General features: G+C 69.9%; 50 protein-coding genes (2 of these 50 only partly in view). 36 read left to right on the plus strand and 14 right to left on the minus strand.

The genetic code is table 11. From position 1 onward, the window contains the following. The 3 genes in view from LMH63_RS09530 to bhcR are tightly spaced (at most 30 nt apart) and all read right to left on the minus strand, a layout consistent with a single transcriptional unit that may run on beyond the window. Positions 1-588: the 5' portion of an ABC transporter permease gene (locus LMH63_RS09530; protein ID WP_109677858.1), read on the minus strand. The gene continues 519 nt to the left of window position 1, outside the view; the window shows 588 of its 1,107 coding nt (coding positions 1-588); its start codon is at positions 586-588; the stop codon falls past the left edge of the window. Then, positions 585-3,089 (minus strand): ABC transporter substrate-binding protein, encoded by a 2,505-nt coding sequence (locus LMH63_RS09535; RefSeq protein ID WP_109677860.1) that lies wholly within the window; start codon positions 3,087-3,089, stop codon positions 585-587. Before LMH63_RS09535 ends, LMH63_RS09530 begins: the two co-directional genes overlap by 4 nt. A gap of 30 nt (positions 3,090-3,119) precedes the next feature. Next, positions 3,120-3,947: an HTH-type transcriptional regulator BhcR gene (gene bhcR / locus LMH63_RS09540; protein ID WP_109677862.1), complete on the minus strand. Its 828-nt coding sequence runs from the start codon at positions 3,945-3,947 to the stop codon at positions 3,120-3,122. Between the two features lie 172 nt (positions 3,948-4,119). Between bhcR and bhcA the strand changes: the two genes are divergently transcribed. The 5 genes from bhcA (at position 4,120) to LMH63_RS09565 (ending at position 9,318) form a co-directional block, all read left to right on the plus strand. Next, positions 4,120-5,334 (plus strand): L-aspartate--glyoxylate aminotransferase BhcA, encoded by a 1,215-nt coding sequence (gene bhcA, locus LMH63_RS09545; RefSeq protein WP_109677864.1) that lies wholly within the window; start codon positions 4,120-4,122, stop codon positions 5,332-5,334. Beyond that, positions 5,334-6,284, plus strand: coding sequence for a beta-hydroxyaspartate dehydratase BhcB (bhcB, locus tag LMH63_RS09550; RefSeq protein WP_109677866.1), 951 nt, complete (start codon positions 5,334-5,336; stop codon positions 6,282-6,284). Before bhcA ends, bhcB begins: the two co-directional genes overlap by 1 nt. A gap of 14 nt (positions 6,285-6,298) precedes the next feature. Next, positions 6,299-7,462, plus strand: coding sequence for a 3-hydroxy-D-aspartate aldolase BhcC (bhcC, locus tag LMH63_RS09555; protein WP_109677868.1), 1,164 nt, complete (start codon positions 6,299-6,301; stop codon positions 7,460-7,462). A 14-nt stretch (positions 7,463-7,476) separates the two neighbouring features. Further along, positions 7,477-8,442 carry an iminosuccinate reductase BhcD gene (gene bhcD / locus LMH63_RS09560; RefSeq protein ID WP_109677870.1) on the plus strand — a complete coding sequence of 322 codons (966 nt, stop codon included), beginning with the start codon at positions 7,477-7,479 and terminating at the stop codon, positions 8,440-8,442. 141 nt (positions 8,443-8,583) lie between these two features. Continuing rightward, a complete protein-coding gene (locus LMH63_RS09565; RefSeq protein WP_109677872.1) occupies positions 8,584-9,318 on the plus strand; it encodes an HAD family hydrolase in 735 nt (244 codons plus the stop codon). A 44-nt stretch (positions 9,319-9,362) separates the two neighbouring features. Here the strand turns inward: LMH63_RS09565 and LMH63_RS09570 are convergent, their stop codons facing one another. Continuing rightward, positions 9,363-9,566, minus strand: coding sequence for a hypothetical protein (locus LMH63_RS09570; RefSeq protein WP_146205192.1), 204 nt, complete (start codon positions 9,564-9,566; stop codon positions 9,363-9,365). A gap of 375 nt (positions 9,567-9,941) precedes the next feature. On the opposite strand from LMH63_RS09570, the gene LMH63_RS09575 reads away from it, so the two are divergent. Further along, positions 9,942-11,069, plus strand: coding sequence for a patatin-like phospholipase family protein (locus tag LMH63_RS09575; protein ID WP_158280336.1), 1,128 nt, complete (start codon positions 9,942-9,944; stop codon positions 11,067-11,069). A 124-nt stretch (positions 11,070-11,193) separates the two neighbouring features. Next, positions 11,194-11,979: a hypothetical protein gene (locus LMH63_RS09580; protein ID WP_158280337.1), complete on the plus strand. Its 786-nt coding sequence runs from the start codon at positions 11,194-11,196 to the stop codon at positions 11,977-11,979. Between the two features lie 27 nt (positions 11,980-12,006). Here the strand turns inward: LMH63_RS09580 and LMH63_RS09585 are convergent, their stop codons facing one another. The 3 genes from LMH63_RS09585 to LMH63_RS09595 form a co-directional block, all read right to left on the minus strand. Next, positions 12,007-12,309 carry a hypothetical protein gene (locus LMH63_RS09585; RefSeq protein ID WP_109677878.1) on the minus strand — a complete coding sequence of 101 codons (303 nt, stop codon included), beginning with the start codon at positions 12,307-12,309 and terminating at the stop codon, positions 12,007-12,009. 130 nt (positions 12,310-12,439) lie between these two features. Next, positions 12,440-13,654 carry a chromate efflux transporter gene (gene chrA, locus LMH63_RS09590; protein ID WP_109677881.1) on the minus strand — a complete coding sequence of 405 codons (1,215 nt, stop codon included), beginning with the start codon at positions 13,652-13,654 and terminating at the stop codon, positions 12,440-12,442. 259 nt (positions 13,655-13,913) lie between these two features. Further along, positions 13,914-14,264 carry a Uma2 family endonuclease gene (locus tag LMH63_RS09595; RefSeq protein WP_109677883.1) on the minus strand — a complete coding sequence of 117 codons (351 nt, stop codon included), beginning with the start codon at positions 14,262-14,264 and terminating at the stop codon, positions 13,914-13,916. A 218-nt stretch (positions 14,265-14,482) separates the two neighbouring features. Between LMH63_RS09595 and LMH63_RS09600 the strand changes: the two genes are divergently transcribed. Together LMH63_RS09600 and LMH63_RS09605 are read left to right on the plus strand one after the other, a co-directional pair. After that, entirely contained in the window at positions 14,483-16,291 is a 1,809-nt protein-coding gene (locus tag LMH63_RS09600; RefSeq protein ID WP_109677950.1) for an ABC transporter ATP-binding protein, read from the plus strand. A 181-nt stretch (positions 16,292-16,472) separates the two neighbouring features. After that, positions 16,473-17,204: a TetR/AcrR family transcriptional regulator gene (locus tag LMH63_RS09605; RefSeq protein WP_109677885.1), complete on the plus strand. Its 732-nt coding sequence runs from the start codon at positions 16,473-16,475 to the stop codon at positions 17,202-17,204. Here LMH63_RS09605 and LMH63_RS09610 read toward each other — a convergent pair. Continuing rightward, positions 17,191-17,718, minus strand: coding sequence for a cytochrome P460 family protein (locus LMH63_RS09610; RefSeq protein ID WP_158280338.1), 528 nt, complete (start codon positions 17,716-17,718; stop codon positions 17,191-17,193). The two genes, LMH63_RS09605 and LMH63_RS09610, sit on opposite strands and share 14 nt — an antisense overlap. Positions 17,719-18,139: 421 nt before the next feature. Next, positions 18,140-18,844, minus strand: coding sequence for a Bax inhibitor-1/YccA family protein (locus tag LMH63_RS09615; protein ID WP_109677889.1), 705 nt, complete (start codon positions 18,842-18,844; stop codon positions 18,140-18,142). 182 nt (positions 18,845-19,026) lie between these two features. On the opposite strand from LMH63_RS09615, the gene thrH reads away from it, so the two are divergent. The 5 genes from thrH (at position 19,027) to lysS (ending at position 27,133) form a co-directional block, all read left to right on the plus strand. Next, a complete protein-coding gene (thrH, locus tag LMH63_RS09620) occupies positions 19,027-19,632 on the plus strand; it encodes a bifunctional phosphoserine phosphatase/homoserine phosphotransferase ThrH (RefSeq protein WP_109677891.1) in 606 nt (201 codons plus the stop codon). Further along, positions 19,629-20,216 carry a metallophosphoesterase family protein gene (locus LMH63_RS09625; RefSeq protein ID WP_109677893.1) on the plus strand — a complete coding sequence of 196 codons (588 nt, stop codon included), beginning with the start codon at positions 19,629-19,631 and terminating at the stop codon, positions 20,214-20,216. Before thrH ends, LMH63_RS09625 begins: the two co-directional genes overlap by 4 nt. A gap of 6 nt (positions 20,217-20,222) precedes the next feature. Next, positions 20,223-24,116 (plus strand): ATP-dependent RNA helicase HrpA, encoded by a 3,894-nt coding sequence (gene hrpA / locus LMH63_RS09630; protein WP_109677895.1) that lies wholly within the window; start codon positions 20,223-20,225, stop codon positions 24,114-24,116. A 198-nt stretch (positions 24,117-24,314) separates the two neighbouring features. Beyond that, positions 24,315-25,413, plus strand: a protein-coding gene (prfB, locus tag LMH63_RS09635) for a peptide chain release factor 2 (RefSeq protein WP_109677897.1) whose coding sequence is annotated in 2 segments (ribosomal slippage) — positions 24,315-24,389 and positions 24,391-25,413 — 1,098 coding nt in all. Because the reading frame shifts where the segments join, the coding sequence is not laid out codon by codon here. Positions 25,414-25,642: 229 nt separating this feature from the next. Continuing rightward, positions 25,643-27,133, plus strand: coding sequence for a lysine--tRNA ligase (gene lysS / locus LMH63_RS09640; protein ID WP_109677899.1), 1,491 nt, complete (start codon positions 25,643-25,645; stop codon positions 27,131-27,133). A gap of 215 nt (positions 27,134-27,348) precedes the next feature. On the opposite strand, the gene ygfZ is transcribed toward lysS, so the two are convergent. Further along, entirely contained in the window at positions 27,349-28,392 is a 1,044-nt protein-coding gene (gene ygfZ, locus LMH63_RS09645; protein ID WP_109677901.1) for a CAF17-like 4Fe-4S cluster assembly/insertion protein YgfZ, read from the minus strand. A gap of 111 nt (positions 28,393-28,503) precedes the next feature. On the opposite strand from ygfZ, the gene LMH63_RS09650 reads away from it, so the two are divergent. From LMH63_RS09650 to acpS, 19 genes are all read left to right on the plus strand, one after another. Next, positions 28,504-28,686: a DUF1674 domain-containing protein gene (locus tag LMH63_RS09650; protein ID WP_109677903.1), complete on the plus strand. Its 183-nt coding sequence runs from the start codon at positions 28,504-28,506 to the stop codon at positions 28,684-28,686. A gap of 104 nt (positions 28,687-28,790) precedes the next feature. Further along, positions 28,791-29,171, plus strand: coding sequence for a succinate dehydrogenase, cytochrome b556 subunit (sdhC, locus tag LMH63_RS09655; RefSeq protein WP_109677905.1), 381 nt, complete (start codon positions 28,791-28,793; stop codon positions 29,169-29,171). Positions 29,172-29,182: 11 nt separating this feature from the next. Then, on the plus strand, positions 29,183-29,563 hold the full coding sequence (sdhD, locus tag LMH63_RS09660; RefSeq protein WP_109677907.1) for a succinate dehydrogenase, hydrophobic membrane anchor protein: 381 nt from the start codon (positions 29,183-29,185) through the stop codon (positions 29,561-29,563). A gap of 3 nt (positions 29,564-29,566) precedes the next feature. Further along, a complete protein-coding gene (sdhA, locus tag LMH63_RS09665) occupies positions 29,567-31,354 on the plus strand; it encodes a succinate dehydrogenase flavoprotein subunit (RefSeq protein ID WP_109677909.1) in 1,788 nt (595 codons plus the stop codon). A 48-nt stretch (positions 31,355-31,402) separates the two neighbouring features. Continuing rightward, on the plus strand, positions 31,403-32,182 hold the full coding sequence (locus tag LMH63_RS09670) for a succinate dehydrogenase iron-sulfur subunit (RefSeq protein WP_109677911.1): 780 nt from the start codon (positions 31,403-31,405) through the stop codon (positions 32,180-32,182). Positions 32,183-32,193: 11 nt separating this feature from the next. Next, positions 32,194-32,436, plus strand: coding sequence for an FAD assembly factor SdhE (locus LMH63_RS09675; protein ID WP_109677913.1), 243 nt, complete (start codon positions 32,194-32,196; stop codon positions 32,434-32,436). A gap of 19 nt (positions 32,437-32,455) precedes the next feature. Then, positions 32,456-32,860 (plus strand): protein YgfX, encoded by a 405-nt coding sequence (locus LMH63_RS09680; protein ID WP_109677915.1) that lies wholly within the window; start codon positions 32,456-32,458, stop codon positions 32,858-32,860. A 267-nt stretch (positions 32,861-33,127) separates the two neighbouring features. Next, on the plus strand, positions 33,128-33,715 hold the full coding sequence (gene rpoE, locus LMH63_RS09685; protein WP_109677917.1) for an RNA polymerase sigma factor RpoE: 588 nt from the start codon (positions 33,128-33,130) through the stop codon (positions 33,713-33,715). A gap of 7 nt (positions 33,716-33,722) precedes the next feature. Beyond that, positions 33,723-34,373 carry a sigma-E factor negative regulatory protein gene (locus tag LMH63_RS09690; RefSeq protein ID WP_158280339.1) on the plus strand — a complete coding sequence of 217 codons (651 nt, stop codon included), beginning with the start codon at positions 33,723-33,725 and terminating at the stop codon, positions 34,371-34,373. Then, positions 34,357-35,355 carry a MucB/RseB C-terminal domain-containing protein gene (locus tag LMH63_RS09695; protein WP_109677919.1) on the plus strand — a complete coding sequence of 333 codons (999 nt, stop codon included), beginning with the start codon at positions 34,357-34,359 and terminating at the stop codon, positions 35,353-35,355. Before LMH63_RS09690 ends, LMH63_RS09695 begins: the two co-directional genes overlap by 17 nt. 56 nt (positions 35,356-35,411) lie before the next feature. Beyond that, a complete protein-coding gene (locus tag LMH63_RS09700; protein ID WP_109677921.1) occupies positions 35,412-36,848 on the plus strand; it encodes a DegQ family serine endoprotease in 1,437 nt (478 codons plus the stop codon). A gap of 182 nt (positions 36,849-37,030) precedes the next feature. After that, positions 37,031-38,827 carry a translation elongation factor 4 gene (gene lepA, locus LMH63_RS09705; RefSeq protein ID WP_109677923.1) on the plus strand — a complete coding sequence of 599 codons (1,797 nt, stop codon included), beginning with the start codon at positions 37,031-37,033 and terminating at the stop codon, positions 38,825-38,827. Between the two features lie 17 nt (positions 38,828-38,844). Next, on the plus strand, positions 38,845-39,582 hold the full coding sequence (gene lepB, locus LMH63_RS09710) for a signal peptidase I (RefSeq protein ID WP_109677925.1): 738 nt from the start codon (positions 38,845-38,847) through the stop codon (positions 39,580-39,582). Positions 39,583-39,619: 37 nt separating this feature from the next. After that, positions 39,620-39,988, plus strand: a complete 369-nt coding sequence (locus LMH63_RS09715; protein ID WP_158280340.1) for a DUF4845 domain-containing protein — start codon at positions 39,620-39,622, stop codon at positions 39,986-39,988. Between the two features lie 10 nt (positions 39,989-39,998). Then, positions 39,999-40,682, plus strand: a complete 684-nt coding sequence (gene rnc / locus LMH63_RS09720) for a ribonuclease III (protein ID WP_229332550.1) — start codon at positions 39,999-40,001, stop codon at positions 40,680-40,682. Then, positions 40,675-41,583 (plus strand): GTPase Era, encoded by a 909-nt coding sequence (gene era / locus LMH63_RS09725; RefSeq protein ID WP_109677929.1) that lies wholly within the window; start codon positions 40,675-40,677, stop codon positions 41,581-41,583. Before rnc ends, era begins: the two co-directional genes overlap by 8 nt. Positions 41,584-41,814: 231 nt before the next feature. Beyond that, positions 41,815-42,567 (plus strand): DNA repair protein RecO, encoded by a 753-nt coding sequence (gene recO / locus LMH63_RS09730; protein ID WP_109677931.1) that lies wholly within the window; start codon positions 41,815-41,817, stop codon positions 42,565-42,567. After that, entirely contained in the window at positions 42,542-43,291 is a 750-nt protein-coding gene (pdxJ, locus tag LMH63_RS09735; RefSeq protein ID WP_109677933.1) for a pyridoxine 5'-phosphate synthase, read from the plus strand. The genes recO and pdxJ overlap by 26 nt, the downstream gene beginning before the upstream one ends. Positions 43,292-43,332: 41 nt before the next feature. Further along, complete coding sequence (gene acpS, locus LMH63_RS09740; RefSeq protein WP_229332790.1) at positions 43,333-43,668, plus strand: holo-ACP synthase; 336 nt, start codon at positions 43,333-43,335, stop codon at positions 43,666-43,668. A gap of 186 nt (positions 43,669-43,854) precedes the next feature. Here acpS and LMH63_RS09745 read toward each other — a convergent pair whose 3' ends face one another. Next, complete coding sequence (locus LMH63_RS09745; protein WP_109677938.1) at positions 43,855-47,349, minus strand: FAD-dependent oxidoreductase; 3,495 nt, start codon at positions 47,347-47,349, stop codon at positions 43,855-43,857. Positions 47,350-47,550: 201 nt separating this feature from the next. Between LMH63_RS09745 and LMH63_RS09750 the strand changes: the two genes are divergently transcribed. Both LMH63_RS09750 and LMH63_RS09755 read left to right on the plus strand, forming a co-directional pair. Continuing rightward, positions 47,551-48,207, plus strand: coding sequence for an alpha/beta family hydrolase (locus LMH63_RS09750; RefSeq protein ID WP_109677940.1), 657 nt, complete (start codon positions 47,551-47,553; stop codon positions 48,205-48,207). Between the two features lie 47 nt (positions 48,208-48,254). After that, positions 48,255-49,211, plus strand: coding sequence for a 2-hydroxy-3-oxopropionate reductase (locus LMH63_RS09755; RefSeq protein WP_109677942.1), 957 nt, complete (start codon positions 48,255-48,257; stop codon positions 49,209-49,211). A gap of 236 nt (positions 49,212-49,447) precedes the next feature. Here the strand turns inward: LMH63_RS09755 and putP are convergent, their stop codons facing one another. The 3 genes from putP to xseA all read right to left on the minus strand — a co-directional run bounded on the left by putP (position 49,448) and on the right by xseA (position 55,787). After that, entirely contained in the window at positions 49,448-50,920 is a 1,473-nt protein-coding gene (gene putP, locus LMH63_RS09760) for a sodium/proline symporter PutP (RefSeq protein WP_109677456.1), read from the minus strand. Positions 50,921-51,108: 188 nt separating this feature from the next. Further along, positions 51,109-54,303 carry a bifunctional proline dehydrogenase/L-glutamate gamma-semialdehyde dehydrogenase PutA gene (gene putA, locus LMH63_RS09765; RefSeq protein ID WP_109677458.1) on the minus strand — a complete coding sequence of 1,065 codons (3,195 nt, stop codon included), beginning with the start codon at positions 54,301-54,303 and terminating at the stop codon, positions 51,109-51,111. Between the two features lie 83 nt (positions 54,304-54,386). Continuing rightward, on the minus strand, positions 54,387-55,787 hold the full coding sequence (xseA, locus tag LMH63_RS09770) for an exodeoxyribonuclease VII large subunit (RefSeq protein ID WP_109677460.1): 1,401 nt from the start codon (positions 55,785-55,787) through the stop codon (positions 54,387-54,389). A 213-nt stretch (positions 55,788-56,000) separates the two neighbouring features. Between xseA and guaB the strand changes: the two genes are divergently transcribed. Next, a protein-coding gene (gene guaB, locus LMH63_RS09775) for an IMP dehydrogenase (protein ID WP_109677462.1) crosses the window boundary here: on the plus strand, positions 56,001-57,333 show its 5' portion. The gene runs 134 nt beyond the window's last position; 1,333 of the gene's 1,467 nt are visible here — the first part of the coding sequence; the start codon lies at positions 56,001-56,003; its stop codon lies beyond the right edge, outside the window.

Genomic DNA, 57,333 nt, shown 5'->3' on the forward strand with positions numbered 1-57,333 from the left:
GAAGATGCCGTAGAACCAGCCGGGGGCCGCCGAGCTCGGGGCGAGGCCGATGACCGTGCGGTCCAGGGCACTGCCGTAACGCCGCGAGAGCCGCAGGGCGATCGCCACCGAGGTGAAGAACACCAGCAGGTTGGCCGTGCCGAACAGCAGCAGCGTGGCCGGCAGGCGCTCGGTGATGATGTCGCCCACCTCGCGCGAGCCCCGGTCCGAGGTCATCTGCTCGGCGCGGCCGAGATTGAGCCGCATGGCCTGCTCGAGGTAATCGAAGCTGCGCCAGATGAAGGGCTCGTCCAGGTTCAGCCGCTCCACCTCGAGCTGCACGCGCTCGGCGATGAGCGCGTTGCGCTCGCTCGCGCTCATGTCCGCGAACTGCGGATTGGCCCGCACGGCCTCGGCCACGGCGGACTCGATCTGCAGCCGGCGGATCTCGTCCACGCGCCCGCCCATGTTGGCGATGACGATGGTGAGATAGACACCCACCAGCACCGTCAGCAGCAGCGCGAGCGTGCGCTTGACCACGAACACGGCGAGGCGCCGCAGGTCGCGCAGCCGCCCGCCCGGGCTTCGCCGACGTCGCCCGGCGCTCATTGCTGCCCCTCGGCCTCGGCGGGGACCGTCGCGAAGACATGGCTCGCGAAGCGCGGCAGCGCCACGCGGTGAGAGCGCACGATCACCTCCAGCCGGTTGGCGCCCGCGCCGAGCTCGGCGATCACCGCCGCCGGTACGCGGATGCGCCAGCTGCCCGGCCGGGGCTCCGCGCCGCCCTGATGCGCGAGCGCGCCGGTGCCGTCGAAGAGCAGCCAGCTGACCTCCCGAATGGCGGTAACCGGATACGGCTCGCCGCCGGCGGTGATCTCCAGCCGGAAGCTCGCGGCCTGGTCGAGGTCAACGGTGATGGGGCCATCCAGGGCCGGCTCGGGGATGGCCACCTCGGCGACGCGCAGCCACTTGTCCGCGGGGTCGGGGAAGTCCTCGTCGCGCGCGAGCACCAGCGAGCCGGCCACCGCGTGCACCGACTCCAGGAAGAACGGCCCGTCGCCCACCCAGTAATGCCCCCGTGTGTCCCGCCAGGCGTCCAGGGCCTCATAGCGGCGGGCGGGGCCATCCTCCAGCGTGAACCCCGCCAGGACCCCGGCGAAGGGCACGTAGCCGGCATTGCGGGCGGCGTGGCGATGCCGGTCGAGAATGGGCAGCGAGGGCCCGGAGACCAGGCTCAGCCAGGGTATGCGGCGGCGATCGGCCTTGTCCGAGGAGAAGGCGAGCTCGCCGGCGGTCTCGGCACGGATGCCGAGGCCGAGCACGTGCCAGGGCAGTAGCGCCGGGGTGCGTATGGCGGCGATGGTCTCCGCGTCGGGGTAGATCTGGTCGCTGTAGACCTCCACGGTCAGCGGCTCGCGAGCGACGATCCGCCAGCCGCGGAAATGCTCCAGATAGGCCTCCTGCGCCGGCACGGCGCTGCGGTCGAACAGCGGACTCGCCTCGTCGGCACGGGCGAACTGCAGCAACCACGGCAGCATCAGGTCGGCCACCGACATGGGGGCGCCGTCGTGCCAGGCGCGGTCCAGGTAGCCGTCCTCGAAGGTGATCCGGGTGCGGGTGCGGGCGTCGAGCCCGTCCGGGTGCCGCTCGCCCACGGTGACGAGCGTCCCGTCCTCGGCATCGAAGCCGATCCAGGCCTCCGGTGGCACGGTGATTTCGGGCGCGGTGGCCAGCGACACCCAGTCGAGGCTGCGCTGGACGGGGGCGCCCTCCGCGACGGTCACCTCCGCGTGCTGAATGCGCTGGGGCCGGAACAGGCCGGTGAACGGATCCGGAAGCGCGGGTGGATCCTGGGTAGCGCTGATGATCATGCGGTCATACAGCCAGGTGGTGCCGGCCACGGGATTCCACGGGTCGGTGAGCAGCGAGGGCGTGGCGATGACCACCTCGCCGCCGAGGCGGTCCTCGAAGCGCAGGGTATACGGCCAGAGACGGGAGCCGGCGAGTCCCCCGGCCAGGTCGGCGGCGAGCTGGACGTCGGCAGCGAAGGGCCACACGCTCAGCTGATCCACCAGCCAGATGCGCACGGAGCTCTCCATGGCAAGCCCCAGGGCCTGGGCCATGAGCTCGTTGCGCTCGCCCGGCGAGGCGTAGTCCCGGCGCTCCAGCCGGCGCGCCAGCCGATCCAGCGCCGGCGGCGGGTCATAGGCCTGCCACAGTGGCGCCGGGCGGCCCTGGGGGGTGTAGAAGTCGGCGAAGTTCTGGGCCTGGTCGCGGTTGATGACCGTGGACACCCAGCCGCCGGTATAGATATGCCACTGCCCGGCGGCGGGGTCGGCGCCGAGCCACAGCGGTGCCGCCTGGTCGGCGGTGCGGTAGAGCCTGTCCACCGCGAAGCCCACGCCCTCGAGCTGGTTGGCCACGTAGTCGCCCACTTCGCGCCGGGTATCCTCGGTGCGGATGAGGAGCTTCAGCACCACCGGCTCGCCCTGGTAGTGCCAGGCGCCGTCCCGACGGGCGGCGCCGAGGTCCTCCATCTCGCGGCGGATCACCCGCTCGGCACGCTCCGGCTGGTAGGCGTACGCGAGCTCCAGAGCCCGAGCCCGGGGCGCGAGGCGGGCGTAGTCCGGGAAGGCCGTGCTGAGGGGCAGGGTCCGCGGCTCGGCGAGGCCGCCATAGAGCTCGCTGGCGATGTACTCGCGGTCCACCAGCCAGTTCAGCGCCTCGCGGATGGCGGGGACGGCGAAAGGGTTGAGCTCTCCGGTCTCGAGCTCGGGGCCTGCCGGGTTGAGGGTGAGCTCGGCCGAGGAGCCGTAGGACAGCGCGTAGTCCACGCGCGGGGCGTTGCGGATCTGGCGCAGGAGGACCGGGCTGGTGATCCCCTGGGCGAGCACATGGCGGGCGCCGGTCTCGATCTGGCCCACCACCTTGCCGGGGTTGGCGTCCTCGGTGAACACCACCTGGTCCACCAGCGCGCCGCGGCGCTGGGTGGCATCGCCACTGCTGTCCGACTGGGCGAGCACTGCGCCCGTGCCAAGGGCCAGCAGCGCGGCCAGCGCGATCTGCAACTGGTACAGCGATCGCCCCGTGGTCCGTGTCCAGAGTGCCATTGCCCCCGATGGTGCCGTGAATCGGATGCCTTAGCGAGGGGGGCGGCCGCCGATGGCCTCGGTAACCTCACGCGCGGCGGAGCGCACCCGCTCGCCGATGTCGGGCAGGGCAGCGTCGGGGAGGCGCGCGGCGAGGCCCGAGATGGAGATGCCGGCAACGGCCTCGCCGTACTCGTTGAAAATGGCCGCGGCGAGGCAGCGCATGCCCGTGGTGCTCTCCTCGTTGTCCAGCGCCCAGCCGCGCTGGCGTGTGTGCTGGAGATCGGCCTCGAGCGCGGCGAGAGTGGTTAGCGTGGTGTCCGTAAAGCGCGACAGGCCCCGCTCGGCGGCGATGGCGCGCAGGCTTGCCGTGCTGCGCTCGGCGAGCAGGGCCTTGCCGATGCCCGAGGCGTGCATATGGCCGCGGGTGCCCGGGCGGAAGAAGGCGCGGATGGGCTGGTGGGTCTCCACCTGGGAGACGAACACCACCTCGCCCCGGTCCTCGATACCGAGGTTGGAGGTCTCGCCGGTGGCCTCCACCAGCGCGCGCATGACCGGCCGCGCGGCCTCCACGGTGTTGGTCCGGCGCAGGAAGGCGCTGCCGATGCGGAAGCTCTCCACGCCGATGGCCCAGGTCTGGCTGTCCTCCTGGAAGGTGACCATGCCGCGCTGCTGCAGGGTGATGAGCAGCCGGTAGGCGCTGCTCGGCGCCATGTCGAGATCGACGGCGATCTCCGTGAGGGTGGCCTCGTGTTCCTCCGCGAGCAGGCGCAGCAGCCGCAGGCCACGATCGAGGGCCTGCACGGTGCCGCTCTGGCGCTCCGGCGCCTCGCTGCGAGGACGGCCGCGCTTGCGGCGCGGGTGCTGGTCTTCACTCATGGTCCGTCGAATTTTTCATCGCCGCAAAGTGGTCGCTGTGCGAAATAACCGGAACGCCCGCCAGGACAGCGTCCGCGGGCTTTCCGGCCCGAGACGAAAAACTTTACCGAAAAAATTGGAAAAGTTTTCTGCGCCGGTATCCTGAGGATAGCAGCGATCAGGAGGAGAGGGCATGCACGACCAGAATCCGGTGTTTCTGCCGGGGCCGACGAACATCCCCGAGCGCCTGCGTCAGGCCATGAGCGGGCCGAGCCGGGATCACCGCTCGCCGGCCTTCGCGCGCAGCCTTGTGCAGCTGCTGGCGGACATCAAGCCGGTGTTCGGCACCGAGGCGGGGGAGGTGGCCGTGTTCACGGCGAGCGGCACCGGCGGCTGGGAGACGGCGATCACCAACACCCTCTCGCCAGGAGACCGGGTGCTCGCCGCCCGCCACGGCATGTTCTCCCAGCGCTGGATCGATCTCTGCGAGCGCCTGGGTCTGGAGGTCCAGGTGATCGACGCGCCCTGGGGCGAGGGCGTGCCGGCGGAGGCCTTCCGGGAGGCGCTGGCCGCCGACCGTGAGCGGCGCATTCGCGCCGTGCTCGCCGTGCACAACGAGACGGCGACGGGCGTGACCAGCGACATCGGCGCCGTGCGCGCGGCGCTGGACGCGGCCGACCACCCGGCGCTGCTGTTCGTCGACGGCGTCAGCTCCATCGGCGCGCTGCCCTTCCACATGGACGCCTGGGGGGTGGACGTTGCCGTCGCCGGCTCGCAGAAGGGCTTCATGCTGAGCACCGGGCTCGCCATCGTCGCCGTGAGCCCGCGCGCCCGGGCGGCGATGGAGACGGCACGGCTGCCGCGCTGCTACTTCGATCTGCGCAGCATGCTGGCGGCGGGCCGGGACGGCAGCTACCCGTACACGCCTGCCGTGCCGCTGCTGGACGGGCTGCGGGAGAGCGTGCACATGCTGCTCGCCGAGGGGCTGGAGCAGGTGCACGCCCGTCACCGCCACATTGCGAATGGCGTGCGGCGGGCCGTCGCGGCCTGGGGACTTGAGCTCTGCGCGCGCCGCCCGGCGCTCTACTCGGATACGGTGACCGCCATCGTGGTGCCGCGGGATTTCGACGCCCGGGCCCTGGTCAACCATGCGAGCGAGGCCTACGGCGTGAGCTACGGTATCGGTCTGGGGGCGGTGGCGGAGCGGGTGTTCCGCATCGGCCACCTCGGCCATCTCACCGAGGCGATGGCCCTCGCCGGCATCGCCACCGCCGAGATGGCCATGCGCGACCTGGGCTATCCGGTGGTGCTCGGCAGCGGTGTGGCCGCCGCCCAGCACGCCTACCAGGTCCGGGCCAGGGGCACGCCGGAGCCCGCGGAAGCGGTTGCTGCCATGGAGGTCCGCTGATGGAGATCCCGACCATCGACGACGTGATCGCCGCCCACGAGCGGATCGCGCCGCACATCCACCGCACGCCGGTGCTGACCTCGTCCTGGCTCGACCAGCGCAGCGGGGCGAGGCTCTTCTTCAAGTGCGAGAACTTCCAGAAGGCGGGGGCCTTCAAGGTGCGCGGGGCGACCAACGCCGTGTTCTCGCTGCCGGATCACCTGCTCGAGAAGGGCGTGGCGACCCACAGCTCCGGCAACCATGCGCTCAGCCTCAGCTACGCCGCCGGGCGCCGGGGCATCCCCTGCCACGTGGTGATGCCGCACACCGCCCCGCAGGCGAAGAAGGACGCCGTGCGCGCCTATGGCGGGATCATCCGCGAGTGCGAGCCCTCCACCAGCGCCCGGGAGGCAATGTTCGCCGAGGTCCAGGCCGAGACCGGGGCCGACTTCGTCCACCCCTACAACGACCCGCGGGTGATCGCCGGCCAGGCCACCTGCTCCCGCGAGCTCATGAGCCAGACCGAGGGCCTCGACATCGTTATCGCGCCCATCGGCGGCGGCGGCATGATCTCGGGCACCTGCCTGAATCTCGCTGCCACCGCGCCGGAGGTGGCGATCTACGCCGCCGAGCCGGAGCAGGCGGACGATGCGGCGCGCAGCCTGCACGCCGGCCACATCATCGCCGACGATGCGCCGCAGACCGTGGCCGACGGGCTCAAGGTGCCGCTCAAGGAGCTCACCTGGCACTTCGTCAGCCGCCACGTCACCGACATCCTCACCGCCTCCGAGCAGGAGATCATCGACGCCATGCGCCTCACCTGGGCGCGCATGAAGATCGTCATCGAGCCCTCCTGCGCGGTGCCCCTGGCGGTGATCCTCAAGCACCCGGAGGTCTTCGCCGGCAAGCGGGTCGGCGTGATCATCACCGGCGGCAACGTCGACCTCGACCGGCTGCCCTGGACACAGTAGAGGAGCGCCAAGCCATGAACGCACCCGTGAACCTCAACGAGCTCGAGGTGGGCTACGACGTGCCGGCCCGCCCGGGCATGGACGCAGCCGACATCCAGACGCCGTGTCTGATCCTCGATCTGGATGCGCTGGAGCGCAACATCCGCAAGATGGGCGAATACGCCCGCGAGATGGGCGTGCGCCATCGTCTGCACGGCAAGATGCACAAGTCCGTGGACGTCGCCCACCTGCAGCAGCGCCTCGGCGGGGCCGTGGGGGTGTGCTGCCAGAAGGTGAGCGAGGCGGAGGTGTTCGCCCGCGGCGGCATCAGGGACGTCCTCGTGAGCAACCAGGTGCGCGACCCGGCGAAGATCGACCGCCTGGCGCGCCTGCCGGAGCTCGGGGCGCGCACGATCTGCTGCGTGGACGACGCCGCCAACGTGGACGAGCTCTCCGCCGCCGCCGTGCGCCACGGCACCACCATCGAGTGCCTGGTGGAGATCGACTGCGGCGCGGGGCGCTGCGGCGTGACCACCACGCCCGAGGTGGTGGCCATCGCCCGCGCCATCGACGCCGCCGAGGGCCTGCGCTTCGCCGGCCTGCAGGCCTATCAGGGCGCCATGCAGCATCTGGAGTCCTGGGAGGAGCGCAAGGCCAAGATCGACGCCGCCGTCGCCCAGGTGCGCGAGGCGGTGGATGCCCTGCGCGCCGAGGGCCTGGACTGCGACATCGTCGGCGGCGGGGGCACAGGCTCCTACTATTTCGAGGCCACCTCGGGTGTCTACAACGAGCTGCAGTGCGGCTCCTACGCGTTCATGGATGCCGACTACGGCCGCATCCGCGACCGCGAGGGCCGGCGCATCGACGAGGCGGAGTGGGAGAACGCGCTGTTCATCCTCACCTCGGTGATGTCCCACGCCAAGCCGGACAAGGCCATCTGCGACGCCGGGCTGAAGGCCCAGTCCGTGGACAGCGGCCTGCCGGTGATCTACGGCCGGGACGACGTGGAGTACGTGAAGTGCTCCGACGAGCACGGCGTCATCGCCGACCCGCAGGGCGTGCTGCGGATCAACGAGAAGCTGCGCCTGGTGCCCGGCCACTGCGACCCGACCTGTAACGTCCACGACTGGTACGTCGGCGTGCGCGGCGACCGGGTGGAGTGTGTCTGGCCGGTATCGGCCCGCGGCAAGGCCTACTGAGGCGGGAGCGGGCCATGCTGATCGTTTCCGAGGCCGCGGTGGCGGAGCTGGTGGGCCCGGACGACGCGCTGGCGGCGGTGGAGGCCGTGTTCGCCGGCATGGCGGACGGCACGGCGCGCAACTTCCCCGTGGTGCGCGAGGCCCTCGGCCATGCCGATGCCCTGTACGGCTTCAAGTCCGGCTTCGACCGCGAGGGCGGGGTGCTGGGTGTGAAGGCGGGCGGCTACTGGCCCGGGAACGCGGCCCGCGACCTCACCAACCACCAGTCCACGGTGTGTCTGTTCGACCCCGACACAGGCCAGTGCCGGGCGCTGGTGGCGGGCAACCGGCTGACGGCGCTGCGCACCGCGGCGGCCGCGGCGGTCTCCATCCGCCACCTGGCACCGCCGGACGCCGCGGTGCTCGGCATCGTCGGGGCCGGCCACCAGGCGGCCTTCCAGCTGCGCGCCGCCCTGCGCGAGCGGCCCTTTCGCCGGGTGCTCGGCTGGAACCGCCACCCGGAGCGCCTGGAGGGCCTGGCGGCGGTGGCCGCGGAGGGCGGCCTGCCCTTCGAGTCCGCCGGTCTGGAGCGCCTTGGCCGCGACGCCAACGTGATCATCACCATCACCTCCAGCTTCGAGCCGCTGCTGCGGGCGGAGCACGTCCAGGGCCCGACGCATATCGCGGCCATGGGCACGGATACCCGTGGCAAGCAGGAGCTGGATCCGGCGCTGGTGGCGCGGGCGGCGTGCTTTACCGACGAGCCGGAGCAGGCCGCGGCCCTCGGCGAGTGCCAGCATGCGGTCGCCGCCGGCCGGCTCGAGACCGCGGCGATCACCCCCATCGGCGAGGTGATCCGCGGGCGCCATCGCGGCCGGGGAGAGGGTGCGGAGCTGACGCTGTTCGACGGTACCGGGGTCGGGCTGCAGGATCTCGCCGTGGCGGCGCTCGCGCTGCGTCGTGCCGAGGCGCAGGGCATGGCCCGGGAGGTTGCCCTGTAGCCCGCGTTTGCCTTCCGCTCGGGGCGCCGTGGGCGCCGGGCATCGGGGCCTGGCCGGCCAACAGCGCCAGTCATCGATTTGCGCTTGCGAGGGATTCGTATTTGCACTAACTTCCTGCGAGGCAAACTCGCAGGAGGCCCCATGACCGAGTCCCGACCCTGGCGTCTGCTGATGGACGTCGAAGGCGTGGTCTTCGATCCGCTACCGGCGGTGGTGGCGGCGCTGCGCCGGGCCCTGCTGCGGGTGGGCCGGCCGGCGCCGCTGGGGCAGGATCTCGACTGGGTGGCCAGCGTCCCGCTCGGCACCACCCTGGCGACCCTGGTGGGCCACGACGGGCAATGCCGGGCCGCGTTTCTCGGGCATCTGCAGCACTACTACCGCAGCCAGTCCTGGCGCGGCCTGCCGGCCTACCCGGGTATCGCCGAGGCGCTGCGGCGCCTGCGTCACGAGGCGGAGGCCGAGATCGTGCTGGTGAGCGCCCACGACATGGACACCGCCTGGCGACAGGCCGTGGACCAGGGCCTGGACGACGTCTTCGACAGCGTCGTCTGCCCGGAGCGCGGCTGCTGCCCCGAGTGCCGGCAGAAGCTGGTCATCCAGCTCATCCGCGAGAGCAGCGAGAGCCACCGCGTGGCCTGGCTCACGGACATGCCGGCGGAGCTGGTGCAGGCGCGCCGCCGCGGCGTGATGGGTATTGCCGCGGCCTGGGGCAGGGCACCGCTGCGGGCCATCCGCGGCGGCGAGCCGACGGTGCTGGCCGAGCGCCCCGAGCAGCTGCCCGATGCGCTGACCCTGCCCCAGGCGTGGCTCGACTCGCTGATGGCGCCCTGGTCGCCGTCGAAGCGGGCGCCTGCGCCGGTGTCTCCACCCCGCTGAGGCCGGCACAATTGGCGGCGCGGCCGGTCGCGGGGCGGGCGAGCTCAACGACAGCCCCGCCACCACGGCTGCCGGGGCTGCGTCTCGTCCTGCAGCAGGCGGGCGGCATTCACCCGGTCCTCCAGCTCGGCCCAGGCCATCTCCTCGTCGTCCTGCGCGCGCCACGCCCGCGAGATCAGCTCCCGTGCCGGCTCCGGGGCTCGGCGCGCGCCCGGCCAGTCGCGTGTGTCCTCGGCTCGCATCCTCATGGCGTTCTCCTGCCGCGTCCGCGGTCATTGCCTGACTCCGAGCATCCCGCGCCGCGCCCGGGACGCCAATCGGTACTTGCCCTTAACCCGCGTGTCTCACCGATCCGCGCCCGCAGCCGCGACTCGGTGGGATACGCGGGTTAGGTGTCTCCGCGTACGGGCATCAACTAATGCGGGGGAATCCGCTGGCGCTGCCAGCATGCGCAAGCGGGGATGACGGCGTATCGTGAAGGCTGGCTCGCCGTGCAGGCAGGAGCGCCTCCGGAGCGTCCAACTCGGAGTGGCGAGGCTCACCAGGAACGTAGCGGCACGGTGAGTGCCCTTTCGCCCATGGATGGCGGCGGGACCCGCGCCGCGATGAACCCGGGAGAGACCATGGCAGGCACAGCAGGGACACCGGAGAGGTTCGAGCGCACGGCGCTGGTGCTGCAGGGCGGGGGTGCGCTCGGTGCCTTTCACCAGGGCGTCTTCGAGCGGCTCGCCGAGGCTGGCTTCGAGTTCGACTGGCTCGCCGGCACCAGCATCGGCGCCATCCAGGCGGCGATCCTCGCCGGCAATCCGCCCGAGCATCGGGTCGAGGCGCTGGAGGCGTTCTGGGACCGCATTACGTGGCCCCAACCGCTGCCGGCCCCGCCACCGGAGCATCCGTGGCGCAAGCCGGTGAACCTGGCGAGCGCCATGGGCACCATGCTCTTCGGCCAGCCGGGCTTCTTCACGCCCCGCCCCGGCGGGGCCTGGTGGAGCCCGCTGCTGGCCGGCGAGGTGGGGCACTATGACCTGGCGGGGCTCGAGGCGACGCTCACTGACCTGATCGACTTCGACCGCCTGAACGACGGCCCGATCCGTCTGAGCCTCGGCGCCGTGGAGGTGGAAACGGGCCGGCAGGTCTACTTCGACAACCGCGAGCGGCGCCTCGACCTGCGCCACGTAATGGCGAGCGGCGCCCTGCCGCCGGCCTTCCCGGCCGTCGAGATCGACGGCTACAGCTACTGGGACGGGGGGCTGATGTCCAACACGCCCCTCGACGCCATCCTGGACGCCGACCCGCGGCGGGACACGCTCTGCTTCCTGGTGGACCTGTTCGATCCCGCCGGGCGCACGCCCGAGGATCTCGACCAGCTCGAGGACCGGCGCAAGGACATCATCTACGCCAGCCGCTCGCGCGCACAGGTGGCCCATCACCAGCAGCTGCATGCCCTGCGACGCGCCGTCGGCGAGCTCTACCGCGCGCTACCCCCGGAGCGCCGGGAGGACCCGGCGCTCGCCGCGCTGGCGCGCCTCGGCTGCACCACGCGCATGTGCCTCGTCCATCTGATCTACCGCGGCCAGGCCTACCGCTCCTGGGCCAAGGATTTCACCTTCCTGCCCCAGACCCTGGCCGATCACCGCCGCTGCGGGCGTCTCGACGCCGAGCTGATGCTGGCCGACCGTCCCTGGGAGGCGCCCATGCCCGAGCATGAAGGCGTGGTGCTCTACGAGGTGGACAACCAGAAAGCCGTGTAGTTTTCGTGTGGTCGCTTGCGAAACCCGCCGGCCACGCCGGGGTCGAAGGCAGAGCGGTCGGGCTGCGCTCGACGTTCGTGGTTCGGGTGGGCCTGCCTGGGAGCGGCAAGAGGGTATCGGTGAAATGATCCGCATCGACGGCGTTTCGAACGCCGACTGCAGGGCCCCGGGTCGATACGGGGTCATGGTGGGCCTGTTGCTGGCGCTGTTGCTGCTCGCCGGCTGCGCCACCTATGACGACCGTGTTGCGCCGGTGCGCATGCCCACCGAGGAGGCCGGCGCGGTGGACATCGGCGGGGCGCTGGTCAGTGCCCGGGCCTTTGTCGACCCCCAGGCCGCCGAGGAGGCCTTCGGGTTCGATATCCGCGGCGCCGGTCTGCTGCCGGTGCAGTTCGTGGTCGACAACCGCAGTGGGGCGGATATCTCCGTGGAGGGAGAGCGCACCCTGCTCGCCGACCGGGAGGGCAACGCCTGGCCGGTTCTCGAGTCCCGGCGGGCGGCCGAGCGCGTCCGGGAGAGCGTGGCCGCGGGCGAGAGCATCCAGCAGGGGGCGCGCAGCTCCCTGCTGACGGGCCTGGCCGGCGCCGTGGCCGGGGCGGCGATCGGCATCGTCACCGGCGAGAGCGCGGGCGAGGGCGCCGCGCGCGGCGCCGCCGCCGGGGCCGCGATCGGCGGCATCGCCGGGGGCGCCTCCGCCTATGCGGGCATCGGGCGCGACATCCAGGAAGACCTGCGCGAGCAGTCCCTCGCGGACCGGCTCATCGAGGACGGCGAGCTCGCCTATGGCTTTCTGTTCTTCCCGGGGCGGAACGAGGCGGAGTCGGCGGAGTCCCTGCGGCTCTCGCTGCGCATCGGCGAGGAGACCCGTATTGCCCGGGTGCCGGTGGTGGAGGTGCAGACCGGCCGCTGAGGCGCCCGGCGCCGCCGGGCCCGGGCATCACGCGAAGAGCAGGTCCCCGTAGCCCCAGATCAGCGTGCCGAGCAGGATGGCCGAGTAGCAGACGTAGGGGATCTGTCGCCAGAACAGCCAGCTGCCGTCCGTACGGCCGGTCTCCCGCAGATGGCGCCGCCGGTACTCCACCGCCGCCGAGAACAGTACCATCAGCGAACCGGAGCGCTGGAACCACTCACCGTCGCCGGTGGCCATGCTGGCAGCGAGCGAGATCATCGCCGGGCCCATGGCGAGCAGCATGAGCGTGATCTCGGCGGCATGGCTCTCGTGCAGCAGAATGCGCCTCACCACCTGCCTCCCCTCGATCCAGGGTATGCGCTGGCCATGCGACAGCGTAGCGCCTGGCGCGCGACTGGCTATCCGCAGTCGCCGCAATCCGCGCCCGCCGCCGTGAATCGGTGGGCAGGGGTCATCCCCCTCAGATCAGGTCCACCAGCACCGCGCCCGCCACGGTCAGAGCGACGATCAGCCAGGGCGGCAGGCGCCACACCGCAAGCAGCGCGAAGGCCGTGAGCGCCAGGGCGAAGTCCTCGGGCCCGCGCACCGCACTGGTCCAGACCGGCTGGTAGAGCGCGGCGCCGAGGATGCCCACCACCGCGGCGTTGGTGCCGGCCATCACCGCCCGTGCGGGCTGCAGCGCGCGCAGCCGGTCCCAGAACGGCAGCACGCCGAGGAGCAGCAGCATGCCCGGCAGAAAGATGCCACCGAGGGCCAGCGCCGCGCCGAGCAGGGAACCCCCGGTCGGGCTCATCACGGCGCCGAGGTAGGCGGAGAAGGTGAACAGCGGCCCGGGAATGGCCTGGGCGGCGCCATAGCCGGCGAGGAACGCGTCCGCACCGACCAGGCCGGTGGCCACCACCCGCGACTCCAGCAGCGGCAGCACCACGTGCCCGCCGCCGAAGACCAGGGCCCCGGCCCGGTAGAAGATCTCGAACAGCGCGAGCAGCGGCGTGGGCCAGGCGAGCAGCAGCAGGGGCAGTCCGAGCAGCAGCGCCGCGAAGACGGCGAGCAGGGCCGAGCCCGCGCGTGGCGAGAGCGCGACGCCGAGATGGCTGCCGTCGGTGGCCGCGACGTCCCGGCACAGCCAGCGGCCCGCCAGCGCGCCGGCCAGGATGGCGGCGATCTGCGCGAACGCGCCGGGCAGGAACACGACGATCAGCACCGCCGCCACGGCAATGCCGGCCCGCTCCCGGTCCGGGCAGAGGCTGCGCGCCATGCCCCAGACGGCGTGCGCCACCACGGCTACGGCGACAAGCTTGAGCCCGTGGATGACGCTCTGCCCCAGCGGCCCGCCGAAGGCATCCGCGCCGAGGGCGAACGCGAAGAGCAGCAGCGCCGAGGGCAGGGTGAAGGCCGCCCAGGCGAGCAGCGCCCCGGGCAGCCCCGCGCGCAGCAGCCCGAGCGCGAAGCCCACCTGGCTGCTCGCCGGCCCGGGCAGGAACTGGCAGAGGGCGACCAGGTCGGCATAGCTCGTCTCCGACACCCAGCGCCGGCGCTGCACGAGCTCGTCGCGGAAATACCCCAGATGCGCGATGGGGCCGCCGAAGGACGTCAGCCCGAGCTTGAGAAAGGCGCGGAACACCTCGCCCGGGGTGCCGGCATCGTCATGACGCGCCCTCTGGTCACCGCTCACCGCATAGCCCCCATATCCAGCGCCAGCCGGAGCGGCCGAGGGTAGCAACTGACGATGGCGCGGTCCTGTCGCGACGGCAAGCGATCAGGGGCGTGCGCGGAGAAGCGCTCCCCGGGGGCGTTCATGCCCGCCGCGCCGTGGGCGCCGGCGGGGCCGGCCGTGTTCATGGTTGCCGACAGGCGGGCGCCTCAGTCGCAGGACGTTTCCCGGCCGCGACAGCCCCACCGCGGCCGCTACGCCTGATGGCAGCGGGCTGCGTTCAGACTGGCGGGAAGAGCGACCGCAGGTCCAGCGGACTACCGGCTGGCGTCGGAAGGGGCACGTTGGCCAGATCGTGGACGGCCTCCTGGGTCAGGTACCCAGCCGCTGCGGGCTCGGCGTATCGCTCCAGCCGGCGCTGCTCGGGGTCCACCAGCCACGCCTCCGGGATGCCAAAGCGGGCATGGAGGGGAAGCTTTGCGTCGCAGTCATATGTCAGCGAACTGCCGGCGACCTCGATGACCAGAAAAACTTCTCCCGGCTGGGGATGGGAAGCGCGGTAGAAGTCCGGGCGCGGGTGAAGCAGTGCCAGGTCCGGCTGGCCTCCCTGGCGGCTTGAGATGACCAGCATGACCGCGCCGGATGGTGCTCGCACGTCCGGCGCCGGCGGCGGGTTCCGGCCGTCGGCGCCGCGCGCGGTCCCGCCGGCGCCCGGGCGTGCCGTGCAGCCGTCCCGACAGACCGCGGAGATGTCACCTGATCGGCGAGCGCATGGGCGCGCATCGCGCAAGCCGGTATGCTCTGCGGCCCGAGTAAATGCCGGGGCAGGAGTTCACGGTGCAGGCTTCCATGGATAACGCTCAGAGCAGCTGGCAGGCGTTGCTGCGGCTGCTGCGCTACGCCCGCGGCTACCGGCGGCGGATCGCCGCGGCGGTGGCCTGCTCGACCGTCAACAAGCTCTTCGACATTGCCCCGGAGATCCTCATCGGCATTGCCATCGACGTGGTGGTGAACCGCGAGGACAGCTTCGTCGCCTCCCTCGGGCTCACCGAGCCGGGCCAGCAGATCGCCGCGCTCGCCGTGCTCACCTTCTTCATCTGGGCCGGGGAGTCGCTGTTCGAGTACGCCTACATGCTGCTCTGGCGCAACCTCGCCCAGCGCCTGCAGGCGGACCTGCGCCAGGACGCCTACGAGCATCTGCAGCGCCAGGAGATGGCCTTCTTCGAGCGTCGCAGCACCGGCGATCTGGTGGCCGTGCTCAACGACGACGTCAACCAGCTCGAGCGTTTTCTCGACGGTGGCGCCAACGATCTGGTGCAGGTTCTGGTCACGGTGCTCGCCGTGGGCGGGGTGTTCTTCCTGCTCTCGCCGCTGATCGCGCTGCTGGCCTTCACGCCGGTGCCCCTGATCGTCTGGGGTGCGTTCTTTTTCCAGCGCCGGGCGGCGCCGCGCTACAACGCCGTGCGCGCCCAGGTCGGCGCGCTCGCCAACCGGCTCGCCAACAACATCGGGGGCATGGCCACCATCAAGAGCTTCACCGCCGAGGGCCGCGAGGCCGAGCGCCTGCGCGCCGAGAGCGAGGCCTACGTGGCAGCCAACCGGCAGGCCATCGCGGTGAGCTCGGCGTTCATCCCGGTAATCCGCATGGCCATCCTCTCCGGGTTCCTGCTCACCTTCACCGTGGGTGGCTTCCAGGTGCTGAACGGGCAGCTCAACGTCGGGGCGTACGGGGTGCTGGTGTTCCTCACCCAGCGCCTGCTCTGGCCGTTGACCGGGCTCGCCCAGACCATCGACCTGTTCGAGCGGGCGATGGCGAGCACGCGGCGCATCCTCGATCTGATGGCGATACCGGTGGGGGCGGCCGCCGGCGGCGATCGCCGCCTGCCCGAGCCGGTGCGGGGCGAGGTGAGCTTCGAGACCGTCACGTTCCGCTACCCGGAGAGTGGCGCCGGGGTGGCAGGCGTTAGCCTGCATCTCCCCGCGGGGCGCACCCTGGCGCTGGTGGGTGCCACGGGCTCCGGCAAGTCGACCCTGGTCAAGTTGCTGCTCCGCTTCCAGGTTCCGGATGCGGGGCGCATCCTCATCGACGGCGTGCCGGTGGAGACGCTGACCCTCGACTCGCTGCGTGGCGCCATCGGCCTGGTCAGCCAGGACGTGTTCCTGTTCGAGGGCAGCATTCGGGACAACATCGCCTACGGCCGCCCGGATGCCGACGACGCCGACATCGAGCGCGCAGCCCGCCAGGCCGAGGCGTGGGAGTTCATCGAGCGCCTACCCCACGGACTGGACACCGCCGTCGGCGAGCGCGGCGTGCGCCTCTCCGGTGGCCAGCGCCAGCGGCTCTCGCTCGCCCGTGCGCTGCTCAAGGACCCGCCCATCCTCGTGCTGGATGAGGCGACCAGCGCGGTGGACAACGAGACCGAAGCAGCCATTCAGCGCTCGCTGGCCCATCTCTCCCATGACCGTACCGTGATCGTGATTGCCCATCGTCTCTCCACCATCGTGGGTGCGGACGAGATTGTGGTGCTGGAGGCGGGGCGGATTGCCGAGCGCGGGGACCACGCGTCGCTGCTGGCCCGGAACGGTCTCTATGCCGCCCAGTGGCGGGTGCAGACCGGGGGCGCCGCGGAGATGGAGGCCCATAGCGCTGCCAGGTAGGCCATGCACGGCGTGGCCGTGTGCGACGCTACACGCGAACTTCAGCGTTGACGGTGCCTTGGGCCGGGTGCGGGCGGCGTTGAAGCCCCCTTGGCAGGCCCGCTGCCCACGAGTGTGAGAGCATGGGGCAGGCGCCAGATGGCGCGAGTCACGATAACCGCGGCTTCGAGGCAGGCAGCCGGTGAGTGATACCCAGCGCAGCGTCCAGGAGCGTGACCCGGCCGGCCAGCGGCGCCGCCTGCCCGGGGAAAGGCGGCGTGCGCTCATCGTGGAGGCCGCGGCGGAGCGTTTCGCCGCGCAGGGATTCGGACTCTCCACCCGGGAGCTCGCCCGAGGCATGGGCGTGACGCAGGCTCTGCTCTACCGCTACTTCCCCTCGAAGGAGGCGCTGGTGGAGGCGGTGTTCGAGGCGGTCTTCGTGGACCGCTGGCGCCCCGAGTGGAGCGAGCGTCTCGGTGAGCACAAGGAACCCCTGGAGAACCGCCTTACCCGCTTCTACGAGTCGTTCCTGGCCAGCCGTACCGCCGTGTCCATGCGGCTGTTCATGCGCGGTGCGCTGGACGGGCAGGCATTTCCCGAGCGCTACACCCGCGCTCTCGACGAGCGGATCCTGCGTCCGGTAGTGGACGCGCTCCGGCAGGATGCCGGTCTGCCGGAACTCGCGCGCGAGCCGCTGCTTAACGGCGAGCGGGAGCTTGCCATGGTGCTGCACGGCGGGATCGTCTTCCTCGCCATTCGCAAGCACATCTATGGGACGCCGCTACCTGACGACTGCGCGGAGCACGTGTTGCTGCAGGTGCGCACCTTTCTCGGCGGCGCGCCCCAGGTGCTGCAGAGCCTGCACTCGCCGGAATCGCCACAGATCCTGCGCATGCCGGTGCTCCGCGCACCGGACGCGATCACTCGCCCTTGACGCGTTCCACGAAGGGGGCGGTGGTGAAGGTGTAGTCCTGGTCCGCGACGGATCTGTGGCACTCGAAGCAGGCGTCCATGCTGCGATCGCTGCGGCGTGCGCCGTCCGGTCGGAACCACGCGTACTCCCAGTCGCCGTTGCGCTTCTCGGGCGGATAGATTTCGCCCCAGCCGGCACGCTTCTCCTGGACGAAGACATTCGTGACCTCCGTGCCCGGCAGAAAGCGGCCGTTGGCGTCGGTGAGCGGTTGGCCGTCGTCGCCGAGCCGTGCGAGATGATCCTCCATGACCACGACCGTGCCATCGGGCAGCGGTGCGCCGGGCCTCGCCATGGCCAGCGCGTCCGGGGCGACATAGAGGAAGCGGACGATGGGCGGTTCCCGTTCGGGCTTGTCCACCGTCATGTAGCGCACGAAGGTGGCCGCGTAGTTCTCGGGGTAGGCGACGCGCTCCGGCCCGCCCAGCGCCACCGCCGCCGCGACGGCGAGCACGGTGATCGAAACTGTGGCACCCAAGGTGTGTCTGCGTATCCGGAACATGGCAGGAGGTCTCCCTGGGACGGTGCTAGGGGCGGCGCGATGGCCGTGGCCCGTGCTGGTCCTATAGGATGACCGAATTAAGTTGTCAATTGACAACTTAGGCCCGAGCGACGGGCGGTGCGGCAAGGCAGGTACACATGGTGGGGGGATATCGGAGGCCGCGCGTCGGAGAGGGAAATCCGCGCGTCCGGGACCCAACGGCTTGAACGGGAATCCGGGTGTGGGGTGGCACGCGGAGCCGTAAGCGCTTCGGAGCGTTATCGGCAGGCTGCGGTGGGCCCGATGGCGAGGGGTGGGCGGCAGTGCCCGCGATCCGGGTCAGCCGCACGCACCAGACGGGTGCGTGCGGCGGCCGGAAGGACGCCGGGCGGGGCTAGCGCGTCCCCGCCCGTGCCGGCTACTCCTCGCCGGCGAAGACGCCGAGAAGGTGCAGCAGGCTGGTGAAGAGGTTGTAGATCGACACGTACAGCGTGATCGTCGCCATGATGTAGTTGGTCTCGCCGCCGTGGATGATCTCGCTGGTCTGGTAGAGGATCAGCGCGCTCATCAGCACGATGAAGGCGGCGCTCATGGCCATCGACAGCGCCGGAATGGAGAAGATCACCGCCACCAGGGCGCCGACGAAGGCCACCAGGATGCCGGCGAACAGGAAGCCGCGCAGGAAGCTGAAGTCCTTCTGGGTAGTCAGGGCGTAGGCCGAGAGCCCGATGAACATCACGCCGGTGCCCCCGAGGGCCATCATCACGAGCTCTGCACCGTTGCTGAACGCGCCGATGTACATGTTCAGCAACGGCCCCAGCGTGTAGCCCATGAAGCCGGTCAGGGCGAACACGCTCGGCAGGCCCCAGACGCTGTTGCGCAGGGCAGAGGTCAGGAAGAGCAGCCCGAAATAGCCGCCCAGCACCAGAATCCAGTGCAGCGGCGGCGCGTTGGTGGCCATCGCCACGCCAGCGGTGACGCCGCTGAAGATCAGCGTCATCGCCAGCAGTGCGTAGGTGTTGCGCAGGACCTTGTTGGTCGAGAGTACCGACTCGCGCGCGCCGGTGCCGGTACGTGCGCTGGCGGCCCGCTCAGACTGTACAACACGGAAATTGTCGGCCATCGTTCGCTCCCTCCAAGGGACTAGAGTTCTGAATTGCCGGTCAATGTGCCATCCGGCCAGGCTGGTGTCCACGTCGATCGAGTAGACCTCGCCGCGCGGTTTGCGTTCCCGCGCCGCCGCCTTGCAGCCCCCCGGGAAAAGGCTTACCGTCTGCGCCGTTTTTCCCTGCCGGGTGGTTGCGCGTGAACATCGTCTGTCTCGACCTGGAAGGCGTCCTCGTGCCCGAGATCTGGATCGAGTTCGCCGAGCTCACGGGCATCGACGCCCTGCACGCGACCACCCGGGACATCCCCGATTACGACGAGCTGATGACCATGCGGCTCAGCGAGCTGCGACGGCATCGGCTCGGCCTGCCGGATATCGAGCGGGTCATCGCACGGCTCGAGCCCATGGCCGGGGCTCGCCGGTTCCTGGACGGCCTGCGGGAGCGCTATGAGGTGGTCATCCTGTCCGACACCTTCTACGAGTTTGCTCGCCCCCTGATGCGCCAGCTCAACCGGCCGACGCTGTTCTGCCATACCCTGGACGTGGCGGATGATGGCACCATCCGCGGCTACCGCCTGCGCCTGGCCGATCACAAGCGGCATGCCGTGCGTGCCTTCCGCGGCCTCAACTTCCGCACCGTCGCCGCGGGGGATTCCTACAACGATACCGGCATGCTGGCCGAGGCTGATGCCGGGGTTTTCTTTCGGCCGCCGCAGAATGTGGTCGAGGCCTTTCCCGACTATCCCGTGACCACCGACTATCCGGCGCTGGAGGCGGCCATCGGCCGCGGCTTCGGCGAATGACCGGACAGGGGCCGCTGCGCGTGGCGGTGCTGGCCGATACCCACGGGTTCCTCGACCCGCGCATCGCGGACCGCGTCGCCGAGTGTGACGTGGCGGTCCACGCCGGTGACGTGGGCGGGGCGGACGTCCTGCTCGCCCTGCAGCCGCGGGACGAGGTAGTGGCCATCCGCGGCAACAACGACACGCCGGACCGCTGGGCCGAGTGCGAGCATCATCTGCTCGAGACCCTGCCCCGGGAGGCGCGCCTCGCGCTGCCGGGCGGGGATCTGGTGCTGGTTCATGGCGATGACGGCGGCAGCCTGGCGGAGCGGCATCAGCGCTACCGCCGCCGCTTTCCCGAGGCGCGGGCCGTGGTCTACGGCCACAGCCATCGCCAGCTGGTGGACCGTGACGAGGAGCCCTGGCTGCTCAATCCCGGGGCCGCCGGTCGGACGCGGACGCACGGCGGCCCCGGCTGCCTCATCCTCGACTGCGCGGCTGACGGCTGGCGCGTGGAGCCGATTGTCTTCGAGCCACGCCGCTACCGCACGCGGCGCCGGCGCCAGGCGGACGGTCCCGACGGCGGAGACACGGAGAACGAGTAGGCGCTGATGGCGGTGACGCGCTCCGAGGCCGATCCCGATGACCTGCGCTCGCTTGCGCGGGCGCTGGAGGACTGCCCCGGGCCATGGCGCGAATCGTTCCGGCGGCGTCTGCGCGGCCTGAAGCGCCGCGCCTCCCGCGGCCAGCCCTACGATCGCGGTGCACGCCGTCTGGCCGCGGACCTGGAGCGGGTCCGCGCCCGCCGGGACGCCCGCCTCGCGGTCACCCTGCGGCCGAACTTCGATCTCGATCTGCCCGTTCTGGAGCGCCGCGAGGACATCGCAGAGGCCATCCAGCGCCACCAGGTGGTGGTGATCTGCGGCGAAACCGGTTCCGGCAAGAGCACTCAGCTGCCGAAGATTCTGCTCGACATGGGGCGGGGACTGGACGGGATGATCGCCCACACCCAGCCCAGACGCATCGCGGCGCGCAGCCTCGCTGCGCGCGTGGCCGAGGAGTGCGGTGCCGAGGCCGGGGCCGGGGTCGGGCACAAGGTTCGCTTTGGCGACCACACGGGCCCGGACACCCGGGTCAAGCTCGTCACCGACGGCATGCTGCTCGCCGAGACCCAGGGCGACCCGGACCTGGCCGACTACGACACCATCATCATCGACGAGGCCCACGAGCGCAGCCTCAATATCGACTTCCTGCTCGGCTACCTGAAGCGCCTCCTGCCGCGGCGGCCGGACCTCAAGGTCGTCATCACCTCGGCGACCATCGATCCCGAGCGCTTCTCCGAGCACTTCGACGGCGCCCCCATCCTGGAGGTCTCCGGGCGCACCTATCCGGTGGAGGTGCGCTACCGGCCACTGGCCGCCGAGGACGAGGACGAGCGCGACCGCACCCTGCAGCAGGGCATCGTCGACGCCGTCGACGAGCTCGCCCGCGAGGGGCCAGGGGATGTCCTGGTGTTCCTGCCCGGCGAGCGGGAGATCCGCGAGTCCGCCGAGGCGCTGCGCAAGCACCACCCGCCGCACACCGAGGTGCTGCCGCTCTACGGCCGCCTCTCGACGGCCGAGCAGCAGCGGGTGTTCGCGCCCCACGGCCGGCGGCGCATCGTGCTCGCCACCAATGTCGCCGAGACCTCGCTCACGGTGCCCGGTATCCGCTATGTGGTGGATACCGGGCTCGCCCGCATCAGCCGCTACAGCTATCGCACCAAGGTGCAGCGCCTGCCGGTGGAGCCCATCGCCCAGGCCAGCGCGGACCAGCGCGCCGGGCGCTGCGGGCGCGAGGCCCCGGGCGTGTGCATCCGCCTCTACAGCGAGGAGGACTACCAGGCACGGCCGCGCTTCACCGATCCGGAGATCCTGCGCACCAATCTCGCATCGGTCATTCTGCAGATGAAGCACCTCGGCCTCGGCGAGATCGAGGCCTTCCCCTTCGTCGAGCCGCCGGATCCGCGCTTCGTGCGCGACGGCCTGAAGCTGCTGCACGAGCTCGGCGCGGTGGACGCGGAGAACCGCCTCACCGATACCGGCCGACGCCTCGCCCGTCTGCCGGTGGACCCGCGCATCGCCCGCATGCTGCTGGCCGGCGAGGCGGAGGGCGCGCTCGCCGAGGTGCTGGTGATTGCGGCGGCCCTGTCCATCCAGGACCCGCGGGAGCGTCCCATGGATGCCCGCGGGGCGGCCGACGAGGCCCACGGCGAGTGGCGCGACGAGCGCTCGGATTTCGCGGCGCTGCTCAGGCTCTGGGCAGACTTCCAGCGCCAGGCCCGTGCGCTCGGCCGGCGCAAGCTGCTGGCCTGGTGCCACGAGCACTTTCTCTCCCACGTGCGCATGCGCGAGTGGCGGGACGTCCACCGCCAGCTGCGGGAGCTGGTGAAGGGCATGGGCCTGCGCGAGAACGAGCGCGCCGCCGAGCCCATGCCCCTGCACCGGGCGCTGCTCACCGGGCTGCTCTCCAATATCGCCCTGCGCAACGAGCATGGCGACTACACCGGCCCGCGGGGCCTGCGGCTCGCCATTCATCCCGGCTCGGGGCTCGCGAAGCGCAAGCCGAAGTGGATCGTCGCCGCGGAGCTGGTGGAGACGAGCCGGGTGTTCGCGCGCACGGTGGGCGAGGTGCGGCCGGAGTGGATCGAGCCGCTGGCCGGCCACCTTGTCGCCCACCATTACCGCGACCCCTGGTGGGAGCCGAAACAGGGCCGCGTGGCCGGCCGCGAGGACGTCACCCTCTACGGTCTGCCCATCGTCTCGGGCCGCAAGGTCAACTACGCCCGCATCGCTCCCGCCGAGGCCCGCAAGGTATTCCTGCGCGACGGTCTCGTGCCCGGGGCGCTGCCGCGGCCGCCCGCCTTCGTGCGGCACAATCTGGAAGTGATCGCCGAGGTGGAGCGCCTCGAGGCCAAGGCGCGCCGGCGCGACGTGCTGCTCGACCCGGAGCGCCTCGCCGCCTTCTACGACGAGCGCCTGCCGCCGGAGGTGGTGGACGGGCCGACGCTGGCCCGCTGGCTCAAGCAGGGTGGAGACGACCGGCCACTGCGCCTGACGGTGGAGACACTGATGGCGCGGGAGGCCGGCGAAGTCACCCGCGACGACTATCCGGACCACCTCGAGGTCAACGGCGTCCGCCTGCCGCTCAGCTACCACTTCGAGCCCGGGCATCCGGCGGACGGCGTGACCGTGGTGATCCCGGTGGCCGCGCTCAACGCGCTCGCGCCGGAGCCGTTCGAGTGGCTGGTGCCGGGGCTGCTGCCGGAGAAGGTGATCACCCTGATCAAGGCGCTGCCGAAGCAGCTCCGCAAGAACTTCGTGCCGGCGCCGGATTTCGCCACCGCCGTGCTGGAGGCGCTGCCGGAGCGCCAGGGCTCGCTGGAGGAGGGCGTGCGCCGGGAGCTGCGGCGCATGACCGGCGTCGACATCCCGCCCGGGATCTGGGACGAGCTGGCCCTGCCGGACCATCTGCGGATGCGCTTCCGGGTGGTGGATGGCGACGGCCGGGAGCTCGCGGCGGGGCGGGATCTGCCGGCGCTGCAGCGCAAGCTCGAGGGGCGCGCCGAGGCGAGCTTCGGCACCCGGGAGAGCGCCGCCTACGAGCGCACCGGCATCACCGACTGGGACGTGGGCGAGCTGCCGGAGCACGTCGAATTCGACCAGGCAGGCGTGCGGCTCCGCGGCTATCCGGCGCTGGTGGCGGAGGAGGGCGGCGTGGCCCTGCGTCTGCTGGACGGTGCCGAGCGCGCTGCCGAGGCGCATCGGGAAGGGGTGCGGCGCCTGCTCATGACCCGCTTCGCCCAGCAGGCGCGGCACCTGCGGCGGGGCCTGCCGGGCTTCGACCGGCTGGCGCTGCTCTACCGGGACGTCGGCGACAGCCGCAGCCTGCGCGAGGATTTCGTCGCCGCGGTGTTCGACCAGGTGTTCCTGGCGGAAGAAGAGGTGCCGCGGGATCGGGACGCGTTCCTGCGCGCCTGCGAGCGCGGCCGGCCTGAGCTCGTGCCCGCCGCAGAGCGCCTGCAGGCGCGCCTGGAGGAGATCCTGCAGCGACAGCAGAGCGTGCGCCGGCGGCTGAAGGGGGGCATCCCCCTCGGACTCGTGGACAGCTACCGGGACCTGCAGGAGCAGCTCGATGGCCTGATCTATCCCGGGTTTCTGCTCGCCACCCCGCCGGAGCGTCTGGTCGAGCTGCCCCGCTACCTCAATGGCATGGAGCGCCGCCTCGAGCGCCTGGACCGCGACCCGCAACGGGACCAGGCCAGTCTCGCCGTGATCCGCCCCCACCAGGAGCGCCTGAACGAGGCCCGCGAGCGCCAGCGCCGCAAGGCCATCAACGATCCCGCCCTGGAGCGCGTGCGCTGGCTGCTGGAGGAATACCGCATCTCGCTGTTCGCCCAGGAGCTCGGGACCAGGGAGAAGGTGTCGGAGAAGCGATTGGACGCGGCGTGGAAGGACGTCCGGTGACGCGGCCGTTGGCCGCGTAGTTCAAGGTTCAAAGTTCAACGTTCAAAGACCGTTACCGAGCCGCCATGCCTGCATAACGGCGATGTTGCGGACTTTGAACTTTGAACTTGCCACTTTGAACTACAGGGACGGCCGCAAAGCGGCCGTCCCTGTAGTAGAGTACGCGCCCTCCAAACCCAGCAGACGGGAGCCATCGCCGTGCCCGAGACCAACGCCCTCGTCAGTCAGCTCGAAGACCTCAAGGGACGAGTGGAGTCCCTTAGGGGGTATCTTTGACCTCGCCGGCAAGCAGGAGCGGCTGGAAGAGGTTACCCGGGAGCTGGAGCAGCCGGAGGTCTGGAACGAGCCGGAGCGCGCGCAGGCGCTGAACAAGGAGCGCTCGGCGCTGGATCAGGTGGTGGGGATGCTCACGCGCCTCGGCTCCGGGCTGGAGGATGCCGGCGAGCTGCTGGAGATGGCCCGCGAGGAGGAGGACGAGGAGACCCTCGCCTCGGTGGCCGACGATCTCGAGCGCTACGAGCGCGAGGTGGCGGCGCTGGAGTTCCGGCGCATGTTCTCCGGCGAGATGGACGAGAAGAACGCCTTCGTCGACATCCAGGCTGGCTCCGGTGGCACCGAGGCCCAGGACTGGGCGGAGATGCTGCTGCGCATGTACCTGCGCTGGTTCGAGCGCAAGGGCTTCAGCACCGAGATCATCGAGCTCTCCGAGGGCGAGCAGGCCGGCATCAAGAGCGCGACCGTCAAGGTCGAGGGCGACCACGCCTTCGGCTGGCTGCGCACCGAGACCGGCGTGCACCGGCTGGTCCGGAAGTCGCCGTTCGACTCCGGCAACCGCCGGCACACGTCGTTCGCGGCGGTGTTCGTCTCCCCGGAGATCGACGAGGACGTGGAGATCGAGATCGATCCCTCGGACCTGCGGGTGGACGTCTACCGGGCCAGCGGTGCCGGCGGCCAGCACGTCAACCGCACGGAGTCGGCGGTGCGCATCACCCATCTGCCCACGGGCATCGTGGTGCAGTGCCAGAACAGCCGCTCCCAGCACGCCAACCGCGACACGGCCATGAAGCAGCTCCGGGCCAAGCTCTACGAGCTCGAGCTGCAGAAGCAGCGGGAGAAAGCGGAGCAGGTGGAGGACTCCAAGTCGGATATCGGCTGGGGCAGCCAGATCCGCAATTACGTGCTGGACCAGTCCCGCATCAAGGACCTGCGCACCGGCGTGGAGATCGGCAACACCCAGTCCGTCCTCGACGGCCACCTCGACCCCTTCATCGAGGCGAGCCTCAAGGCGGGGCTGTAACGTTCTGAAATGGAGGGATTAACCGCAAAGGCCCAAAGGACGCGAAGGCGTTAGCGGGTCGGCAGCAGAACACAACGACACAACGGACACCACGTTAAACAACGGAGAACGCCACTTTGTGAATCGTTGTGCCCGTTGTGTCGTTGTGTTTATCCGAACAGCGTGCGCTGTGGCTTCGCGCCCTTTGCGCCTTTGCGGTTAATCCCGAAAGACAACGGACTTGGGAACAATGACCGAAGAGCAGGAAGAGCATCGGCTGATTGCGGAGCGGCGGCGGAAGCTGGCGGAGTGGCGGGAGACCGGGCAGGCGTTCCCGAACGACTTCCGGCGCGACGCCCTCGCCGGGGAGCTCCAGGCCGAGTATGCCGAGGCGGACAACGAGCGCCTGGAGGCCGATGGCGTTCGCGTGAAGGTGGCCGGGCGGCTCATGTCCAAGCGGGTGATGGGCAAGGCGAGCTTCGCCGCCATCCGCGACATGTCCGGCGACATCCAGCTGTTCCTGCGGCGGGACGATCTGCCGGAGGGCATCTATCAGGCCTTCAAGGGCTGGGACGTGGGCGACATCGTCGGCGCCGAGGGCGTGCTCATGCGCACGAAGACCGGCGAGCTCTCGGTGCGCTGCGAGCGCCTGGCACTGCTCACCAAGTCCCTGCGGCCGCTGCCGGAGAAGTACCACGGGCTCGCCGACACCGAGGCTCGCTATCGGCAGCGCTACCTCGACCTCATCATGAACGAGGACAGCCGCCGGGTCTTCATGCTGCGCAGCCGGATCGTGCGCTACATCCGCGAGGCCTTCAACGCGCGCGGGTTCCTGGAGGTGGAGACGCCGATGATGCAGCCGATCCCCGGCGGTGCGGCGGCCCGGCCCTTCGTCACCCACCACAACGCGCTCGACGCCGACCTCTACCTGCGCGTCGCCCCGGAGCTCTATCTCAAGCGCCTGGTGGTGGGCGGCTTCGAGAAGGTCTACGAGATCAACCGCAACTTCCGCAACGAGGGCGTCTCTACCCGGCACAACCCCGAGTTCACCATGCTCGAGTTCTACCAGGCCTACGCGGACTACCGCGACGCCATGGACCTCACCGAGGTCCTGCTGCGGGGGCTCACCCGCGAGGTGCTGGGGAGCGAGACGGTGACCTGCCAGGGCGAGACCTTCGACTTCTCGCGGCCGTTCCGCCGGATCACCGTGGCGGAGGCGCTGCTCGCCGAAAACCCCGAGCTCGAGGGGCGCCTGGATGACCGTGCGGCCCTGGCCAGCCGGGCCGAGGCCCTGGGGCTGGCGCCGAAGGCGGGCTGGGGGATCGGCAAGCTACAGCTGGAGATCTTCGAGAAGACCGCCGAGCATCGCCTGCGCGAGCCGACCTTCGTCACCGACTATCCGAAGGAGGTCTCACCGCTGGCCCGGCCGAAGGACGACGACCCCGAGGTCACGGAGCGCTTCGAGCTCATCGTCGGGGGCCGCGAGATCGCCAACGGCTTTTCCGAGCTCAACGATGCCGAGGACCAGGCCGAGCGCTTCCGCCGCCAGGCAGAGGAGAAGGCCGCGGGCGACGACGAGGCCATGCATTACGACGCGGACTTCATCCGCGCCCTGGAGTACGGCCTTCCCCCCACCGTGGGCGAGGGCATCGGCATCGACCGCCTGGTCATGCTCCTCACCGACAGCCCCTCCATCCGCGACGTCCTGCTCTTCCCGGCGATGCGGCCGCAGAGTGAATAACGTGGAGGGAACTAACCGGGAAGGGGACTGACCGCGAAGACGCCAAGGACGCAAAGGGGAAAGCAAGAAGAAGATAAACACCAAGACACAAAGCGCACAAAGGTTTCACCGAGAAAATCATTTAGTTGTGTTCTTTGTGTTCTTTGTGTTCTTTGTGTTCTTTGTGTCTTGGTGTTGAATTCTCATCTCCCTTCGCGTCCTTAGCGTCTTCGCGGTTAGTCCCTACCTCCCTCTGGCGCGGAGCCGTCGCCTGCCGGGAGGGGGTAGGGGAGCGGTAGTGGCGTCGCCGGGAGGCCGTCGACGAGGAGCTCCTCCCGCTCGGCCTCGATGCGGACCACCGCCAGTAGCTCGCAGCCGCCGGTGGGGCGGGCGGCGGCGCTCACCACCTCGCCGGCGTCACGGCCGGCAGCGGTGCGCAGGCCGGTGCCCGGTGCCGGGGGCTCCCCGGAGCTCTCGAGGCGCACCATGCGGCGCTTGAGCCGACCGAGATAGTGCATCCGCGCCACCACCTCCTGCCCCGGGTAGCAGCCCTTGCTGTAGCTGATGCCCCCCAGGGGCTCGAGGTTGAGCATCTGCGGCACGAACCGCTCGCGGGTCTCCGGGCGAACGTCCGGCAGCCCCGCACGGATGTCCAGCAGCTCCCAGAAGCCCTCATCGGCCGGGGTCAGCCCCTGGCTGAAGCGCTCCCAGAGCGCGCCGAGCTGGCCGGCGGGAGCGCTCACCAGATAACGCACCGGTGGCTCGCCGGGCAGACGGATCACATGCAGGTCGCCGGCGCGGGTGACGCCGCCCGGGGTCGCCGGCGGGCTGCCGGCGGCTTCCGCGAGCAGCGACTCCGCGGCCGGCCCGGCGAGGCCCAGCACGCCCTCCTCGGCGCTCAGGTCGGTAAGCGCCACCCGGGCGCGGAGCACGAACATGCGCAGCCTCGGTAGCGAGGCCTCGATAACGTCGCGGTCCCCCAGGAGCAGCAGGCCGGTATCCGTGTGCAGGACCCGGAACAGCGCCAGCAGCCGCCCCTTGGCCGAGCACCATCCGGCCAGGCGGGAGGTGTGCTCGTCCAGGTCGGCGATGGACTGGGTCAACTGGCTGTGCAGAAAGGTGGCCGCATCGTCGCCCGCCACGTGCAGCAGGCCGAGGCGTGGCAGCGGCGCGGCCAGACCGCCATCGGCGGCGGCGCGCTCCAGCTCGGCGCTGCCGGTGAAGCCGAAGCCGGTTTCCTGGGTGTCGGGATCGAGCAGGTTGCGCCAGGGCTCGCGCATTTAGTCTCCCTCTCTGGCCAGCGGCAGTGAACCCGCCGTTTTCTGGAATGGTCACAAGGTGTGCGATACTTGGCGGCGAAGTCGCGTTACGACCCATAGGAGATCGTGCCCATGGCAGAGGACGTCAACCCCCGCGACGAGGACACCCGCAACGACGCCTCCCGGTCTGCGCAGGATACCACCGTCGACTGGCAGCGCCCCGCCACCTGGCCTCGTGAGATCGGCGGCAGCCGGGGCCCGGAGCCGACCCGCTACGGCGACTGGGAGCATAACGGCCGCTGCACGGATTTCTAGCGCTCGCCCGCGCATGTTGCACTGCCGCGATCTTGCGCGCTCCCGGGCGAGCGTTTACTTTGAGCCCCGCTTTTACGGGCGCTGACACGCAAAGGGTTGAGACGATGAGCATAGCCAACCGGCCACTGTCCCCCCACCTGCAGGTCTACCGCCTGCCTTTCACGGCGCTGACGTCGATCAGCCACCGCATCTCGGGGACCCTGAATGCCGCCGGTTCGCTGGTGCTGGTCTACTGGGTCGTCGCCGTGTCCGCCGGGCCGGACACCTACGCGACGGCCCAGGGCTTCCTCGGCAGCCTGCCGGTCCAGGTGCTCATGTTCCTGTGGTCGTTCGGTCTGTTCTATCACCTCTGCAATGGCATTCGGCACCTGTTCTGGGACGTCGGCTACGGTTTCGAGCTGGACACGGCGCAGCGCTCGGGGCAGGCCGCAATCGGCGCTGCGGCGCTGCTGACCGTCTTCGCCTGGCTCATCGCGCTGGTCTGAAGGAGCTACGCATGGAATACCGCGCCCCCATCAAGCAGGCGCGCGGCCTCGGCGCTGCGCATCACGGTACCGGCCACTGGTGGGCCCAGCGGCTCACGGCGGTGGCGCTGGTACCGCTGGTGCTGTGGCTCGTTATCGGCATCGCGAGCAACGCCGGGGGCGGCTACGAGGCGGCGGCGGCCTGGGTCGGCAACCCGGTGAATGCCGTCCTGCTGATCCTGTTCTTCGGTGCGATGTTCTATCACGCGTCCCTGGGGCTGCAGGTGATCCTGGAGGACTACGTCAGCAACGAGGCGCTGCGCCTCGTGCTCATCGTCCTGGAGAAATTCGCTGCGCTGCTACTGGCCGTCACGGCCATCTTCGCAGTGCTCATGACCGCGTTCGGAGGCTGAGGCATGGCGGGTGACTACGAGATCGTCGACCATTCCTACGACGTCGTCGTGGTGGGCGCCGGCGGCGCGGGCCTTCGGGCGACGTTCGGCATGGCCGAGAAGGGCCTCACCACCGCCTGCCTGACCAAGGTATTCCCGACCCGCAGCCACACCGTCGCCGCCCAGGGCGGCATCAGCGCTGCCCTTGGCAACATGGGCGATGACGACTGGCGCTGGCACGCCTACGACACCATCAAGGGGTCGGACTGGCTGGGCGACCAGGACGCCATCGAGTACATGTGCCGGGAAGCGATCCCGGCCATCATCGAGCTCGAGCACTATGGCGTGCCGTTCTCCCGCACGGAGGAGGGCAAGATCTACCAGCGCCCCTTCGGCGGCATGACCACCCACTTCGGCGAGGGTCGCGCGCAGCGCACCTGCGCCGCGGCGGACCGCACCGGCCACGCCATACTGCACACGCTGTATCAGCAGTCCCTGAAGCACCAGGCGGAGTTCTACATCGAATTCTTCGCGCTGGATCTGATCATGGAGGACGGGGTCTGCCGCGGGGTGATCGCGCTGGAGCTCGCCACCGGCCGGATCCACCGCTTCCGCGCCCACGTCACGGTGCTCGCCACCGGTGGCTACGGGCGCGCCTACTTCTCCTGCACCTCCGCCCACACCTGCACCGGTGACGGCGGCGGCATGGTGCTGCGCGCGGGGCTGCCGCTGCAGGACATGGAGTTCACCCAGTTCCATCCCACCGGCGTCTACGGTGCCGGCTGCCTGATCACCGAGGGCGTGCGCGGCGAGGGCGGCTACCTCACGAACTCGGACGGCGAGCGCTTCATGGAGCGCTATGCCCCGAACGCCAAGGACCTCGCCTCCCGCGACGTGGTGAGCCGATCGATGACCATCGAGATCCGCGAGGGACGCGGCGTCGGGCCGAAGCAGGACCACATCCACCTGCACCTGGAGCATCTCGGCCCCGAGGTCATCCACGAGCGCCTGCCGGGCATCGCCGAGACCGCGCGCATCTTCGCCGGCGTGGATGTGGCGAAGGAACCGATTCCGGTGCTGCCCACGGTCCACTACAACATGGGCGGCGTCCCCACCAACTACCGCACCGAGGTGGTCGCGCCCCGCGACGGCGACCCGGACGCCGTGGTACCCGGTCTCATGGCCATCGGCGAGGCCGGCTGCATCTCGGTGCACGGCGCCAATCGCCTCGGCTCCAACTCGCTGCTGGACCTGGTGGTCTTCGGACGCGCGGCGGCGATCCGCGCCGCGGAGATCGTCGCCGAGCAGGGCGAGCACCGCCCCCTGCGCGCGGACAGCGCCGACCCGGCCCTGGAGCGGCTCGACCGCCTGCGTAACGCCAATGGCAGCGAGCCCACCGCCCGCATCCGTGACCGCATGCAGGCCACCATGCAGGAGTATGCGGCGGTGTTCCGCACCACGGAGACCCTGCAGGAGGGCACGAAGCGGATCCACGAGATCTTCGACAGCTTCGCCGACGTGCACGTCTCCGACCGCTCGCTGATCTGGAACACCGATCTGGTGGAGACCCTCGAGCTGGAGAATCTGCTTGGCAACGCGGTGACGTCCATGGAGTCCGCGCTCAATCGTACCGAGAGCCGTGGCGCCCACGCCCACGAGGACTACCCCGACCGCGACGACGACAAATGGATGAAGCACACCGTGTCCTGGATGGACGAGAAGGGCCAGGTGCGGCTTGATTATCGCCCGGTGCACATGACCACGCTGACCGACGAGATGGAGGTCATCCCGCCGAAGCAACGGGTCTACTGACCCCGCGGTGGTCCCCCTTCCGCACAGCGTTCAGCGAGAGGTTTCGACATGGCGAAGTTCTTCCTGCCCCCGAATTCCCGCATCAAGCCGGGCAAGGAGCACCCCGCCCCCGAGGGCGCGGCGAACGTGCGCACCTTCAAGGTCTACCGCTGGGAGCCGGACAGCGGCGAGAATCCCCGCGTCGACAGCTACCAGGTGGACCTGGACAGCTGCGGGCCGATGGTTCTCGACGCGCTGATCAAGATCAAGAACGAGATCGACCCCACGCTCACCTTCCGGCGCTCCTGCCGTGAGGGCATCTGCGGCTCCTGCGCGATGAACATCGACGGCCGCAATACGCTCGCCTGCACCAAGGCCATCGACGAGGTCGACGGTGACGTGCGCATCTACCCGTTGCCGTCGATGCGCGTGGTCAAGGACCTGGTGCCGGACATGACGCATTTCTACGCCCAGTATGCGTCGATCAAGCCCTGGATCCGCACGCAGACGCCGGCGCCGCCGGACCGCGAGCGCCTGCAGAGCAAGGATGACCGGGAAGAGCTCGACGGACTCTACGAGTGCATCCTCTGCGCCTGCTGCCAGACGTCGTGCCCGAGCTACTGGTGGAACCCCGATCGCTACCTCGGCCCGGCGATCCTGCTGCAGGCGTACCGCTGGATCGCGGACAGCCGGGACGAGGCCACCGGCGAGCGCCTGGACGAGCTGGAAGACCCATTCAAGCTCTACCGCTGCCACACCATCATGAACTGCGCCGAGGCCTGCCCGAAGGGCCTCAACCCGGCGAAGGCCATCGCCGAGATCAAGCGGCTGATGGTGGCGCGGCAGTAGGCGGATCTCCCGTGAGCGAGACCGCCCGCCTGCGCTGGCGCTGCCGGCGCGGCACCAAGGAGCTGGATGCCCTGCTGGTCCGCTTCCTCGAGGGCGGCCACGCGGCGCTGGATGAGCAGGGGCGGGTCGCCTTCGACCGGCTGCTCGAGTGCGAGGACGACGACCTCATCGACTGGCTGCTGAAGGGGGAGGTACCCAGGGATGGGACCCTCGCCGAGATCACCCGACAGATCCGCGCTGCTTCCGGGCTTTGAGCTGCAACCGAGCCGCACCTTGCTCGTCGCCATTCTGCTGGTACACGCGGCGGCGGCCGCGCCGGCACTGCTGCTGCACTCGCTGGGGCCGGGCTGGCGCCTTCTCTGGCTTGCGGCAGTCCTGACCGAGCTTGTCCTCACGCTTCGGCGTCATCACTCCGGATTCAGTGGCGCCCCCGGGCTGATCGGCCGCGACGGCAGCGGCAGCTGGTGGCTGAAGGATGGCGCCGGCCGGCGCTGGCAGGGTGAGCTCCGGGATCGTCTCGTCCATCCCGGGCTGTGCGTGCTGCGTTTCGGGCGGGGTCCGGGGGCGCGCACGGTGGTGGTGCCCGCGGATGCCTGCTCACCCGAACAGCATCGACGGCTGCGGGCGGCGCTGCTGGAGCACGGGGCCGGGGAGCACGGCGGCCAAGCCAGTCAATGAAACGCCGCTGCCGCGGAAGCCTGCCCGCCAGATCCGCGCCCGCAGCGATTGGTATGCGGGCTATGCCCCCAAGTTGCACCGCTTCCGGCCGATCGAGTACTCTTCCGGCATTGCTGCACTGCGAACCATAAGCATGCCACCGCGCCCCCGCCGCGCACCCGCGCTGGCAGTACGGGGACCACAGGCTTACCCGACGAACTTCTCCATGAGCGTCACTGTCTACGGCGTCACGTGTCCGCTTGCGCCGCCGCCCGGTACGGTGGCGCCGTGAGCACGGGCGCGGCCGACAAGGAACTGGTCGAGCGGGTGAAGGCCGGTGACAAGCAGGCCTTCAACGAGCTTGTGCTCAAGTATCAGCACAAGCTGGTGAAGCTCATTTCCCGCTACGTGCATGATCACGCCGAGGCGCTGGACGTCTCCCAGGAGGCCTTCATCAAGGCCTACCGGGCGCTGCCGAACTTTCGGGGTGACAGCAGCTTCTACACATGGCTGTACCGGATCGGCATCAACACGGCAAAGAACCATCTGGTCTCCCAGGGACGGCGGCCCCCGGATAACGATATCGATGCCCAGGATGCGGAACGATACGACATCGAATCGCGTCTCAAGGATCAGGACTCGCCGGAGGCGCTGGCGCAGCGCGACGAGATCGAGCGCACCGTGCTCGAGGCCATCGAGGCGCTACCGCCGGATCTGCGCACGGCGATCAGGCTGAGGGAGCTGGAAGGTTTGACCTACGAGGAGATCGCACAGGCCATGGATTGCCCCATCGGTACGGTGCGCTCGCGAATCTTCCGGGCGCGGGATGCCATCGACCGGCGGCTGCGGCCGCTGCTGTCGAACACTGACAGGTGACGGGACTATGCGCGACGACGTACGCGAGAAACTTTCTGCGATGGCGGACGGGGAGCTCCGCTCGCACGAGATGCGCAGTCTGGCGCACCGGCTCGGCGAGGAGCCGGAGGCGGCGGCACAGCTGGAGCGTTACTTCCTGATGCGCGAGACCCTGCGCGAGGCCCTGCGGCCCCACGCCGGGCCGCCGGGTGACGACCTCGCGGCGCGCCTGCGAGCCGCGCTGGAGGACGAGCCGGTGCATATGACCGGACGCACCCGCCGGCGGCGCCTGGTGGAGGGCGTGGCCCGCCCGGTGGCTGGTGTCGCCATCGCCGCCTCCGTGGCGCTGGCGATGGTCACTCTTTGGCCCCGCTTGAGCGAATCGCCCAACCCCACGAGCGCGCCCACACTCGAGCAGCTGGCGTCGGGCAGCCTGGAGGCGGGTGCCCCGGTGTCCGGCAGCGGTTCCGGGCTTAGCCCCGTCGCCGCGGTGGGCAGCGCCGAGCAGCGACAGGACGGGACCGACCCGGAGGCCTCGCGGCAGTGGCAGCAACTCGATCCGGCGGCGCAGGAGCGATTGAATTTCTATCTCGTGAACCACAGCGAGCACTCGTCCACGGGCCGCCTCGGCGGTATGCTCAAGTACGCACGTATCGCCGGGCATGATCGTAGCGAGTAGGGCCCGCCTGGCGGCCGCCGCCTGCAGCCTGCTGTTCGGGCTCGCGCTGATCGCGGGCGCTGCCCACGCCGGCGAGCACTCCGCCCAGGCCTGGCTCGAGCGCGTCAACAGCGCGCTGCGTGACCTGAATTACACCGGCACGTTCGTCTATCGGTACGACGGCAACATCGAAAGCCTGCGCATCTGGCACAAGGCGCTGCCGGGCGGCAGCGAGCGTGAGCGGCTGCACTCCCTCAATGGCGATGCCCGCGAGATCCTCCGCGACGACGACACCGTCACCTGCATCCTCCCGGACGCCCAGTCCGTGGTCGTCGACCGGCGCCAGGCCAGCAACCCGCTCAGCGAGCTGTTGCCTGCCGACATCGCCGCCCTGCAGCCCCACTATCGCTTCAGCCTCCGGGGCGAGGGGCGGGTGGCCGGTCGGGCCGCCGTTCGCGTGATGATCGAGCCGCGGGACGACGCCCGCTACGGCTACGAGCTCTGGGTCGACCGCGACACCGGTCTGCTGCTGCGCTCGGATCTGCGCGACGACGCCGGCGAGATCCTCGAGCAGATACTGTTCGTGAGTCTCGAGGTGGTGGATTCGCTGCCGGACAGCGCGCTTGAGCCCCATCTCTCCGGCGAGGGCTTCAGCTGGGTACGGCGTTCCGTGCAGCAGCGCCCACCGGAGACCCCGGATGACAGCTGGCGCATCACCGATCTGCCGCCGGGCTTCGAGCTGCGCATGAGCGAGATGCATTCGCTGCCGGGTAGCGAGGGCATGGTGCGCCATCATGTCTACTCGGACGGTCTCGCCACGGTTTCTCTCTACGTGGACCGGCATGTCCATGAGGGTCTGCTCGAGGGGCTCTCCCGCATGGGTGCCATGAATGCCTATGGCCGGACCATCGACGGCTACCAGGCGCTGGTGGTGGGTGAGGTGCCGGCGCATACGGTCGAACGCATGGCGCGTTCGCTCGAGCATCGCGCCGGCACCGAGTGAACTTCCCGGCCACAGCCTGGAGCTGACGGCCGGCAACCGGTATGAGGGGAGGGTCTATGACCGCGATTTCGGCCACCGCCCGGGCCTGCCTGCTGGCATTGCTTTGCGGCCTGGTGCTGCCGCTGGCCGCCAGCGCCCAGCTGCCGGATTTCACCGAGCTGGTGAAAGGCAGCAGTCCGGCGGTGGTGAACATCAGCACCACGCAGGAGGTCCAGGCCGGTCGCAGCCTGCCCGGCATGCCGGATCTGCCGGAGGATCACCCCTTCCGGGACTTTCTGGACCGCTTCATGGAGGACGGCGAGCAGCCGCCACCTCAGTTCGATTCGCGGTCGCTCGGCTCAGGCTTCATCATCTCCGAGGACGGCTACATCCTCACCAACAACCATGTGGTGGAGGGTGCCAGCGAGATCGTCGTGCGTCTGAGTGATCGCCGCGAGATGGTGGCGGAGCTCGTGGGGGCGGATGAGCGCAGCGATCTGGCGCTGCTCAAGGTGGACGCCGACAACCTCCCCACCGTGGACATCGGGCAGTCGTCGACGCTGGAGGTGGGCGAGTGGGTGCTGGCCATCGGCTCGCCGTTCGGCTTCGAGTACTCGGTGACGGCCGGCATCGTCAGCGCCAAGGGCCGGAGCCTCCCCACCGAGAACTACGTGCCGTTCCTGCAGACCGACGTCGCCATCAACCCGGGCAACTCCGGTGGTCCGCTGTTCAACCTCGACGGCGAGGTGGTGGGCGTGAATTCCCACATCTACAGTCGCTCGGGGGGATTCCAGGGCGTCTCGTTCGCCATCCCCATCGAGCTGGCGATGGACGTCGTCGAGCAGCTGCGCTCGGATGGCCGGGTGACGCGGGCCTGGCTCGGGGTGCTGATCCAGGACGTGACCCGTGAGCTTGCGGAGTCCTTCGGCATGGATCGCCCGGAGGGCGCGCTGGTGGCCCAGGTCCTGCCGGAGAGCCCGGCCGCCCGGAGCGGGCTGCAGGCGGGGGACGTGATCGTCCAGTTCAATGGCCGCGAGGTGCCGATGTCGGGTTCGCTGCCACCCATGGTCGGGCGGATGCCGGTGGGCGAGACGGTGACCCTCACGGTGGTGCGGGACGGCGAGCGCCGCGAGCTCGACGTCACCCTGGAGGAGCTGCCGGAGGATGCCGGCCAGCAGCCCCGTGGCGAAGAGGGCGGCGGCCAGCAGATGCCGCCGCAGGACTCCATGCTCGACGACCTCGGGCTCGACGTGGAGCCGCTGGATCGGGAGGCGCGGGACGCGCTTGGTCTCGATGACGAGGTGGCCGGCGTCGTCGTGGTCGACGTCGGGCCGGGGGCGGCTGCCGAGGCCGGGCTGCAGCGCGGTGACGTCATCACCCGGGTCAATCGTGAGCCGGTGACGGACGTGGCCGAGCTGGAGCGTGTGCTGGCGGCGCTGGAGTCCGGCCAGAGCGTGCCGGTGCTCGTTCAGCGCCAGGACGGGCCCCGCTTTCTGGCGCTGCGGGTACCCTAGCCCCCTCGATCCACGTCCCCAGCCGCGGATGGAGGGGGCTGGCGAGGCTGCTCCCGCCGGCGGCATTTGAGCACGGCGGCACAAACCCGTATCGTCTGCGCCGGGTTAGACCGTCGCCGCAGCGGCTCCGGCCGCTGCGGCGTCTTTGATTCTGCCAACAGGGGCATCGGCCCCGGAACCGCATGGACCAGATCAGGAATTTCTCCATCATCGCGCATATCGATCACGGCAAGTCGACCCTGGCCGACCGCCTGATCGAGGGCTCGGGCTCCATGAGTCAGCGGGAGATGGGCGAGCAGATGCTCGATTCCATGGACCTGGAGCGCGAGCGGGGCATCACCATCAAGGCGCAGAGCGTCTCCCTGGAATACCAGGCACGGGATGGCCGCCGCTATCAGCTCAACTTCATCGACACCCCCGGGCACGTGGACTTCTCCTACGAGGTGAGCCGCTCGCTGTACGCCTGCGAGGGCGCCCTGCTGCTGGTGGACGCCTCCCAGGGCGTGGAGGCCCAGAGCGTGGCGAACTGCTACACGGCGGTGGAGCAGGGGCTCGAGGTCATCCCGGTGCTGAACAAGATCGACCTCCCCTCGGCGGAGCCGGACCGGGTGATCCAGCAGATCGAGGAGATCATCGGGCTGGACGGGGCGGATGTGATCCCCATCAGCGCCAAGACGGGGCAGGGGGTCGACGAGCTGCTGGAGGCCCTGGTGCAGCGCATTCCGGCGCCGAAGGGCGATCCGTCAGGGCCGCTCAAGGCCCTGATCATCGACTCCTGGTTCGATAACTACCTGGGCGTGGTCTGCCTGGTGCGCGTCTTCGACGGCGAGCTGAAGAAGGGCGACCGCATCCGCGTGATGTCCACCGGCCGCGAGTTCCAGGTGGACGAGCTCGGCATCTTCACCCCCAAGCGGACGCCCTGGAGGTCGCTCACCGCCGGGCGGGTCGGTTTCGTGGTGGCCGGCATCAAGGATATCGACGGCGCACCGGTGGGCGACACGCTGACCGATGCGCGTCGCCCCACCGAGAGCCCGGTGCCCGGCTTCAAGGTCGTGCAGCCGCGCGTGTTCGCGGGGGTGTTCCCGATCAGCGCCGATGATTACGAGGCGTTCCGCGACGCCCTCGCCAAGCTGCGCCTGAACGACGCCGCCCTGCATTTCGAGCCGGAGGTGTCCGAGGCGCTCGGCTTCGGCTTCCGTTGCGGCTTCCTGGGCATGCTCCACATGGAGATCGTGCAGGAGCGGCTGGAGCGCGAGTACGGCCTCGAGCTCATCACCACCGCGCCCACCGTGGTGCACGAGGTGGTGGACAAGGACGGCGAGGTGCACTACGTGCACAATCCCTCGCAGCTGCCGGCTCCGAATGACATCGAGGAGGTGCGCGAGCCGATCATCCTGGCCAGCATTCTCGTGCCCCAGGAATACGTCGGCAATGTCATCAAGCTCTGCGAGGAGAAGCGGGGCACGCAGAAGATGATGCAGTACGTCGGCAATCAGATCTCCCTGGAGTACGAGATGCCGATGGCCGAGGTGGTGCTGGATTTCTTCGATCGGCTGAAGTCCGCGAGCCGCGGCTATGCCTCCTTCGACTACGAGTTCCGGCGTTTCCAGGCGGAGCGGCTGGTCAAGCTCGACGTGCTGGTCAACGGCGATCGGGTGGACGCGCTGTCGGTGATCGTCCATCGCGACCAGGCGGAGTTCCGCGGCCGGGATCTCACCGAGCGGCTCAAGGAGATCATCCCGCGACAGATGTTCGAGGTGGCGATTCAGGCGGCGGTCGGCTCCAAGGTCATCGCCCGCTCCACCGTCAAGGCGCTGCGCAAGAACGTCACCGCCAAGTGCTACGGCGGTGACATCACCCGCAAGAAGAAGCTGCTGGAGAAGCAGAAGGCGGGCAAGCGCCGCATGAAGCAGGTGGGCCGGGTGGAGATCCCGCAGGATGCCTTCCTGGCCGTGCTTCAGGTGGACAGTAACAAGTAGGGCAGGGGACCCGTCGCATGCTGGATTTCGAGACCCTCCTGGTGGTCCTGACCGGGGTGACCGGCGTCGTCTGGGGCTGGGACCGGTGGCGGCGACGGCGTCGCGACCCGGAGGCGCGGGTGTCGTGGTGGGTCGATCTCGCCCGCTCCCTGTTCCCGGTGATCCTCATCGTGCTGGTGGTGCGCTCGTTCGTGGTCGAGCCTTTCCGGATCCCTTCCGGCTCGATGATCCCGACCCTGCATATCGGCGATTTCATCCTCGTCAACAAGTTCTCCTATGGATTGCGCCTGCCGGTTGGGCACCAGCTCCTGGTGCCGCTGGGCGACCCCGAGCGGGGCGACGTCGTGGTCTTCCGCTATCCGCGGGATCCGAATCAGGACTACGTCAAGCGCATCGTCGGGGTGCCCGGCGACCGCCTGCGCTACGAGGGCAAGCGCCTTTACATCAACGGCGAGGCGGTGCCGGTGGAGGCCCTCGGCAGCTGGCAGGGCGACGAAGGTGTGCGCCTGTTCCGGGAGCGGATCGGGGACGAGTGGCACCGTATGCTGGTGCATCGCGGGGCGCGCGATCGCGGCTTCACCTATGAGGTGCCCGAGGGGCAGTACTTCATGATGGGGGACAACCGCGACCGCAGCAGCGACAGCCGAATCTGGGGGCCGGTGCCCCGCGATAACCTGGTCGGGGAGGCATTCCTGATCTGGATGAGCTGGAATGGCGGTATCAACTGGGGGCGGCTGGGCGATGTCATCGAATGACGGGCCGGACGCTTTCGGGTCGACACGGGAGGTGACCATGAGCGCGAAGCGGCAGCGTGGCATGACGCTCATCGGCGTGGTGCTGGTCCTGGCCATCATCGGCCTCGCCCTGCTGGTGGCAATCCGGCTGGTGCCGGTCTATATCGAGGCATACTCGATCGCCTCGGTGATGGCCGACATCGAATCGGAGAGCCGGCTCTCCGGCAACGACCGAAACCAGTTGCGGGAGACCTTCGGCCGCCGCCTGCAGGTCAACGACATCGAGTCCGTCGGCCCGCGTGACGTGGAGTTCCGCGAGGTCGCCGGCGGGCTGGAGATGTTCGTCGAGTACGAGGTGCGCGTGGACCTGCTCGGCAATCTCGATCTCGTGGCGAGCTTCCGGCGCGACGCCGTGATCCGCAACTGACGGAGAACGAGTGACCCTGGACGACCTGCAGCAGGCGCTGGACTACCAATTTGCCGACCCGGCACTGCTGGCGCAGGCGCTCACCCACCGCAGCGCCGAGGGCGCCAACAACGAGCGCCTCGAGTTCCTCGGCGACAGCGTGTTGAACTTCGTCATCGCCGCCGAGGTGTTCCGCCTGCGGGACGGCGCCCAGGAGGGGGAGCTGAGCCGCCTGCGGGCGACCCTGGTGAACAAGAGCTCACTGGCGAAGCTCGCCCGGGAGCTTGGGCTCGGTGGCCACATCCGACTCGGCAGCGGCGAGCTCAAGAGCGGCGGCCGGCGGCGGGATTCCATCCTGGCCGATGCCCTGGAGGCGATCTTCGGCGCGGTGTATCTGGACGCCGGATTCGCCCGCTGCCGCGAGCTGATCCTCGCCCTCTACGCCGGCCGGCTGGCCGACCTGCCCAGCGTGGGGGAGCTCAAGGATCCCAAGACCCGCCTGCAGGAGTACCTGCAGTCACTGCGCCTGCCGCTGCCGGAGTACCGTGTGCTGGATGTGACCGGACGCGCCCACGACCAGACCTTTCGGGTGGTCTGCGCCATCGACGAGCTGAACGCCGCCAGCGAGGGCGCCGCCGGCAGTCGCCGGCAGGCGGAGCAGCAGGCGGCCGAGGCCCTGCTGGAGACCCTGGAACAGGAGCGCGGCCGTGGCTGAGACGCAAGCAGGCACCCTGAAATGCGGCTTCGTGGCACTGGTCGGGCGGCCCAACGTGGGCAAGTCGACGCTGCTCAACGCCCTGCTCGGGCAGAAGGTGAGCATCGTCACCCGCAAGCCCCAGACCACGCGCCACCGCATCCTCGGCATCCACAATCTGCCGGGCGCGCAGATCGCCTATGTGGACACACCGGGTCTGCACCAGGGCCGGCGCAGCGCCATGAACCGCTACCTCAACGAGGCGGCGGCGAGCGCGCTGGCCGATGTCGACGTCCTCGTGTTCGTGGTGGACGGCGGCCGCTGGACCGAGGAGGACGACGCCGTTCTGGCGCGCCTGCGTCAGGCCGAATCGCCGGTGGTGCTGGTGATCAACAAGGTGGACCGGCTGCGGGACAAGACCCGCCTGCTGCCGCTGATCGAGCGCCTGAGCGGTCTGCACGACTTCGCCGCCGTGGTGCCGATCTCCGCCGAGCGCCGGGACAACCTGCTGGCCCTGGAGGAGGAGCTGCTGCAGCGCCTGCCCGAGGGCCCGGCGCTGTTCCCCCGGGATCAGGTCACCGACCGCGGCGAGCGCTTCATGGCCGCCGAGCTGGTGCGCGAGCAGCTGATGGCCTCCCTCGGCGAGGAGCTGCCCTACGCCTCCACCGTGGAGATCGAGGCCTTCGAGCAGGAGGGCCGCCTGCGCCGCATCGCGGCGGTGATCTGGGTCGAGCGCCCCGGCCAGCGGCGCATCGTCATTGGCGAGGGCGGCAAGCGCCTCAAGCACGTCGGCCGCGCCGCGCGCCAGGAAATGGAACGCCTCTTCGACGGCCGCGTCTACCTCCAGCTCTGGGTCAAGGTCCGCGAGGGCTGGTCCGACGACGAACGCATGCTGCGCTCCCTTGGTTACGATGAAGTCTGAGCTTGTCGGGGGGATAACCGCGAAGGCGCAAAGGACGCGAAGAAGGAACGCGAAGGGGATTCAACACAAAGTCACAAAGAACACAAAGTTACACAGAGAAGGTCATGTCTTTCTTCGTGAATCCTTTGTGCCCTTTGTGTCTTTGTGTTTACTGCCTTTCCATCTCTCCGCGTTCTTGGCGCCTTCGCGGTTCATCCCAAGCGGCCCAGCCACACCGGCCACGCCCATACGATGACTGCGCGGCGGGGGGCGGAGCTGGAGCCGGCGTTTCTGCTGCATGGGCGGGCGTATCGGGATACCAGCCTGCTGCTGGAGGTGCTGGGGCGCGAGCACGGGCGGATCGGGCTGGTGGCGCGGGGCGTGCGCGGGCGGCGGTCGCGACTTGCGGGGCTGCTGCAGCCTTTCCAGCCGCTGGCCATCTCCTGGCTGGCGCGCGGAGAGCTCGGCACCCTCACCGGTGCGGAGAGTGCCGGGCGCCCGGTGATCCTCAGCGGCCGCCGTCTGGTGAGCGGGTTCTACGCCAACGAGCTGCTGCTGCGCCTGCTCGGGCGCGAGGACCCGCACCCGGGGCTGTTCAACCGCTACGGCCGGCTGCTCGACGAGCTCGCCGGCGGTACCAGTGAGGCCGTGGCGCTGCGCGGCTTCGAGCGGGATCTGTTGGCGGCCCTCGGTTACGGCCTGCCCCTCAAGCACGACACGGCCGGCGACCCGGTGGAGGCCGGGCGCTGGTACCGTTACGATCCCGCGCAGGGTGTCCTGCCGGCCGACGCCGCCGGCGGCGAGCGCGGGCTCGTCACCGGCGCCACGCTGCTCGCGCTGGCGGCGGACCAGCTCGACGACACCTCGGCACGGGCCGCGCGCGATCTCATGCGCGCGGCACTGCGCCCGCATCTCGGCGCGCGGCCCCTGAAGAGCCGCGAGCTCTACGCCCGCTACCAGACCACCGGAGAGGACAGCGATGGGGCATCATCAGGGCAGTCATGAGCCGCTCCTGGGCGTCAACGTGGATCACGTGGCGACCCTGCGCCAGGCCCGCGGCACGCGTTATCCGGACCCGGTGCAGGCGGCGCTGCTGGCCGAGCAGGCGGGTGCGGATGCGATCACCGTGCATCTGCGCGAGGACCGCCGGCACATCCAGGACCGCGACGTGCGCCTGCTCGCCGAGGTACTGCAGACCCGCATGAATCTGGAGATGGCCATGGCCGAGGAGATGCTGGCCCTGGCCGAGGACCTGCGGCCGGCGGATTGCTGCCTCGTGCCCGAGCGCCGCGAGGAGCTGACCACGGAAGGCGGCCTGGATGTGGCCGGACAGCCCGAGCGCACCGCCGAGGCCTGCGCGCGCCTGGCCGCTGCGGGTGTTCGCGTGTCGCTGTTCATCGACCCCGAGCCGGCCCAGCTGCATGCCGCCGCCGGGGCCGGCGCCCCGGTGGTGGAGCTGCACACTGGCCACTTCGCCGAGGCGTTGGAGGACGCGGCGATTCACGCCGAATTCGTGCGCCTGCGGGAGGCGGCGGTGCTCGGGCAGTCGCTGGGCCTGCAGGTCAATGCCGGTCACGGTCTGCATTACCACAATGTGGCTCCGGTGGCGGCCCTGCGCGAGATCACCGAGCTCAACATTGGCCATGCGGTGATTGCCAGGGCGCTGTTTACCGGCATCGAGGCGGCCGTGCGGGAGATGAAGCGCCTGATGCGCGAGGCCCGCCATTGAGCGTGCTCGGGGTGGGCACCGATCTGGTGGCGGTGGCGCGCATGGCGGCTCTGCATGAGCGTTACGGCGAGCGCCTCGCCCGGCGGCTGCTGGCGCCGGCGGAGCGCGAGGCCTACCGGGCGAGCCCGGCCCCCGCGGCGCTGCTCGCCCGCCGCTTCGCCGCCAAGGAGGCCGCTGCCAAGGCCCTCGGCACCGGAATCGGCGCCCACGCCGCCTTTACCGACATCGAGCTCGTTCACGACCCAGCAGGTGCCCCGCAGCTGCGCCTCCACGGCGCCGCCGCCCGCCACGCCGAAACCCTCGGCGTCCGCCGCAGCCATGTCAGCCTCAGCGACGAGCGCGACTACGCGCTGGCTTTTGTAGTTCTCGAAGACTGACCGTGAGGGAGGGATAACCGCCAAGGCGCGAAGGACGCGAAGGGAAGGCGGGGGATAAACACAAAGGCACAAAGGATTCAAAAGAAAACCATATTCTTATTTCTTTAACTTTGTGCCCTTTGTGCCTTTGTGTTGTACTCTTCCTCTCCTCGCGTCCTTCCCTTCGCGTCCTTTGCGCCTTGGCGGTTACGCCTTCTCCTGGTGCTCCCGCGCCAGGACGTAATCCAGCCACTGGCCGTTCAGGCGGTCGAGGACGCGGTTCTGTTGCTGGCGGGCGGAGAGATTGTCCAGGTCGATCCAGGACAGGGGCTGGTCCTGGCCGGCGCAGGAGAACACCGGGCGGGTGCGCTGGCCGGTGTCGGGGTCCACCTGCCACTGCAGGCACTGGGCGCAGACGCCCTTCAGCATGCACTGCATGGGGCTGCCCACCGTGCCGAAGGCATCGCAGTCCTCCGCCAGGTAAGGCTGCAGCGAGCCGGTCAGCGCCTGCTGGAAGCCCTTGAGCAGGCCGGTGCCGCCCATCACCATCACCCGGTCCACGTCCGAGAGCGGGATGCCGCCGGCCTCCGGGCCGATCTCGCCATCCCCGTAGCGGCGCACCACCTCGATCATGTCGGTGGCCACAAGGCTCGTGTCCTGCGCCCGGCGGGGCTCGATCATCGGCTCCTTCGCGGTGCACCAGATAATCTGATCCGCGCCTGCCTCGAGCTCGTCCTGGTGGTCGACATCGCCCGCGGCACCGAAGGCCGCCACGTACAGCACCCGGTTGCCTGCGGCCCGCAGGGCGGCGCCGATGTCGAGCATCACCGCGGCGCCCCAGCGCCCGGCCACCACCATGATGGTGCGCCCCGTGGGCATGTCCGTGGGTGCGCCGGTGGGGCCCATGAGCACCACCGGGTCGCCGGGCTCGAGCCGCCCCACCAGTCGCGGGCCCGCGCCCCACTGCAGCACCATCAGGCGGATGCAGTCGTCCTTGACGCCGGTACCAGAGACCGTGAGCAGCGGCACCTGCAGCCGTGTGCCTTCGAGCACCGGGCTCAGGGACTCGTAGGTCTGCAGGCGGAAGAACTGCCCGGCGCGGAAGTTGCGCGCCGCCATGGGTGCCTTGACCCAGATCTCCACCATGGCCGGGTTGTCGCGTCGCACCTCGACCACCCGCGCGCGCAGGAGGTCGTCCGTTCCGGCGAGGAAATCCTCATGCCCGGCACGGTCGCCGGGGGCCAGCCGTTCCGCGGCGGCCAGCACGTGAGGATAGCTGCGCAGGGCGGAAGCGATGGCCTTGACCACGCTGCCGTGGAAGGCGGGGTGGTTGTCGCCGACGAAGGTCACCCGGTGGCCGTCGTCGTCGTACGAGGTGAACGGCCCGAACTCCGGCGACTTGCAGTGATCCGCCGGTTCCACCGGCTGCAGCCCGTCCCGGTGCTGCACGTGGGGCAGGAAGTTGTTGCCGTCGAGCCGGAAGGTGTTCGGGTACTCGCGCTCGTAGATGGTGTTGGGGACCGTACCCGCGGCGATGAAGATGGCGCGGGCCGGCAGACGCACCTCCTCGCCGGTGGCGAGCCAGCGGCCGTCCTTCTGACGCATGCGCCGGCACACCAGACCGCTGACGTGACCATAGCCGTCCACGTCCGCATGGATCGGGTCGAGGCCCTCGGCGTAGAACAGCCCCTCCTCGGTGGCCTTGATCACCTCCTCGTGGTTGCGCACGTAGGCCGGTGCATCGTTGAGCCCCTTGCGGTAGGCCACGGTCACCCCGCCCCAGGCGCGAAGCAGCGAGGTGAAGTCGGGCTCTTCACCGGCCTCGGCAGCGCGCTCGCGCTCGGCGCGAACGGCCCGACCATGCTCGATGAACTCGGCCAGCATCGCCGCGTCCTCCTCGTTCATGCCCTGGGTGAGTGCAGCCTCGCCCAGGGTGTCGGTCAGCCGCTCGTAGCGCGCGAGCACCTTTTCCACCTGCTTGACGTAGTAGGCCTGCACCTCGGTGGCGGTATCGATGCCGGTGAGGCCGCCCCCCACCACCACGGCGGGCAGTCGCACCTGCAGGCTCGCCAGGCTCGAGTACTTGGCGGCCCCGGTGAGCTGCAGCGCCATGAGGAAGTCGCTCGCCTGACGCATGCCGCGGGCGAGACTGTTGCCCATGTGGATGACCCGCGGCAGACCGGCCCCGGTGGCGTTGACCACATGATCGAAGCCGAGCGCCCAGGCGTCGTCCAGGGTGACCGTCCCACCCAGGCGCACGCCGCCATAGGCGCGGAAGTTGTGCCGGCGGGCGAGGCTCAGATAGATGAGCTTGAGGAAGTTCTTGTCCCAGCGCACGGTAATGCCGTACTCGGCAACGCCGCCGAAGCCGAGCAGGATGCGCTCGTCCAGGTCCTCGACGAGATCGTCCCAGCGTGCCACCGGCGACTCCAGCAGCGAGTCCGGCAGCGGCTCGATCTTGAGCCCGTCCACGGCAGCCACCGCGCAGCCGGCCATGGTCAGATGATGCGCCATGGTGAACCCCGCCGGGCCGAGCCCTGCCACCAGCACCCGGCGGCCGTTGTCCGGCTGCTGCAGGTACTGCTCCCGCCGCAACGGATTCCAGCGGGTGAGCAGGTGGTAGACCTCCACGCCCCAGGGCAGGTCGAGCACGTCCGTGAGCACCCGGGTCTCGATCTCCGGGATGTTGACCGGGTCCTGCTTCTGGTAGATGCAGGCCTTCATGCAGTCGTTGCAGATGCGGTGCCCGGTGGCCGGGATCATGGGGTTGTCCACCATGGCCATGGCGAGCGCAGCGACCGTGCGGCCATCGCGCTTGAGCACATGCATCTCCGAGATCTTCTCCTCCAGCGGGCAGCCGGTCAGGGTGTTGCCCAGCGGGTCCATCTTGAGCCCGAGCTCCGGGCGGCCCTTCTTCTCGGGGAAGCCCTTGGAGCAGAAGTCGCCATCGTGTTCGTGGCAGTAGATGCAGTAGTGGACCTCGCTCTGGATGCTGCGGGCATCCAGGCGGTGGTCGGTCAGCGAGAACCCGTCGCGCCGGCGCCAGCGGCTCGGGTCCGCCTGCAGGCGCACCGTCCCGTCCGCGTCGGTGCGCTGCAGTGGCACCAGGTCCGTGTGGTCGACCTTCTCCGGCAGGCGGAAGCTCGCCCAGCCGCGCACCGTGCGCCGGCCCTCGTCGGTCTGACGCGCCAGCTTGCACCACGCCGTGACCCGCTCGATGGCCTCGGCATTGCCGGCCTCGTCGTCCAGCAGACCCATGGCGTAAGTCGCGATGGCGCGCTCGCGATCCGGCTCGGCGAGGCCTGCGGTCACTTCGTCAAGCCAGCGGTTCAGCTCCGCGAACGGCGTCTCCACTTCGCGCCGGTGCTTCTTGACCCGCTTCTGCACGAAGGTCTGCTTGAACGCCATGACCACATCGGCCTCGAGAGTGCGCGCCCGGCTCGCCTCGAGGGCGCCTTCGACCCCGAACAGGTCGGCGATGAAGGCCTCCACATGGGGGGCGAGGGCCAGCAGCAGCTCGCTGGTCTCCAGCGCCGGCGGGTCCGTGTCGCGCCGGCGGTAGTCGCCAAGCCGCGCCGCGAGGGCGGGGTCCTCGGCCTCGAGGCGCTCGCGGAAGCGCGCGTCCAGCCGGGCGAGGCCGTCCGGGGTCTGCAGCGTGGCGAAGGAGAGATCATGGCGGGCGAGGGCGGCGTCCAGTGTCATGTGCTGCGTGCTGTTCCTGCGCGTCGGGCCGGCGGCCCGGGGGTTCCGGAATGTCGCCGCAGGATGGGCGCTGGCCGAGCAACGAACAAGCCACGGCCGGCGCGGTTATCCGCTCTATGCAGGGCCCCGGTGCCTGCCGTCCTCGCCTGCGGGCACCGACTCTGCTGGAGCCGCACGGTTGGCGCATGGCAAGCTGCAGCCATGGATACCCCCGCCCACCTTGACGGCGGTCCGCCCGATGGCGTGCCCGTCGTGCTGCTGGCCCATGGTGCTGGTGTCGGCATGGAGGCGCCGCTGCTGCAGGCGATCGCGGACGGGCTGGCGGGCGCCGGATGCCGCGTGCGCCGATTCGAGTTTCCCTATATGCAGCGTGTCCGCGCCACGGGCCGCCGGCGGCCGCCGGACCCCGAGCGGACGCTCCTTCAGGCCTGGCGCGACGCCGCAACGCAGCTCCGCGCCGAGACCCCGGCGCCTCTGGTGGTCGGTGGCAAGTCCCTGGGCGGGCGGATGGCGAGCCTTGTCGCAGAAGAGCTGCGCGCCGCCGGACTGCTGTGTCTGGGCTATCCGTTCCATCCGCCCGGACGGCCGGAGCGGGAGCGCACGGCGCATCTTTCGACCCTCACGGTGCCGACGCTGATCCTCCAGGGCGAGCGGGACGCCTTCGGCAGCCGGGCGGAGGTCGCCGGCTATCGGCTTGCGCCCTCGATCCGCATCGCCTGGCTGCCGGATGGAGACCATGATTTTCGGCCGCGCCGGCAAAGTGGCGTTACCCTGCAGGACAATTACGGGACCGCAGTCGCCGAAGCGCGGGCGTTCTGTCAGAGTCTGGCGCCGCCTGGCATGCTTCGGGCGCCGTAGACCGGGCAGGAGACAGCGCCTGCCGCGCGGAGGCCATTCGCCGTGCATTGGGGGCGTGGGCTCGATACACGCGGCGTCGCGACACGACGCCGGCTGACCGAATCAATTCGAAGCACAGGAGGCAGAGAGTCATGGCCAGCATCGGATTCATCGGCGTGGGCATCATGGGGCGACCCATGGCGGGGCATCTTCAGGCGGCGGGTCACGAGCTCCATCTGATACGCCACCGCTCGCCATTGCCCCAGGAGCTGCTCGACGGCGGCGCCTGCGAGTGCGGCAGCCTCAAGGAGCTGGCCGAGCGGGCCGACACGATCATCGTCATGGTGCCGGACACGCCCGACGTGGAGCGGGTGCTGTTCGGGGAGGACGGCGTCGCCAGCGGCCTCAGCGCCGGCAAGACCGTCATCGACATGAGCACCATCTCGCCCATTGCCACCCGGGACTTCGCAAAGCGCATCAATGAGCTCGGCTGCGAGTACGTGGACGCGCCCGTCTCCGGCGGCGAGGCCGGGGCCAAGAACGCCGCGCTCACGATCATGGTCGGGGCCACCGAGGAGGGGTTCCGCCGCGCCCAGCCGCTGTTCGAGATCATGGGCAAGACCATCACCCACATCGGCGGCAACGGCGACGGCCAGACCTGCAAGGCGGCCAACCAGATCGTGGTGGCGCTCACCATAGAGGCCGTGGCCGAGGCGCTCGTATTCGCCTCCCGCGCCGGCGCCGACGTCGGCAAGGTGCGCGAGGCCCTGCTGGGCGGGCTGGCACAGTCGAAGATCCTGGAGATGCATGGCGAGCGCATGATCAAGCGCACCTTCGATCCGGGCTTCCGGGTGGAGCTGCATCAGAAGGATCTCAATATCGCCCTGCAGGGCGCCCGCAGCCTTGGCGTCTCACTCCCCGGCACCGCCGGGGCGCAGGAGCTGTTCAACGCCTGCACCCGGGACGCGGACCATAGCGCCATCGTCCAGGTGCTGGAGAAGCTCGCGAATCACGAGATCGGGTAGGTAGGTAGCCGCCCTTCACGCGCAGCGGCTGTTTTCGGTGGGTGCTGGAGCCTGTGGGAGCGGCGCCCCCGCCGCGAATCCGATGCACAGGAATTCGCGGCGGGGGCGCCGCTCCCACAGGCGATATCAGCTCGGGAGTCATGTGGCCGGCCCTGGCACCGTACCGTTACGCTCGCACCCGGCAGGCGAGATGAAATGCCGGCATCCGCCTACGGCGGATGCCGGCCGATCGGCGATTACGTCCACTGCCTCGCGGCGCGGTCGAACTGCTCGGTGACGGCCCCGGACGGCGGCGCCATCTTGCTCACCACGACGATCGTGAGCGCGCAGAGGATGAAGCCCGGAAGGATCTCGTACATGTCGAACATCCCGCCGGAGAGCTGTTTCCAGATCACCACCGTGGCGGCGCCGACGATGATGCCGGCGATGGCGCCGTTGCGGCTCATGCCCCGCCAGAACAGCGAGAGAATGATCACCGGACCGAAGGCTGCGCCGAAGCCGCCCCAGGCGTAAGCCACCAGACCGAGCACGGTGCTGTCCGGATTCATGGCGAGCAGCAGCGCGATCAGGGCGATCACCGCCACCGCGATGCGTCCCACCCAGACCAGCTCCAGGTCACCGGCCTCCGGGCGCAGCAGAGCCTTGTAGAAGTCTTCCGCCACCGCGCTGGAGGAGACCAGCAGCTGCGAGTCGATGGTGCTCATCACCGCCGCGAGGATCGCCGCGATGACCACGCCCGCCAGCCACGGATTGAGCAGCTCGTTGGAGAGCGCCATGAAGACGACCTCCGAGTCCTCCAGCGGGTTGTCGGCAAAGTAGGCGATACCGGTGTAGCCGGCGAAGATGGCGCCGAACAGGCCCACCACCATCCACGTCATGCCGATCAGGCGGGCGGTGGGGACGTCTCCGGCGCTGCGTATCGCCATGAAGCGCGTGATGATGTGCGGCTGGCCGAAATACCCGAGGCCCCATGCCATCAGCGAGACGATGCTGAACAGCGTCATCCCGCTCATGATGTTGTTGTAGCTCGCCGCCTCCTGCTGGGCGACCGCGGCCACCGTGTCCTCCCAGCCGCCGATGACGTTGATCACGATGATCGGCACCACCACCAGGGTGAAGAACATCATCAGGCCCTGGAAGAAGTCGGTCCAGGATACGGCCAGGAAGCCGCCGAGGAAGGTGTAGGAGATGATCACCAGGCCGCCCACCCAGAGCGCCACCTGGTAATTCAGCCCGAAGCTGGTCTCGAACAGCTTGGCGCCTGCCACCAGCCCGGAGGAGGTGTAGAAGGCGAAGAACAGCAGGATCACCAGCGCCGAGATCACGCGCAACGCCTTGCTCGCGTCGGCGAAGCGGTTCTCCAGGTAGTCCGGCACGGTGATGGAGTCGCTGGCCACCTCGGTGTAGATGCGCAGGCGCTTGGCGACGAACTGCCAGTTGAGGTAGGCGCCGATGGTCAGGCCGATGGCGATCCAGGCCTGGTTCATGCCGCCGGCATAGACCGCGCCGGGCAGGCCAAGCAGCAGCCAGCCGCTCATGTCCGAGGCGCCGGCGGAGAGCGCGGCCACGCCGGGGCCGAGCTGGCGGCCGCCGAGCACGTAATCGGAGAGGTTATTGGTGAGCCGGTAGAAGATGACGCCGATGGCGAGCATCGCGACCAGATAGACGATAAAGGTGACCAGCGTCGGCCCGCTGAGCGTGAATTCCATGTTGCCCCCGGTTCTTTTGGTGCGTTGTTTTCGGTTGCCGGCTCAGCGGCGCTCGGTAAACCAGGTAATGATCGAAAGCACCACGCACAGGGGCATGGGTACCAGCAGCCAGAACCAGGTCGCGGCGGTCAGGGACTCTTCCATGGCGTTTTCTCCTCTCCTCGTCGTCGGTCGTTATGGGCGTTGGCCTACTGGGCGTAGCGCTGGGGCTCCGGAAGCATCAGCGGCGCTTCCGGCGCCTCGTCCTCCAGCGACATGAGCGAGGCATTGCCGCCGGCGGCGGTGGTGTCGATGGACAGCGCCCGCTCGGTGGCGAAGCGGTAAAGGTAGTGCGGGCCGCCGGCCTTGGGCCCGGTGCCCGACAGGCCCTCGCCGCCGAAGGGGTGCACACCCACCACGGCGCCGATCATGTTGCGGTTGGCGTAGGCGTTGCCCACCTTCATGCGGCTGACCACATGGTTCACCGTGCGGTCGATGCGGCTGTGGATGCCAAAGGTCAGCCCGAAGCCGGTGCCGTTGATCTCGTCGATCACCCGGTCCAGGTCCCGTGCCCGGAAGCGGATCACGTGCAGGATGGGGCCGAACTTCTCCTCCGGCAGCTGCTTCAGGCTCTGCAGCTCAAAGGCGTGGGGCGCCACGAAGGTGCCGGCCTCGGCGGCTTCGGGGTCCGGGCAGCGATACAGCAGCTTTGCCTCGCGCTGCATGTGCTCGCAGTGCTCCAGCAGCATCCGCCGGGCGTCGTCGTCTATGACCGGCGTCACGTCGGTGGACAGTCGCCAGGGATCGCCGATGCGCAGCTCCGCCATGGCGCCGGTGAGCATCTCCAGCAGCTCGTCGGCGACGTCGGTCTGCACGTAGAGCACGCGCAGGGCCGAGCAGCGCTGGCCGGCACTCTGGAAGCTGGACTTGAGCACGTCCGCCGTGACCTGCTCCAGCAGCGCCGAGGAATCCACGATCATGGCGTTCTGGCCGCCGGTCTCGGCGATGAAGGGGATGATCGGGCCCTCGCGCTCCGCCAGCTGGCGGTTGATGAGCCTGGCGGTGGGCACCGAGCCGGTAAAGGCCACGCCGTTGACGCGCGGGTCGCGCACCAGCGGCCCGCCCACGGTCGGCCCGTCGCCCGGGAGCAGATGCAGCACCTCCTGGGGGATGCCGGCGCGGTGCATGAGCTGCACGGCATACTGCCCGATCAGGCTGGTCTGCTCGGCGGGCTTGGCGATCACGGCATTGCCGGCCACCAGCGCCGCCGCCACCTGGCCGGTGAAGATCGCCAGCGGGAAGTTCCAGGGGCTGATGCAGACGAACACGCCGCGGCCGTGCAGGGACAGCGTGTTGCGCTCGCCCGTGGGGCCGGGGAGGGTGACCGGGCCGTTGAACTCGCGCCGGGACTGGGCGGCGTAGTAGCGGCAGAAGTCGACCGCCTCCCGCACCTCGGCGACGCCGTCGGGGATGTGCTTGCCGGCCTCGCGACAGCACAGGGCGATCAGCGTCGGCATCTCCTCCTCGAGCAGCTCGGCGTAGCGCTCGAGGCATGCCGCGCGCCGCTCACCGGGGGTGGCGTCCCAGTCCGCCGCGGCGGCACTGGCGCGGGCCAGGGCGCGCTCGACGTCCTCCTCCGTGGCCCAGGTCACGCGGCCGACCTCGCGGCCATGGTCCGCCGGAGAGTGCACCGGCTTGGCATCGCCGCTGCGAACCTGGCCGCTGACGGTGGGGCCGGCGTGCCATTCGCGCCGGTCCGCCGCCTCCATGCCCTCGTGCAGCCAGCGCAGGTGGGCGGTGTCGGTGAGGTCGACGCCGCGGGCGTTGCGCCGCGCCTCGCCGTAGAGGTTCACCGGCAGCGGGATATGCGGATGCGGGATGCTGCTGTAGTTCGCCACCCGGGCAATGGGATCGGCGATGATCTCGTCCACCGGCACCTTCTCGTCGACGATGCGGTTGACGAACGAGCTGTTGGCGCCGTTCTCCAGCAGGCGGCGCACCAGGTAGGCCAGCAGGTCCTCGTGGGCGCCCACCGGGGCGTAGATGCGGCAGGGGAAGCCGAGCCCGGTGCGGCCGGTGATCTGCTCGTAGAGAGCCTCGCCCATGCCGTGCAGGCGCTGGAACTCGAAGTCGCGGTTGTCGCCGCAGACCTCCAGCACATAGGCCAGGGTGTGGGCATTGTGGGTGGCGAACTGCGGGTAGAAGCGCTCCGGATGGGCGAGCAGCTTCCTGGCGCAGGCGAGGTAGGAGACGTCCGTGTTCGCCTTGCGGGTGAACACCGGATACCCCTCGAGCCCCTGCTCCTGGGCGATCTTGATCTCGGTGTCCCAGTAGGCGCCCTTCACCAGACGCACCATGAGCCGCCGCTCGTGGCGCTCGGCCAGGTCGGCGAGCCAGTCGAGCACGTGGATGGCGCGCTTCTGGTAGGCCTGCACGGCGAGTCCCAGTCCGTGCCAGCCGCGTAGCTGCTCGTCGCCGGAAACGGCCTCGATCAGCTCCAGGGAGAGGTCCAGCCGGCCAGCCTCCTCGGCATCCACGGTCAGGCCGATGTCCGCCTCGGCCGCCATGACGCAGAGCTCGCGCAGCCGCGGCAGCAGCTCGGCGAAGGCGCGGTCACGGTTGGCCAGCTCGTAGCGCGGGTGCAGGGCCGAAAGCTTGACCGATATGCCGGGGGAGTCTATCGGGCCGCGTCCGCCAGCAACCTTGGCGATGGCGCGGATGGCGCCCGCGTACTCGTGGAAGTAGCGCCGGGCGTCGGCGTCCGTGCGCGCCGCCTCGCCGAGCATGTCGTAGGAGTAGCGGTAGCCCTCCTGCTCGGCGCCGCGGGCACGCTTCAGCGCCTCGTCGATGGTCCGCCCCATGACGAACTGCCGCCCCATGACCCGCATCGCCTGGCGCACGGCCTGCCGGATCACCGGCTCGCCGCTGCGGCGGATCAGCCGGTGCAGGGTGTTGCGGAAGTTGCGCTCGGGGCTGTCCTGCGGGCGCAGGATGCGCCCGGTGAGCATCAGCGCCCAGGTGGAGGCGTTGACGAACAGCGACTCGCTCTCGCCGAGGTGGCTCTCCCAGTCGGAGGAGCCGATCTTGTCCTCGATCAGCTTGTCCACCGTCTCCGCGTCCGGGATCCGGAGCAGTGCCTCGGCCAGGCACATGAGGACCACACCCTCCTGGCTGGAGAGCTCGTACTCGTGCATGAAGGCGTCGATGCCGCTCGTGTGTACGCGGGCCCGGCGGACCTCGCGTACCAGCTCCCGGGCCCGCTCGGCGATGCGCTGCTTGGCGTCCGCCGGGATCTCCGCCGCCTGCAGGAGACTGCGGACATGGGTCGTCTCGTCACAGCGGTAGGCGGCATTGATGGTGGGATACAGCGGGTGCTCGGTGAGCCGGGGCGGGTCGAACTGCATGGGGCGGATCTCCGGTGCTGCTGAGCAGAGTGTAGGGGCAGCTTCCTCGCTTGGCGAGGAGCGGCCGGTCACGGCGCTCCGGCTCACCCGTTCCCGGGGGCATCGTCCCCCGGGCGCGGCAGGCTTGCGGCCTCGTGCCCTTCCACCCGGCAACGCAGCGAGCCCTCGTGCAGCAGGGCGCGGACCTCCTCGCCGATGCTTACGTCCCCGGCACGGCGCAGGATGGCGTCGTCCTCCGCGCGGCGGACGATGGCGTAGCCGCGGCCCAGCGTCGCCAGTGGGCTCACGGCCTCGAGTGCGCGGGCGCTGGCCCCGAGCCGGGCGCCGCGGCGCTCCAGGTCGCGCTGCACGGCGGCGGCGAGCCGTCGCCGCAGCGCCAGGGTGTGCTCGTCCAGGCGGGCGATGCGCTGCCGGGGACTCAGCGCCAGCAGGCGTTCCTGGGCGTGGCCCAGGCGGGCTTCGGCGCCCGCCAGACGTTGGCGCAGGGCGTGCGCCAGGCGCTGCTCGATCTCGTCGAGACGCTGGGCGCGCTCCTGCAGGCGGCGGCCCGGGTGCTGCGCCTGCAGGCGCCGAGCGAGCGTCTCCAGCCGTTGCCGGGTGTCGCCCAGCCGCCGTTGCTGGGCGCGGGCGAGGCGCTGCGCCGTCCCCTCCAGCTGGCGCGCCCAGGCCTCGCCGTCCGGGCTCAGCAGCTCCGCTGCCGCCGATGGCGTCGGCGCCCGCTGGTCGGCCACGAGGTCGGCGATGCTCACGTCCACCTCGTGGCCCACGGCGCTCACCACGGGCAGCGGGCAGGCGTGGATGGCCCGCGCCACCACCTCCTCGTTGAAGGCCCAGAGATCCTCCAGCGAGCCGCCGCCGCGGGTGATCAGCAGGGCGTCCACCTCCGCCCGCTCGCCGGCCCGGCGGATGGCTGCGGCGATGGCCTCGGCTGCCCCCTCGCCCTGCACCGGCACCGGATAGATCAGCACCGGCAAGGCCGGGAAGCGTCGGCGGAGGACCGTCAGCACGTCACGCAGGGCGGCGCCGGTGGGGGAAGTGATCACACCCAGGCGGCGGGGCAGGGCGGGCAGCGCGCGCTTGTGCTCGACGGCGAACAGGCCCTCGGCATCCAGTCGCGCCTTGAGCGCCTCGAAGGCGCGCTGCAGGGCACCGTGCCCGGCGGGCTCCATGTGCTCCACGATGAGCTGGAAATCGCCCCGGGGGACGTACAGCGACACCCGTGCCCGGACCAGCACCCGCTCACCGTGCCCGGGCTGGAAACGCAGCCGCTGCGCGCGATTGCGGAAGAGCGCGCAACGAACCTGGGCGCGCTCGTCCTTCAGGGTGAAGTAGACGTGCCCCGAGCGCGGCCGGGCGAGATTGGAGATCTCCCCTTCCACCCAAAGCAGCGGGAAGGCGCCGTCCAGCAGCAGACGCACCTCCTCGGCGAGGCGGCTGACGCTGTAGACCTCGGCGGAGATCGGCGTGGCGGGAGAGGGGTCCATGGGGTGACGGGCGTCCTGTCGGGTTCAGCGTGCACTCTGCGTCGCCGGCGGGCGCCGGCGCAAGGCGCCGGATGACGCCGCGCTCGCTGCAAGGGAGGCGCGAACGGGCAGGCCGACGGCGGGTGCCGGCGAGGCAATCATTCGCGTTGCCGATACCCGCGCCCGCGCCGTATCATGATCGGTTAACCTGCCAGCTCCCGGAGTGCCCAGATCATGCGTATCGCCCAGGAAGCGCTCACCTTCGACGACGTTCTGTTACTGCCGGACTACTCCGATGTCCTGCCGCGGGATGTCGCGCTCAGTACTCAGGTCACCCGGGGCATCGAGCTCAACATCCCGCTGGTATCGGCGGCCATGGATACGGTGACCGAGGCGCGGCTCGCCATCGCCCTGGCCGAGCAGGGAGGCATCGGCGTGGTGCACAAGAGCATGTCGCCGGAGCAGCAGGCGCTCGAGGTGCGGCGGGTGAAGAAGTTCGAGAGCGGCGTGATCAAGGAGCCCATTACCGTACCGCCGCAGACCAGCATCCGCGACGTGCTCGCCCTGATGGGCCAGCACGGTATCTCCGGGGTGCCGGTGGTGGAGGGGGCGACCCTGGTGGGCATCGTGACCAGCCGCGACCTGCGCTTCGAGACCCGCCTGGATGCCCCAGTGACCGAGGCGATGACCGGCGGCGAGCGGCTGGTGACCGTGCATGAGGGGGCGGAGCGCGAGGAGATCCTGACGCTCCTGCACCGCAACCGCATCGAGAAGCTGCTGGTGGTCAACGACCGCTTCGAGCTCCGCGGCATGATCACCGTCAAGGACATTCAGAAGGCGAAGGACTACCCGTACGCCTGCAAGGACGAGTACGGACGCCTGCGCGTCGGCGCCGCCGTCTCCACGGGCCCGGGAACCGAGGAGCGGGTGGAGGCGCTGGTGGAGGCCGGCGTCGACATGCTGGTGGTGGATACCGCCCATGGCCACAGCCGCGGGGTGATCGACCGCGTGCGCTGGATCAAGCGCAACCATCCGGATCTGCAGGTGGTCGGCGGCAATATCGCCACCGCGGACGCCGCCCGGGCGCTGGCCGACGCCGGCGTGGACGGCGTCAAGGTGGGCATCGGTCCCGGTTCCATCTGCACTACGCGCGTGGTGGCCGGTGTCGGCGTGCCCCAGATCACCGCCATCGCCAACGTCGCCGGCGAGCTCGAGGGTACGGACCTCCCGGTAATCGCCGACGGCGGCATCCGCTACTCCGGGGACATGGCCAAGGCCATCGCCGCCGGCGCCCACTGCGTGATGATGGGCAGCATGTTCGCTGGTACGGAGGAGGCGCCCGGCGAGGTGGAGCTCTACCAGGGCCGGTCCTACAAATCCTACCGCGGCATGGGCTCCATCGGCGCCATGTCCGGCAGCCAGGGCTCCTCGGACCGCTACTTCCAGGAGGACGCCAACAGCGTCGAGAAGCTGGTGCCCGAGGGCATCGAGGGCCGCGTGCCGTACAAGGGCGCGCTCGGCGCCATCGTCCATCAGCTGCTGGGTGGTCTCCGTGCCAGCATGGGCT

The sequence above is a fragment of the Spiribacter halobius genome, from assembly GCF_020883455.1.
Classification (GTDB): domain Bacteria; phylum Pseudomonadota; class Gammaproteobacteria; order Nitrococcales; family Nitrococcaceae; genus Sediminicurvatus; species Sediminicurvatus halobius.

Coding starts and splice junctions, on each gene's coding strand:
- LMH63_RS09535 (WP_109677860.1), bottom strand. CDS start 3,089: ATGGCACTCTGGACACGGACCACGGGGCGATCGCTGTACCAGTTGCAG.
- bhcR (WP_109677862.1), bottom strand. CDS start 3,947: ATGAGTGAAGACCAGCACCCGCGCCGCAAGCGCGGCCGTCCTCGCAGC.
- bhcA (WP_109677864.1), top strand. CDS start 4,120: ATGCACGACCAGAATCCGGTGTTTCTGCCGGGGCCGACGAACATCCCC.
- bhcB (WP_109677866.1), top strand. CDS start 5,334: ATGGAGATCCCGACCATCGACGACGTGATCGCCGCCCACGAGCGGATC.
- bhcC (WP_109677868.1), top strand. CDS start 6,299: ATGAACGCACCCGTGAACCTCAACGAGCTCGAGGTGGGCTACGACGTG.
- bhcD (WP_109677870.1), top strand. CDS start 7,477: ATGCTGATCGTTTCCGAGGCCGCGGTGGCGGAGCTGGTGGGCCCGGAC.
- LMH63_RS09565 (WP_109677872.1), top strand. CDS start 8,584: ATGACCGAGTCCCGACCCTGGCGTCTGCTGATGGACGTCGAAGGCGTG.
- LMH63_RS09570 (WP_146205192.1), bottom strand. CDS start 9,566: ATGAGGATGCGAGCCGAGGACACACGCGACTGGCCGGGCGCGCGCCGA.
- LMH63_RS09575 (WP_158280336.1), top strand. CDS start 9,942: ATGGCAGGCACAGCAGGGACACCGGAGAGGTTCGAGCGCACGGCGCTG.
- LMH63_RS09580 (WP_158280337.1), top strand. CDS start 11,194: ATGATCCGCATCGACGGCGTTTCGAACGCCGACTGCAGGGCCCCGGGT.
- LMH63_RS09595 (WP_109677883.1), bottom strand. CDS start 14,264: ATGCTGGTCATCTCAAGCCGCCAGGGAGGCCAGCCGGACCTGGCACTG.
- LMH63_RS09600 (WP_109677950.1), top strand. CDS start 14,483: ATGGATAACGCTCAGAGCAGCTGGCAGGCGTTGCTGCGGCTGCTGCGC.
- LMH63_RS09615 (WP_109677889.1), bottom strand. CDS start 18,844: ATGGCCGACAATTTCCGTGTTGTACAGTCTGAGCGGGCCGCCAGCGCA.
- LMH63_RS09625 (WP_109677893.1), top strand. CDS start 19,629: ATGACCGGACAGGGGCCGCTGCGCGTGGCGGTGCTGGCCGATACCCAC.
- hrpA (WP_109677895.1), top strand. CDS start 20,223: ATGGCGGTGACGCGCTCCGAGGCCGATCCCGATGACCTGCGCTCGCTT.
- lysS (WP_109677899.1), top strand. CDS start 25,643: ATGACCGAAGAGCAGGAAGAGCATCGGCTGATTGCGGAGCGGCGGCGG.
- ygfZ (WP_109677901.1), bottom strand. CDS start 28,392: ATGCGCGAGCCCTGGCGCAACCTGCTCGATCCCGACACCCAGGAAACC.
- LMH63_RS09650 (WP_109677903.1), top strand. CDS start 28,504: ATGGCAGAGGACGTCAACCCCCGCGACGAGGACACCCGCAACGACGCC.
- sdhC (WP_109677905.1), top strand. CDS start 28,791: ATGAGCATAGCCAACCGGCCACTGTCCCCCCACCTGCAGGTCTACCGC.
- sdhD (WP_109677907.1), top strand. CDS start 29,183: ATGGAATACCGCGCCCCCATCAAGCAGGCGCGCGGCCTCGGCGCTGCG.
- sdhA (WP_109677909.1), top strand. CDS start 29,567: ATGGCGGGTGACTACGAGATCGTCGACCATTCCTACGACGTCGTCGTG.
- LMH63_RS09670 (WP_109677911.1), top strand. CDS start 31,403: ATGGCGAAGTTCTTCCTGCCCCCGAATTCCCGCATCAAGCCGGGCAAG.
- LMH63_RS09690 (WP_158280339.1), top strand. CDS start 33,723: ATGCGCGACGACGTACGCGAGAAACTTTCTGCGATGGCGGACGGGGAG.
- LMH63_RS09695 (WP_109677919.1), top strand. CDS start 34,357: ATGATCGTAGCGAGTAGGGCCCGCCTGGCGGCCGCCGCCTGCAGCCTG.
- LMH63_RS09700 (WP_109677921.1), top strand. CDS start 35,412: ATGACCGCGATTTCGGCCACCGCCCGGGCCTGCCTGCTGGCATTGCTT.
- lepA (WP_109677923.1), top strand. CDS start 37,031: ATGGACCAGATCAGGAATTTCTCCATCATCGCGCATATCGATCACGGC.
- lepB (WP_109677925.1), top strand. CDS start 38,845: ATGCTGGATTTCGAGACCCTCCTGGTGGTCCTGACCGGGGTGACCGGC.
- LMH63_RS09715 (WP_158280340.1), top strand. CDS start 39,620: ATGAGCGCGAAGCGGCAGCGTGGCATGACGCTCATCGGCGTGGTGCTG.
- recO (WP_109677931.1), top strand. CDS start 41,815: ATGACTGCGCGGCGGGGGGCGGAGCTGGAGCCGGCGTTTCTGCTGCAT.
- pdxJ (WP_109677933.1), top strand. CDS start 42,542: ATGGGGCATCATCAGGGCAGTCATGAGCCGCTCCTGGGCGTCAACGTG.
- acpS (WP_229332790.1), top strand. CDS start 43,333: ATGGCGGCTCTGCATGAGCGTTACGGCGAGCGCCTCGCCCGGCGGCTG.
- LMH63_RS09745 (WP_109677938.1), bottom strand. CDS start 47,349: ATGACACTGGACGCCGCCCTCGCCCGCCATGATCTCTCCTTCGCCACG.
- LMH63_RS09750 (WP_109677940.1), top strand. CDS start 47,551: ATGGATACCCCCGCCCACCTTGACGGCGGTCCGCCCGATGGCGTGCCC.
- putP (WP_109677456.1), bottom strand. CDS start 50,920: ATGGAATTCACGCTCAGCGGGCCGACGCTGGTCACCTTTATCGTCTAT.
- putA (WP_109677458.1), bottom strand. CDS start 54,303: ATGCAGTTCGACCCGCCCCGGCTCACCGAGCACCCGCTGTATCCCACC.
- xseA (WP_109677460.1), bottom strand. CDS start 55,787: ATGGACCCCTCTCCCGCCACGCCGATCTCCGCCGAGGTCTACAGCGTC.